Origin of the sequence: Azospirillum brasilense (assembly GCF_022023855.1) — a bacterium.
Taxonomy (GTDB): domain Bacteria; phylum Pseudomonadota; class Alphaproteobacteria; order Azospirillales; family Azospirillaceae; genus Azospirillum; species Azospirillum brasilense_F.
Window position 1 is genome coordinate 1,384,309 of record NZ_CP059450.1, and the last position, 56,546, is coordinate 1,440,854.

Annotated in this window: 53 protein-coding genes and 1 tRNA gene (2 of these 54 only partly in view); 20 read left to right on the plus strand and 34 right to left on the minus strand. The window is 68.5% G+C overall.

Translation table 11 applies throughout. From position 1 onward, the window contains the following. Both H1Q64_RS19755 and H1Q64_RS19760 read right to left on the minus strand, forming a co-directional pair. A protein-coding gene (locus H1Q64_RS19755) for an SLC13 family permease (protein WP_237905269.1) crosses the window boundary here: on the minus strand, nt 1–1,517 show its 5' portion. Its footprint begins 265 nt before the window's first position; the window shows 1,517 of its 1,782 coding nt (coding positions 1–1,517); it begins with the start codon at nt 1,515–1,517; its stop codon lies off the left edge, out of view. 33 nt (nt 1,518–1,550) lie between these two features. Next, nucleotides 1,551–3,569 carry an AsmA family protein gene (locus tag H1Q64_RS19760; RefSeq protein WP_237905270.1) on the minus strand — a complete coding sequence of 673 codons (2,019 nt, stop codon included), beginning with the start codon at nt 3,567–3,569 and terminating at the stop codon, nt 1,551–1,553. A 190-nt stretch (nt 3,570–3,759) separates the two neighbouring features. Here H1Q64_RS19760 and H1Q64_RS19765 point away from each other — a divergent pair, with 190 nt between their 5' ends. From H1Q64_RS19765 to H1Q64_RS19775, 3 genes are read left to right on the plus strand one after another with little or no spacing between them, the layout of a single operon-like run. After that, on the plus strand, nt 3,760–4,863 hold the full coding sequence (locus H1Q64_RS19765) for a hypothetical protein (protein ID WP_237905271.1): 1,104 nt from the start codon (nt 3,760–3,762) through the stop codon (nt 4,861–4,863). Between the two features lie 2 nt (nt 4,864–4,865). Further along, nucleotides 4,866–6,176 (plus strand): hypothetical protein, encoded by a 1,311-nt coding sequence (locus H1Q64_RS19770; RefSeq protein ID WP_237905272.1) that lies wholly within the window; start codon nt 4,866–4,868, stop codon nt 6,174–6,176. A gap of 19 nt (nt 6,177–6,195) precedes the next feature. Then, a complete protein-coding gene (locus H1Q64_RS19775; RefSeq protein WP_237905273.1) occupies nt 6,196–6,576 on the plus strand; it encodes a hypothetical protein in 381 nt (126 codons plus the stop codon). On the opposite strand, the gene H1Q64_RS19780 is transcribed toward H1Q64_RS19775, so the two are convergent. The 3 genes from H1Q64_RS19780 to H1Q64_RS19790 all read right to left on the minus strand — a co-directional run bounded on the left by H1Q64_RS19780 (nt 6,573) and on the right by H1Q64_RS19790 (nt 10,163). Then, on the minus strand, nt 6,573–7,499 hold the full coding sequence (locus tag H1Q64_RS19780) for a DMT family transporter (protein ID WP_014198227.1): 927 nt from the start codon (nt 7,497–7,499) through the stop codon (nt 6,573–6,575). The genes H1Q64_RS19775 and H1Q64_RS19780 overlap by 4 nt on opposite strands. Nucleotides 7,500–7,584: 85 nt before the next feature. After that, nucleotides 7,585–8,787: a CaiB/BaiF CoA transferase family protein gene (locus H1Q64_RS19785; protein ID WP_237905274.1), complete on the minus strand. Its 1,203-nt coding sequence runs from the start codon at nt 8,785–8,787 to the stop codon at nt 7,585–7,587. Between the two features lie 173 nt (nt 8,788–8,960). Beyond that, nucleotides 8,961–10,163: an acyl-CoA dehydrogenase gene (locus tag H1Q64_RS19790; protein ID WP_237905275.1), complete on the minus strand. Its 1,203-nt coding sequence runs from the start codon at nt 10,161–10,163 to the stop codon at nt 8,961–8,963. A 108-nt stretch (nt 10,164–10,271) separates the two neighbouring features. Here H1Q64_RS19790 and H1Q64_RS19795 point away from each other — a divergent pair, with 108 nt between their 5' ends. From H1Q64_RS19795 to H1Q64_RS19815, 5 genes are all read left to right on the plus strand, one after another. Next, complete coding sequence (locus H1Q64_RS19795; RefSeq protein WP_094306919.1) at nt 10,272–11,189, plus strand: LysR substrate-binding domain-containing protein; 918 nt, start codon at nt 10,272–10,274, stop codon at nt 11,187–11,189. Between the two features lie 289 nt (nt 11,190–11,478). After that, entirely contained in the window at nt 11,479–12,588 is a 1,110-nt protein-coding gene (locus tag H1Q64_RS19800; RefSeq protein ID WP_237906471.1) for an ABC transporter ATP-binding protein, read from the plus strand. Between the two features lie 95 nt (nt 12,589–12,683). Next, nucleotides 12,684–13,730, plus strand: a complete 1,047-nt coding sequence (locus H1Q64_RS19805; protein WP_237905276.1) for an ABC transporter substrate-binding protein — start codon at nt 12,684–12,686, stop codon at nt 13,728–13,730. 167 nt (nt 13,731–13,897) lie between these two features. Next, nucleotides 13,898–15,160 carry an ABC transporter permease gene (locus H1Q64_RS19810; protein ID WP_237905277.1) on the plus strand — a complete coding sequence of 421 codons (1,263 nt, stop codon included), beginning with the start codon at nt 13,898–13,900 and terminating at the stop codon, nt 15,158–15,160. Beyond that, complete coding sequence (locus tag H1Q64_RS19815; protein ID WP_186466205.1) at nt 15,157–15,987, plus strand: ABC transporter permease; 831 nt, start codon at nt 15,157–15,159, stop codon at nt 15,985–15,987. Before H1Q64_RS19810 ends, H1Q64_RS19815 begins: the two co-directional genes overlap by 4 nt. A gap of 158 nt (nt 15,988–16,145) precedes the next feature. On the opposite strand, the gene H1Q64_RS19820 is transcribed toward H1Q64_RS19815, so the two are convergent. Beyond that, nucleotides 16,146–16,730, minus strand: coding sequence for a cupin domain-containing protein (locus H1Q64_RS19820; RefSeq protein WP_014198218.1), 585 nt, complete (start codon nt 16,728–16,730; stop codon nt 16,146–16,148). Nucleotides 16,731–16,870: 140 nt separating this feature from the next. On the opposite strand from H1Q64_RS19820, the gene gabD reads away from it, so the two are divergent. From gabD to H1Q64_RS19835, 3 genes are all read left to right on the plus strand, one after another. Further along, nucleotides 16,871–18,331: an NADP-dependent succinate-semialdehyde dehydrogenase gene (gene gabD / locus H1Q64_RS19825; protein WP_237905278.1), complete on the plus strand. Its 1,461-nt coding sequence runs from the start codon at nt 16,871–16,873 to the stop codon at nt 18,329–18,331. A 27-nt stretch (nt 18,332–18,358) separates the two neighbouring features. Further along, nucleotides 18,359–19,645 carry a 4-aminobutyrate--2-oxoglutarate transaminase gene (gene gabT / locus H1Q64_RS19830; RefSeq protein ID WP_237905279.1) on the plus strand — a complete coding sequence of 429 codons (1,287 nt, stop codon included), beginning with the start codon at nt 18,359–18,361 and terminating at the stop codon, nt 19,643–19,645. A gap of 132 nt (nt 19,646–19,777) precedes the next feature. Then, nucleotides 19,778–20,662 (plus strand): hypothetical protein, encoded by an 885-nt coding sequence (locus H1Q64_RS19835; protein WP_237905280.1) that lies wholly within the window; start codon nt 19,778–19,780, stop codon nt 20,660–20,662. A 9-nt stretch (nt 20,663–20,671) separates the two neighbouring features. Here H1Q64_RS19835 and H1Q64_RS19840 read toward each other — a convergent pair whose 3' ends face one another. The 8 genes from H1Q64_RS19840 to rocF all read right to left on the minus strand — a co-directional run bounded on the left by H1Q64_RS19840 (nt 20,672) and on the right by rocF (nt 27,246). Then, nucleotides 20,672–21,037, minus strand: coding sequence for a DUF1428 domain-containing protein (locus H1Q64_RS19840; RefSeq protein ID WP_237905281.1), 366 nt, complete (start codon nt 21,035–21,037; stop codon nt 20,672–20,674). A 40-nt stretch (nt 21,038–21,077) separates the two neighbouring features. Continuing rightward, nucleotides 21,078–21,512 (minus strand): VOC family protein, encoded by a 435-nt coding sequence (locus H1Q64_RS19845; RefSeq protein ID WP_237905282.1) that lies wholly within the window; start codon nt 21,510–21,512, stop codon nt 21,078–21,080. 50 nt (nt 21,513–21,562) lie between these two features. Continuing rightward, a complete protein-coding gene (locus H1Q64_RS19850; protein WP_237905283.1) occupies nt 21,563–22,027 on the minus strand; it encodes an SRPBCC family protein in 465 nt (154 codons plus the stop codon). After that, nucleotides 22,014–22,664 (minus strand): TetR/AcrR family transcriptional regulator, encoded by a 651-nt coding sequence (locus tag H1Q64_RS19855; protein ID WP_237905284.1) that lies wholly within the window; start codon nt 22,662–22,664, stop codon nt 22,014–22,016. The genes H1Q64_RS19850 and H1Q64_RS19855 overlap by 14 nt, the downstream gene beginning before the upstream one ends. Nucleotides 22,665–22,809: 145 nt before the next feature. Continuing rightward, entirely contained in the window at nt 22,810–23,718 is a 909-nt protein-coding gene (locus H1Q64_RS19860) for a hypothetical protein (RefSeq protein ID WP_237905285.1), read from the minus strand. Nucleotides 23,719–23,767: 49 nt separating this feature from the next. After that, nucleotides 23,768–24,883 carry a M14 family metallopeptidase gene (locus H1Q64_RS19865; protein WP_237905286.1) on the minus strand — a complete coding sequence of 372 codons (1,116 nt, stop codon included), beginning with the start codon at nt 24,881–24,883 and terminating at the stop codon, nt 23,768–23,770. Between the two features lie 152 nt (nt 24,884–25,035). After that, entirely contained in the window at nt 25,036–26,253 is a 1,218-nt protein-coding gene (gene rocD, locus H1Q64_RS19870) for an ornithine--oxo-acid transaminase (RefSeq protein WP_237905287.1), read from the minus strand. Nucleotides 26,254–26,280: 27 nt separating this feature from the next. Then, a complete protein-coding gene (gene rocF, locus H1Q64_RS19875) occupies nt 26,281–27,246 on the minus strand; it encodes an arginase (protein WP_237905288.1) in 966 nt (321 codons plus the stop codon). 130 nt (nt 27,247–27,376) lie between these two features. On the opposite strand from rocF, the gene H1Q64_RS19880 reads away from it, so the two are divergent. After that, nucleotides 27,377–27,805, plus strand: a complete 429-nt coding sequence (locus H1Q64_RS19880; protein ID WP_014198205.1) for an Lrp/AsnC family transcriptional regulator — start codon at nt 27,377–27,379, stop codon at nt 27,803–27,805. Between the two features lies 1 nt (nt 27,806). On the opposite strand, the gene H1Q64_RS19885 is transcribed toward H1Q64_RS19880, so the two are convergent. The 16 genes from H1Q64_RS19885 to hisG all read right to left on the minus strand — a co-directional run bounded on the left by H1Q64_RS19885 (nt 27,807) and on the right by hisG (nt 43,365). After that, on the minus strand, nt 27,807–28,886 hold the full coding sequence (locus H1Q64_RS19885) for a ParA family protein (RefSeq protein WP_237905289.1): 1,080 nt from the start codon (nt 28,884–28,886) through the stop codon (nt 27,807–27,809). Nucleotides 28,887–29,017: 131 nt separating this feature from the next. After that, entirely contained in the window at nt 29,018–29,803 is a 786-nt protein-coding gene (locus tag H1Q64_RS19890; protein WP_237905290.1) for a galactosyltransferase-related protein, read from the minus strand. Further along, nucleotides 29,800–32,286, minus strand: a complete 2,487-nt coding sequence (locus H1Q64_RS19895; RefSeq protein WP_237905291.1) for a tetratricopeptide repeat protein — start codon at nt 32,284–32,286, stop codon at nt 29,800–29,802. Before H1Q64_RS19895 ends, H1Q64_RS19890 begins: the two co-directional genes overlap by 4 nt. Before the next feature lie 8 nt (nt 32,287–32,294). After that, on the minus strand, nt 32,295–32,915 hold the full coding sequence (locus tag H1Q64_RS19900) for a hypothetical protein (RefSeq protein WP_237905292.1): 621 nt from the start codon (nt 32,913–32,915) through the stop codon (nt 32,295–32,297). A gap of 121 nt (nt 32,916–33,036) precedes the next feature. Further along, a complete protein-coding gene (locus tag H1Q64_RS19905; RefSeq protein ID WP_237905293.1) occupies nt 33,037–34,014 on the minus strand; it encodes a glycosyltransferase family 10 domain-containing protein in 978 nt (325 codons plus the stop codon). Nucleotides 34,015–34,180: 166 nt separating this feature from the next. Then, a tRNA-Phe gene (locus H1Q64_RS19910) sits at nt 34,181–34,256 on the minus strand. Between the two features lie 98 nt (nt 34,257–34,354). Beyond that, nucleotides 34,355–34,540 (minus strand): DNA gyrase inhibitor YacG, encoded by a 186-nt coding sequence (yacG, locus tag H1Q64_RS19915; protein ID WP_040134539.1) that lies wholly within the window; start codon nt 34,538–34,540, stop codon nt 34,355–34,357. 3 nt (nt 34,541–34,543) lie between these two features. Beyond that, nucleotides 34,544–35,800, minus strand: a complete 1,257-nt coding sequence (locus tag H1Q64_RS19920) for a ribonuclease E/G (protein WP_237905294.1) — start codon at nt 35,798–35,800, stop codon at nt 34,544–34,546. Beyond that, nucleotides 35,797–36,402, minus strand: coding sequence for a Maf family protein (locus H1Q64_RS19925; RefSeq protein ID WP_237905295.1), 606 nt, complete (start codon nt 36,400–36,402; stop codon nt 35,797–35,799). Before H1Q64_RS19925 ends, H1Q64_RS19920 begins: the two co-directional genes overlap by 4 nt. Before the next feature lie 56 nt (nt 36,403–36,458). Beyond that, a complete protein-coding gene (gene infA, locus H1Q64_RS19930) occupies nt 36,459–36,677 on the minus strand; it encodes a translation initiation factor IF-1 (protein WP_014198195.1) in 219 nt (72 codons plus the stop codon). 142 nt (nt 36,678–36,819) lie between these two features. Then, nucleotides 36,820–37,899: a lytic transglycosylase domain-containing protein gene (locus H1Q64_RS19935; protein ID WP_237905296.1), complete on the minus strand. Its 1,080-nt coding sequence runs from the start codon at nt 37,897–37,899 to the stop codon at nt 36,820–36,822. A gap of 110 nt (nt 37,900–38,009) precedes the next feature. Next, on the minus strand, nt 38,010–40,313 hold the full coding sequence (locus tag H1Q64_RS19940; protein ID WP_237905297.1) for a hybrid sensor histidine kinase/response regulator: 2,304 nt from the start codon (nt 40,311–40,313) through the stop codon (nt 38,010–38,012). Nucleotides 40,314–40,448: 135 nt separating this feature from the next. Continuing rightward, a complete protein-coding gene (locus H1Q64_RS19945) occupies nt 40,449–40,910 on the minus strand; it encodes a low molecular weight phosphatase family protein (RefSeq protein ID WP_237905298.1) in 462 nt (153 codons plus the stop codon). Between the two features lie 16 nt (nt 40,911–40,926). Continuing rightward, the gene (locus H1Q64_RS19950; RefSeq protein ID WP_237905299.1) at nt 40,927–41,409 is read right to left on the minus strand and encodes a UPF0262 family protein; all 483 of its coding nucleotides are present in this window, start codon (nt 41,407–41,409) and stop codon (nt 40,927–40,929) included. Next, complete coding sequence (hisD, locus tag H1Q64_RS19955) at nt 41,406–42,713, minus strand: histidinol dehydrogenase (RefSeq protein ID WP_237905300.1); 1,308 nt, start codon at nt 42,711–42,713, stop codon at nt 41,406–41,408. Before hisD ends, H1Q64_RS19950 begins: the two co-directional genes overlap by 4 nt. Further along, entirely contained in the window at nt 42,697–43,365 is a 669-nt protein-coding gene (gene hisG, locus H1Q64_RS19960) for an ATP phosphoribosyltransferase (protein WP_237906472.1), read from the minus strand. Before hisG ends, hisD begins: the two co-directional genes overlap by 17 nt. A 616-nt stretch (nt 43,366–43,981) precedes the next feature. Between hisG and H1Q64_RS19965 the strand changes: the two genes are divergently transcribed. The 6 genes from H1Q64_RS19965 to H1Q64_RS19990 all read left to right on the plus strand — a co-directional run bounded on the left by H1Q64_RS19965 (nt 43,982) and on the right by H1Q64_RS19990 (nt 49,280). Next, complete coding sequence (locus H1Q64_RS19965) at nt 43,982–44,182, plus strand: hypothetical protein (RefSeq protein WP_237905301.1); 201 nt, start codon at nt 43,982–43,984, stop codon at nt 44,180–44,182. 73 nt (nt 44,183–44,255) lie between these two features. Then, complete coding sequence (locus H1Q64_RS19970) at nt 44,256–45,035, plus strand: MetQ/NlpA family ABC transporter substrate-binding protein (RefSeq protein WP_014198187.1); 780 nt, start codon at nt 44,256–44,258, stop codon at nt 45,033–45,035. A 68-nt stretch (nt 45,036–45,103) separates the two neighbouring features. Further along, nucleotides 45,104–46,774, plus strand: a complete 1,671-nt coding sequence (locus H1Q64_RS19975) for an acyl-CoA synthetase (RefSeq protein WP_237905302.1) — start codon at nt 45,104–45,106, stop codon at nt 46,772–46,774. Continuing rightward, on the plus strand, nt 46,771–47,835 hold the full coding sequence (locus H1Q64_RS19980; RefSeq protein ID WP_237905303.1) for a methionine ABC transporter ATP-binding protein: 1,065 nt from the start codon (nt 46,771–46,773) through the stop codon (nt 47,833–47,835). The genes H1Q64_RS19975 and H1Q64_RS19980 overlap by 4 nt, the downstream gene beginning before the upstream one ends. Continuing rightward, the gene (locus H1Q64_RS19985; RefSeq protein ID WP_104675398.1) at nt 47,801–48,469 is read left to right on the plus strand and encodes a methionine ABC transporter permease; all 669 of its coding nucleotides are present in this window, start codon (nt 47,801–47,803) and stop codon (nt 48,467–48,469) included. The genes H1Q64_RS19980 and H1Q64_RS19985 overlap by 35 nt, the downstream gene beginning before the upstream one ends. Nucleotides 48,470–48,479: 10 nt before the next feature. Continuing rightward, the gene (locus H1Q64_RS19990) at nt 48,480–49,280 is read left to right on the plus strand and encodes a MetQ/NlpA family ABC transporter substrate-binding protein (RefSeq protein WP_051140568.1); all 801 of its coding nucleotides are present in this window, start codon (nt 48,480–48,482) and stop codon (nt 49,278–49,280) included. A gap of 57 nt (nt 49,281–49,337) precedes the next feature. On the opposite strand, the gene H1Q64_RS19995 is transcribed toward H1Q64_RS19990, so the two are convergent. Beyond that, nucleotides 49,338–50,630: a pentapeptide repeat-containing protein gene (locus H1Q64_RS19995; RefSeq protein ID WP_237905304.1), complete on the minus strand. Its 1,293-nt coding sequence runs from the start codon at nt 50,628–50,630 to the stop codon at nt 49,338–49,340. A 112-nt stretch (nt 50,631–50,742) separates the two neighbouring features. Continuing rightward, on the minus strand, nt 50,743–52,896 hold the full coding sequence (locus tag H1Q64_RS20000) for an ATP-binding protein (RefSeq protein ID WP_237905305.1): 2,154 nt from the start codon (nt 52,894–52,896) through the stop codon (nt 50,743–50,745). 570 nt (nt 52,897–53,466) lie between these two features. On the opposite strand from H1Q64_RS20000, the gene glgX reads away from it, so the two are divergent. Next, nucleotides 53,467–55,752: a glycogen debranching protein GlgX gene (gene glgX, locus H1Q64_RS20005; RefSeq protein WP_237905306.1), complete on the plus strand. Its 2,286-nt coding sequence runs from the start codon at nt 53,467–53,469 to the stop codon at nt 55,750–55,752. A 207-nt stretch (nt 55,753–55,959) separates the two neighbouring features. Next, the gene (locus H1Q64_RS20010; protein ID WP_014198177.1) at nt 55,960–56,157 is read left to right on the plus strand and encodes a Nif11-like leader peptide family natural product precursor; all 198 of its coding nucleotides are present in this window, start codon (nt 55,960–55,962) and stop codon (nt 56,155–56,157) included. A gap of 29 nt (nt 56,158–56,186) precedes the next feature. On the opposite strand, the gene H1Q64_RS20015 is transcribed toward H1Q64_RS20010, so the two are convergent. Continuing rightward, complete coding sequence (locus H1Q64_RS20015) at nt 56,187–56,432, minus strand: hypothetical protein (RefSeq protein ID WP_237905307.1); 246 nt, start codon at nt 56,430–56,432, stop codon at nt 56,187–56,189. Between the two features lie 108 nt (nt 56,433–56,540). After that, nucleotides 56,541–56,546, minus strand: the 3' portion of a protein-coding gene (locus H1Q64_RS20020; protein ID WP_014198175.1) for a helix-turn-helix domain-containing protein. It continues 291 nt past the right edge of the window; the window shows 6 of its 297 coding nt (coding positions 292–297); the start codon falls outside the window, past its right edge — the gene reads right to left on this strand; its stop codon occupies nt 56,541–56,543.

A 56,546-nucleotide genomic window follows, 5' to 3' on the forward strand; every position in this document is an offset into this window, starting at 1 on the left:
GCGTTGTTCAGGAAGGGCGTCACCGCCATCGCCGCCATCAACATCAGGGCCAACGCCCCGACGGGCGGCAGCCCCTGCGCGGCGACGGACAGCCAGCCGGCGATCAGCTCCGTCCCGCCGGTGGTGCGCAACGCCTCGCTGACCGGGATAAGGGCGCCCAGCAGCACCAGGATCGGCAACTCGATCGACTCGTAAGCCTCCTTCAGCGTGATCACCCGCAGCGCCGTCATGGCGACCGCGGCGCCGAAGAAGGCCAGCGTCACCGGGACGAGGCTGGTCGCCACCAGCCCGATGGTCACCGCCATCACGGCCAGCGCGATCCGCCGCTTGCGCCGCCGCCCGATGGACAGGTTGCGCTCCGCCAGCGGCAGGCAGCCGAGTTCGTTCAGCGTGTCCGACAACCCCGCCGCCCGCGCCTGGAGCACCACCAGATCGCCCGGCTGGAAGCGGACGCGGCGCAGTCTCTGGCGGATCGGCCGCCCACGCCGGCTGAGCGCCAGAAGGTTGGCGCCGTAGCGCTCCCGCAGTTCCACATCCTCCACGTTGCTGCCGATGAGGGGAGAGCGCGGCTCCACCACCGCTTCGAGGACCGCAAGATCCTCGTCGCTCTGCACCCCTTCCAGTTCCTTCTCGTGCATCAGCTCCAGGCCGGCGTGCTTCACGAGGTCGCCCAGCGCCTGGGTGTCGGCCTCCAGCACCAGCACATCCCCCGCCAGCAGCACCCAATGGCCGGACGGGATGAAGCGGCGATGCCGCTCGCGGATGATCGCCGCGACCGTCACGTCGCCCTCGCCGTAGGCCTCCAGGTCGGCGACCGTCTTGCCGACGAAGGGCGACTTCTCCGGCAGCAGCGCCTCCGCCGTGTAGTCGTCGATGGAGAAGCCCCCGGCGCTGCCCGACGCCGCCTGACGACCGGTGGGCAGCAGGCGGTAACCGACCGTCAGGAAGGCCACCCCCGCCACCGCGATGGTCAGCCCGACCGGCGTGAAGTCGAACATGCCGAAGGGCTCGCCGACCATCTCGTTGCGCAGGCGGCTGACGATGATGTTGGGGGAGGTGCCGACCAGCGTCATCAGCCCGCCCAGCAGCGAGCCGAAGGCCATGGGCATCAGCAGCAACGACACCTTCGTCCCGTTGCGCCGCGCCACCTGCATGGCGATGGGCATGAAGATGGCGAGCGCCCCGATGTTCTTGACCACCGCGGACAGCAGCGTCACCGCCCCGGTCAGCACGATGATCTGCGCCGGCACGGTCTTCATGCGGGCGCCGAGGGGGCGCATCACCTCCTCGATGATCCCGGAGCGGCCGACCGCGGCGCTGACCACCAGCGCCGAGCCGACGATGATGACGATGTCGTCGGAGAAGCCGCTGAAGGCGTCCTTTGGTTTGACGATCCCGACGGCCACCGCCGCCAGCAGCGCCAGCATGGCGACGAGATCGTAGCGCAGCTTGTCCCAGATCAGCAGCGCGATCACCGCGCCGATGATGCCGAAGGCGAGTCCCTGGTCGAGCGTCATGCAGCCCTTTTTTGGGGAATTGTTGGTGCGTCGTTACTGGGATTTGCCGGAGGATGAGCCCGATGGCGCCGCGTCGCGCCCCTTGCCGGCCCCGCTGGAGCCGGTGTTGGCGTTCGACGGCGACCGGGCGTTCCGGACAAGTTCGCCGCAGTGTGGCTGCTCGTCGCTGCCTGGGTCAAGAAAAGGCAGAACGCTGGCCAGCGGGGTCAGCAGGACGCCCAGCGCCACCGCCGCGGCGCCGCGCGCCGCCGACTCCGCGGCGTTCACCCCGATGTCCGGCGACCCCAGGGTGCCGCGGACATGGACCGGAACATGGGTGGCGAAGATCTGGGGGCTCTTGGCGCGTCCCAGCACGGTCATGTCCATCGCCTCGCTGCGCAGGTTGATCGTGCCGTCCGCCGTCACCAGCGTTTCCGGCGTGTCGAGCACCAGCGCGCGGCTTTCCACCAACCCGTCCTTCACCGTCACGTCGGCGACCAGACAGTTGAAGGGCAAGGGCTTGTCGCCGGACAGGACGACGCCCAGCGTTTCCAGGATGTTGGTCTTCAGCCCCTTGACCGCGTAGCTGGTGATCCGCCCGCCGTCCACGGCGACTCCCAGCTTGCCGTCGGAGGAACCCAGGATGTTGGCGACCGTGGTGCCCTGCCCCTTGAGCTGGATGCGCCCGCTGGCCGTGCCGCCCATCTCCTGCGCGAAGGCCGTCTCGCGGAACAGGCGGGCCAGCTTGATCTGCCGGACGTCCAGATTCACGTCGAGCGCCGGGGTCTTGCGCCCGCCGTCCAGAACCGCCGTCCCGGCGACCCGCCCGCCGCCGACGCCGAGCGACAGCGGGTCAAGCACCAGCCGCCCGTTCTCCAGCTTCGCCCGCGCGTCGAGGGCATCCAGCGTGGAGAAGGGCGCCTCCACATGCTCGCCGCGGAACTTCACGTCCATGTCGGCGGTGCGCAGCTTCTCCAGTGGAATCTCGGTAGCCGGGATGACCCGCTCCCGCCCCTTGGTCGGGTAGTCGTCGCGGCCTTTCGGCGAGGCACCGATGAAGCCCGCAAGATCGATCGCCGCCAGCTTGCGCGAGGTCAGGTCGCCGGTGATCCGCGGCCGCTCGCCGCCCAAGTCCACCGCCACCTGCCCGGACAGGTCGCTCTCGCCGACCTTGCCGTTCATCCCCTCGAACCGCCAGACATCGCCCTCGCGCCCGAGATGGCCGGAGATGGCGTAAGGCCGCGTCGTCGGCACGGGAATGCCCAGGATCGGGAAGACGTCGGCCAGATCGTCGCCGCGCAGTTCCACCGACAGGTCGACGCCCTGGAGCAGCACCGGCTCGGCGATGGAGCCCTCGATCTTGCCGCGAGTCTTGCCGATGGCGGTCTCGACCCGCAGGGGATAGGGTTTGGGATCGTCGCGCAGATACTCCAGCGAGCCGCCGGCCGCCGTCAGGGTGAAGGGCTTGCCGGCGAAATCGCCCTTGCCCTCCAGCCGGACCTCCTGGTCGCCGTTGCCGCCGACCGCCGTGTTGACGCCGCTGTCGATGTCGATCTTGCGGATGGGGTCGCGGAAGCGCAGCCGCCCCTCCTCGACCACGAGCGTCTCGATGATCGGCAGGTCGGTGCGGTCTTCCGGCTTGACCGTCTCCTTCGCCGCCTCCTTGCGCGGGTCCGGCCCGCCAAAGGCCCAGTTGGCGGCCCCCTCCCGGTTCTTCTCCAGAAGCAGCTTGGGACCGGTAAGGCGGATCTCCCGAAACTCGAAGTCGCCGCGCAGCAGCGGCCAGGGGCGGAGTTGAAGGTCCAGCACCCGCAGCTCCGCCATTGTCTTGTCGTCGCTCCATTCCGCGTTGGCGACCCGGAGTCCCTCGACACGGATGCGCAGCGGGTCCCCCAACCGGACGTTGAGATTGCCGTCGATGGCGACCTCGCGGTTCAGCGCCTTGGACGCCTGCCGGGCGATGAAGCCGCGGGCGTCGTTCCAGTCGAAGACGGCGAGAGCGATGCCGACGCCCGCCGCCACGGTCACCACCAGCCCCAACAGGCCGTAGCCGATCCATTTCACCACGGCCATTCGCCGCGCCCCCCCTGCCTGTCTGCGCCGCACCCTCTGGCTGAATAACGGGCAAAGGACCGGCGGTGTGACGCCCTACCTCCAAAGGGCAGAGGAAAAGACGATCTTGTGCGGATTTAACGAAAAATTGAGCGAATCAGGCTACGGGTGGTACCGCGCCGATGTCCACTTCCCTCCCGACCCGAGAACTATGCGTTCACTTACGAATTTTGCTCCCTCCACCTTCGAGGAGCGCGGCGCCGCCGTGGCCTTCACCACCCCGGTTCTGGCGCAGACACGGGTGCGCAAGGATGATCGGGACAAGCTGGAGGTTCTGATCCCCAACTTGTCGGAAGGGCACGGCGTCTATGTGGTGCCGTGGAAGGGCCTGCCGCTCGCCTTCCCGATGACCGTCCACGACCGCATGTTGCAGGACCTGATCCGCAAGGCCGACGGCTGCTCGCCGGACGACATCCGCAAGGCGGTGCTCCAGGCCGCGCGCTGCGGCCTTGCCGGGCCGCTGGCCGTGGAGGCGGCGGAGGCCGCGCTCCGCGACGAGGACGAGCAGCGGCTGCTCATCAACTACCAGCTCATCGTCGAGGTGCTGAAGGCGGTCGGGCTGGAATCCACGGACATCCTGCGCGCCGGCCTCGGCTCCGAGAAGGGCGAGCAGCTGACCCGCAGCTACATGACCAAGGCGGCGCAGAGCCTCGCTTTGGAGCCGACCGAGCTGTACGCGCGCGTGGCCGAGCTGGCGACCTTCATGGAGCCGGTGGGCATAGCCACCTCGCCGAGGCCGGCCCGGCTGCGCCGTCTGGCGCGCGACCTGCTGCAGTTCCGCGACAGCATGACCGAATGGTCGACCGGCAACGTGTCGGAGGCCGCCCCCATCGGCACCTTCTGCGCGGAGGTGGCGGAGCACACGCTCAATCAGGTCCGCAACGTGGTGAACCAGCTCGACCAGTCCGTCGCGGCCTTCGAACTGCTGCTGCGCCAGTGGGACACCAAGCGCACGCTGGTGCGGAGGTCGACCACCCGGCTGTCCTGGCTGCTCGACGGCTGGGACTTCATCATCACGAGCTGGGCGGAGGCCCAGACCCGGAGCAAGCATGAGCAGGACATGGCCGTGCACGAGCTGTTCCGCGTCCTGCCCCTGCTGCCCAGGGACGAGGAGAAGTCCGACCACGCGCTGCTGGCCGACGGGCTGATGGCCGCGAACCGCCGCACGGTGCGCGCCTATGTGGACTGGCGCAGCGGCCAGCTCGACACGGACCTCGTGATGCGGATCGAGGCGATCAAGGGGAAGGCGGCCTGACCATGACCACGGACCCCAAGGCCCTTCTCAGCCTCGGCAGCAAGCTGCTGGACATCGACGAGGCCCGGTTCCGGCAGGTGGTCGACCTGTTGCAGCAGATCGGCGACCATCCGGAGGTCCGGCACACCTTCTCGCTGATCCGCCCCCGTCTGGCGGAAGTGCGGCCCCGGCGGCGCGCGACCTTCAAGCGGCTGTTCTGCGAACCGTTCGAGGACCTGTTCCAGCTTCCCACCGGCAACCAGCCGGCTCCGCTGAACAAGGTGGACCGCGACGCCGTCAACGCACTGTGGCCGCTGGTGGAAGGACGAATCGGCAAGGAGCGGCTGCGCGGCGTCGCCGGCGCGCTGGGCGACGGCGCATCGCGGGCGGAGCCGGCCCGCGCCTTCTGGTCCATGGCCTCCGCCGCCGTGGCCGACATTCTGGAGCAGACGGAAACGGGGCGCTTCGCGGACGAACTGGGGCTGCGGCTGAATCCCGACCGCCTCCGCACCATCGAGGACATCGCCCGCATCCTGACCATCGCCCAGCCGGTGGCCGAACTGAAGTCCGTCCTGTCGCCCAAGCCGATCCAGAAGCTGCACAAGGACCATCTGGACGGCATCCAGGCCATCGGGCGGCTGGTCGCGCGCGGGCGGCCGGAAGCGCTGAAGCTGTTCATCCTGCTGGCCGCGGCCCGCCTGTCCGACCCGTCGATCCTGCTGGGCAACCTGTGGGACATGGATCTGGGCCAGAAGACCAGCGACCGCGCCGCCCTGTTCCTGGATCTCAGCGGCACGGTGGTGGCGCAGATCGAGGAACGGTCGCGCGGCGCATCCGCTGCGGCCGGCGGCACGGTGGACCGCATGGCCGCCGCCAACCTCGCCGTCGATCTGGTGGCCAGTCTGGAGGCCACGCGCAACGCCATGGAGCACAGCCGCAACAAGGACTTCGACCAGCGGCTGAAGATCATCCGGAACTCCGTGCACGAGCTGGTGCGCACCCAGGTGCTTGATGGGGCGGAAACCGAAATCCTCGCCGCAGTGGAGACCGTGGCTCCCGGCACCGACACGGCGCGGATGGCGCAGGCGGAGAACCAGGCCCGCGCCCTGCGCAAATGCTCGACCATCGCCGACACGCTGGGCCTGCGCGGCGAGCTGAAGAGCGTGACCCAGCAGGCCACCGCCTCGCTGACCGGCACGGCGCGGCAGTCGCTGGCCGACGGGGTCGGCGACATGCGGACCGGCTACACCGCCATCCGCATGATCGAGCTGATTGCCGGACCGGCGGAGGCTAACCAGATCATGGACGACATCCTGAGAGGTGGACGCCGCTGAGCGGCGCCGGGGAGAGCGCATGAAGCGTCGCGGAGGGTACGTCGGCTGGGCGCTGCCGGAAGCGGATCGCGCCCGTCTGCTGGCCCTGTTCCCGCCGCGCTACGCTCGCACCGTCGCCCATCACGTCACGCTGGCCCATGGCGTCGGGGCGGGCCATCCGCTGCCCACGGAGCGTGAGGGAATGGTCCTGGGACTGGCAGACGATGGGGAGGGCGTGCAGGCGCTGGTCGTGTCCATCGCCGGGACGACCGACCGGCCCGGCGGCGGGACCTACCACGTCACATGGTCGCTGGAACCGGGCCGCCGGGCGGTGGAAGCGAACGCAGTGATCGCCCGCCTCGGCTGGAGTCCGGTGGAGCCGGTTGCCGTCCGGCTGGAGCCGCGCTTCTTCCCGCTTTAAGCGCCGGGGCCGCCGCTGGCGTTGGCCTCCGCCGCCGCGCCGCGATTCAGCGCCTGCTCGCGGTGGAAGACGAACAGGCCGCTGCCGATGATGAGCAACGCGCCCACGATGATGCGCAGGGTCGGCGCCGTGCCCCAGACCAGCAGGTCCAGCACCACCGCCCAGATGATCGACACATACTGGAACGGCACCACGACCGCCGCCGGGCTGAGCTGGAGCGAGCGGTTCATCGCCGCGTGCCCGGCCAGCGCCGTGACGCCCAGCGCCCCCAGCAGCAGGAAGTCCAGCCCCGGCGGCGGCACCCAGACCAGCGGCAGCGCCGCACTGCCGAGCAGGCCGGTGCCGAAGGTCTGGAAACTGACCAGCGACAGGTTGCTCGAATCGCGCAGCAGCCGGGTGGAGATCAGGCCGGTGGAGAAGACCAGCGTGCCGAACAGGGCGACCAGCGACGGCACCGCGTCGAACTGGCCCGTCGGGTTCAGCACGATCACCACCCCGGCGAAGCCGACCACCACCGCGGCCCAGCGGCGCCAGCCCACCTTCTCGCCGAGCAGCGGCACCGACAGCGCGGTGACGATCAGCGGGGCGGCCATGTAGATGGTCATGACGTTGGCAAGCGGCAGCGACCGCACCGCCCAGTAGAAGCAGGCGACCTCCCCCGCCACGCAGCCGACGCGCAGAAGATGCAACGGCAGCCGCTTCACCGCGAAGACGGACCGCACCCCCTCGCGCAGGATCAGCGGGGCCAGCAGCATCGCGCCGAACAGGCTGCGGATGGCCAGCAGCATCGCCACCGGATAGTCGGCGACCAGCCATTTGCCGAGCGCGTCGTTGACGGTGAACAGCGACATGCCCAGCAGCATCAGCAGGATGCCCAGGCGGGTGTCGGTGGCGGCGGAGGACGGGGTGCTGGAGGCGATCATCTCGGTTCACGCAAAAAATCCCTCCCTCCGCAAGCGGCGGGGGGAGGGATGGGATCGGGGCGGCAAAATGACGGGTGCGCGTGGTTCAGACCACGCCCTTCTCCCGCAGGGCCGCGATGTCCGCCGCGCATAGGCCCAGCGCCTCCTCCAGCACGGCGTCGGTGTGCTGGCCGAGCGTCGGCGGGGCCACCGTGTGCTCGATGGGGGTCGCGGAGTAGCGGATCGGGCTCGCCACCGTCGGCACGGTCCCGGCGGTGGGGTGCGGCAGGTCCTGGTGAATGTGGCGGGCCCGGACGTGGGGGTCGGCGAAGACCTGCGACACGTTGTTGATCGGCCCACAGGGCACGCCCACCGCCTCCAGCGCCGACAGCCAGTCGCGGCTGGTCCGCTGCTCCAGCAGAAGTTCCAGGATCGGCACCAGCTCCTTGCGGTTGGCGACGCGGGCCGGGTTGGTGGCGTAGCGCGGGTCCTGCGCCAGTTCCGGACGCCCGGCGACCTGACAGAACTTGGCGAACTGCCCGTCGTTGCCGACCGCCAGGATGATGTGGCCGTCCAGCGTGGCGAAGGCCTGATAGGGCACGATGTTCGGGTGCGCGTTGCCCAGCCGCTGCGGCGCCTTGCCGCCGACCAGATAGTTCATGGCCTGGTTCGCCAGCACCGCCACCTGCACGTCGAGCAGGGCGAGGTTCACCCACTGCCCCTCCCCCGTCCGGTCGCGGTGGGACAGCGCGCCGAGCACACCGATGGTGGCGTAGAGGCCGGTGAAGACGTCGGTGACCGCGACGCCGACCTTGACCGGACCGCCGCCCGCCTCGGCATCGGGCTGGCCGGTGATGCTCATCAGCCCGCCCATGCCCTGGATCATGAAGTCGTAGCCGGCGCGCTTGGCGTAGGGGCCGTCCTGACCGAAGCCGGTGATCGAGCAGTAGACGAGGGCCGGATTGATCGCCTTCAGGCTGTCATAGTCCAGCCCGTACTTGACCAGCCCGCCGACCTTGAAGTTCTCGATCACGACATCGGCCTGGGCGGCCAGCTTGCGGACGAGTTCCTGCCCTTCCGGGCGTTCGAAGTCGATGGTGATCGACCGCTTGCCGCGGTTGGTGGAGAGGAAATAAGCCGACTCCTCCCCGGCCCAGGGGGGACCCCAGGCGCGGGTGTCGTCCCCGGCGCCGGGCCGTTCGACCTTGATGACGTCGGCGCCGAGATCGGCCAGCGTCTGCGCCGCCCACGGCCCGGCGAGCACGCGGGAGAGTTCCAGGACACGGACATGGGAAAGCGGGCCGGGCATGCTCTACATCCCTATAAATTCGACCATTTTCCCCTCTCCCCCTCTGGGGAGAGGGTCAGGGTGAGGGGGCGCCCGCCAGGGCGTCCACGCACTGCAATGAGCCCGCGTCGTCGGCCTTCGGCCGCCCCCTCATCCAACCTTCTCCCCAGAGGGGAGAAGGCTTAACAATCACCTCACGCGAAGGCCTGGATGCCGGTGATGGCGCGGCCCAGGATCAGGGCATGGATGTCGTGCGTGCCCTCATAGGTGTTCACCGCCTCCAGGTTCATCACGTGGCGGATGACGTGGAACTCGTCGGCGATGCCGTTGCCGCCGTGCATGTCACGGGCGACGCGGGCGATTTCCAGAGCCTTGCCGCAGTTGTTGCGCTTGATGAGCGAGATCATCTCCGGCGCCGCCTTGCCCTCGTCGAGCAGGCGGCCGACCTGCAGCGCGGCCTGGAGGCCGAGCGCGATCTCCGTCTGCATGTTGGCGAACTTGAGCTGCGGGATCTGGTTCGCGGCCAGCGGGCGGCCGAACTGCTTGCGGTCGATCTGGTACTGGCGGGCGGCGTGGAAGCAGAACTCCGCCGCACCCATGGCGCCCCAGGCGATGCCGTAGCGGGCGCGGTTCAGGCAGCCGAAGGGACCGACGATGCCCTCGATGTTCGGCAGGCGGTTCTCCTCCGGCACGAAGACCTCGTCCATGACGATCTCGCCGGTGGCCGAGGCGCGGAGCGAGAACTTGCCCTCGATCTTCGGCGCCGACAGACCCTTCATGCCCTTTTCGAGCACGAAACCGTTGATCTTGCCCTCGTCGTTCTTCGCCCAGACGACGAAGACGTCGGCGACCGGCGAGTTGGTGATCCACATCTTCGCGCCGCTGACGATGTAGCCGTCCGCGACCTTCTTCGCGCGGGTCTTCATGCCCGCGGGGTCGGAGCCGGCGTCCGGCTCGGTCAGGCCGAAGCAGCCGATCCACTCGCCGGTGGCGAGCTTGGGCAGGTATTTCTCGCGCTGGGCATCGCTACCGTAGGCGTAGATCGGGTGCATGACCAGCGAGGACTGCACCGACATGGCGGAGCGGTAGCCGCTGTCCACCCGCTCGACCTCGCGGGCGACCAGACCGTAGGAGACGTAATTGACCCCGGCGCAGCCGTAGCCGTCGATCGTCGAGCCGAGGAAGCCCAGCTCGCCCATCTCGTTCATGATCTCGCGGTGGAAGATCTCGTGCCGGTTGGCCTCGGTCACTCGCGGCAGCAGCTTGTCCTGGCAATAGCTGCGCGCGGCGTCGCGGATCATCCGCTCGTCCTCGGTCAACTGCTCGTCGAGAAGCAGCGGGTCTTCCCAGGCGAAGGAAGCGAGCTTGGCGGAGGCGGCTCCGGTCTTGGCGGCCATAATTGATGTCTCCCTAGGTCCGATGCGCCCCAACATGGCGCGGTCGCTTTCATGGTTCAAATACATTTATCAGGGGACTTTAATATGATTCTCATATAAGACACTGGCATGGACCTGCGCCATCTCCGCCATTTCGTCGCCGTCGCCGAAGAGCTTCATTTCAGCCGCGCCGCCGCCCGGCTGGGCATCGGCCAGCCGCCGCTCAGCCAGTCGATCCAAGCACTCGAGGCCGAGCTGGGCGCCCGCCTGTTCGAGCGTACCAAACGCCGGGTCGAGCTGACCGAGCCGGGGCAACTCCTTCTCGGCGAGGCGCGGGAGATCCTGGCGCGGGCGGAGCGCGCAGCCGTGCTGACCCGCCGCGCCGCCAAGGGCGAGGTCGGCGAACTGCGCGTCGGCTTCACCGCGGCGGCCCCCTTCCTGCCGATGGTGCCGCGGATCATCGACGCCTACCGCCGCGCCCACCCCGACGTGCATCTGACACTGGTCGAACTGCCGTCCAAGCAGCAGTTGACGGCGCTGGCCGACCGCCGGCTCGACGTCGGCTTCATCCGGGAGCCGCGCTTCGTCCCTGAGCCCGAGTCCTTCCGCTTCCACGACGTGGTGCGGGAGCCGCTGCTGGCGGTGATGCGCGCCGACCATCCGCTGGCCGGGCGGGAGGTCGTGCCGCTGGCCGCGCTGCGCGACGAGCCCTTCGTCTTCTACCCCGCCGATTTCGGCACCAGCACGCACGAGCAGGTCTTCGCGCTGTGCGCCGCCGCCGGATTCCGCCCCAACGTGACCCAGGACGCGCGGGAAGCCTTCACCATCATCGGGCTGATCGCCGCCGGGCTGGGCGTGTCGATTCTGCCCGGCCAGCTTCGGCAGGTGGCACTGGAAGGTGTGGTGTACCGGCCGCTCGACACGCCGGACGCCGTCACCACCCTGCAACTGGCCCAACGCAGCAACGAAAGTTCGCCCCTGGTGAAAAAATTCACCGGCCTCGTGGAGCGGATCGTTCCTTTTGTTCCGCCCATCCCCGGCGCATGAGCGGCGACTCGGGAAAAATCGCCGTTCCGGACCCCAAACCTCCCAAAGTCTGGGTTTTCAAGAGGTCAAGGAAGGAGCAAACTCCCGTCCAAACCGCGTGCACGGCCTTCGCAGATGCACAAAATTTCGTCAGACCGATGCCGAACCGTTGAATTGATCACAATGCGAGCATCGGGCTTGTCGAATTTATTAAACGGGTATACCGTCTGGCCCATTGCATAGGTCCTGTGTCGGGAACGCAACCCTGACCTGGGACCTCGCTCGGGACACCTCGGACGGGGGGAGGATGATGGACGGCGGCATGGTCACGACCGCACAGGCACTGGTGCGCTTCGTCGGGGTCCAGAAGACCTATGACGGCGAACACCTCGTGGTGAAGAACCTCGACCTCGACATCAAGAAGGGCGAGTTCGTCACCCTGCTCGGCCCTTCGGGCTCGGGCAAGACGACCACGCTGATGATGCTGGCCGGCTTCGAGGTCCCCACCCACGGCGAGATTTATCTCGCTGACCGGCCGATCAAGAACATGCCGCCGCACAAGCGCGACATCGGCATGGTCTTCCAGAACTACGCGCTGTTCCCCCACCTGACGATCGAGGAGAACGTCGCCTTCCCGCTGACCGTGCGCAAGATGCCGCGGTCCGAGGTGAAGGAGCGGGTGCGCTCGGCGCTGCGCATGATCAAGCTGGAGAACTTGGCGCACCGCCATCCCGGCCAGCTGTCGGGCGGCCAGCAGCAGCGCGTGGCGTTGGCCCGCGCGCTGGTCTTCAACCCGCAGCTCGTCCTCATGGACGAACCGCTGGGCGCGCTGGACAAGCGGCTGCGCGAGCACATGCAGCTCGAGATCAAGCAGCTGCACGAGACGATGGGCATCACCGTCGTCTACGTCACGCACGACCAGAGCGAGGCGCTGACCATGTCGGACCGCATCGCGGTGTTCAACGACGGCATCGTGCAGCAGATCGACAAGCCGGACGCGCTGTACGAACGCCCGGTCAACAGCTTCGTCGCCAACTTCATCGGCGAGAACAACGTGCTGAGCGGCACCGTCGAGAATATCGAACAGGGCTTCTGCCGCGTGGCGCTGGCGTCGGGCGGCTCGGTCGTGGCCCAGGCGATCAACGTCGCCGGTGCCGGAGCTGCCACCGCGCTGTCGGTCCGGCCGGAGCGCATCAGCATCCTGACCGACGGGCAGGCCCCGGACGGCATGAACGCCCTGCCCGCCCATGTCCAGGACACCATCTATCTCGGCGACCACGCGCTGGCCGTGCTGAAGGTCGCCGGCAACGGGGAATTCATGGTCAAGCTGCCGCCGGGCGCCCACGCGGGCCTCAGCCACGGCCAGAGCGTGTCCATCGGCTTCCGCCCCGAGGACTGCCGGGCGCTCGATCCCGTGTGATCGGCCGCACCCGTCCGTCCGGTCTCTCCGGGAGGGGGGGCCGGGGGCGCGCAACACCTCCTGACGCAACCACACATAATGAAGGAACGGGGACGATGTCGAAGCTTAAGGTGGCAGTTGGGTTCCTTGCGACGTTCACCGCAGGTGTGGCGCTGGCCACCGCCGCGCAGGCCCGCGACCTGACGGTCGTGTCCTGGGGCGGCGCCTATCAGGAAGCCCAGAAGAAGGTCTATTTCGAGCCGTTCAAGAAGGCCGGCACCCCGATGAACGACGAGTCCTGGGACGGCGGCATCGGCGTGCTGCGCGCCAAGGTCCAGGGCGGTGCGGCGACCTGGGACGTCGTCCAGGTGGAGAGCGAGGAACTGGCCGTCGGTTGCGAAGAGGGCCTGTTCGAGACGATGGAGTTCAACCGGATCGGCGGCGAGCAGGCCTATTTGCCGCAGACCGTCGATGCCTGCGGCGTCGGCGCGATCGTGTACGACTTCGTGCTCGGCTACGACAAGGACAAGCTGAAGGACGCGCCGAAGAGCTGGGCCGACTTCTTCGACACCACCAAGTATCCGGGCAAGCGCGGCCTGCGCCAGGGCGCCAAGACCACGCTGGAAATCGCCCTGATGGCCGACGGCGTCGCGCCGAAGGACGTCTACAAGGTTCTGGGCACCGAAGAGGGCCTGGAGCGCGCCTTCAAGAAGCTGGACACCATCAAGAACGACATCGTCTGGTGGAAGGCCGGCGCGCAGCCGCCGCAGTTGCTGGCCTCGGGCGAGGTGGCGATGACGTCCGTCTACAACGGCCGCATCGACGCCGCAAACAAGGCCGAGAAGAAGAACTTCGGCATGGTCTGGAACGGCGCGCTCTACACCATCGACAGCTGGGTGATCCTGAAGGGCAGCCCGAACAAGGAAGCCGCCTACAAGTTCCTCGACTTCGTCGGCAAGGCGGAGAACCAGGCCAAGCTGTCCGAGAACATCGCCTACGGCACCTCCAACAAGGACGCCCCGTCCAAGCTGGCGCCCGCCGTCCTGAAGGACCTGCCGACCGCTCCGGACAACATGAAGAACGCGGTCGAGATCAGCGTCCCCTTCTGGCTGGAGAACATCGACCGCCTGACCGAGCGCTTCAACAAGTGGGCGGCGAAGTAAGCCGCTTCAGTCTCTGAGTGGTTGCGACGGGCCCCCACCCCGGCCCTCCCCCGCTTCGCAGGGGAGGGAGATTGGTCCCCTCCCCTGCGTCAGCGGGGGAGGGTTAGGGTGGGGGCCCACCTCGACCACCGCACACGTCTCTACCGCATTTTCGAAGTAGGCCGCCCATGACAGCCGCGTTCGTCGCCGGCGCCGATGCGTCGTCCGAGGTGCCTCTCAAGCGCCGTCTGAAACGGGCGGAGCGGACGCGCCGGCTCAAGGCCCTGGCGCTGATCCTGCCGCTCCTCCTCTTCCTGCTCTTCACCTTCCTCGGTCCCATCGCCGGCATGCTCTGGCGGTCGGTCGACGACTGGGAGGTGCGTCAGGTCATGCCCCACACCGTCGCGGCCCTGGCCGACTGGGACGGCAAGGACGTTCCGGGCGAGCCGGCCTTCGCCGCGCTGGCGGGCGACATCCGCACGGCGCGCGACGCCGGCACCGTCGCCATCGCGTCCAAGCGGCTGAACTACGCGCTGAACGGCTTCCGCACCATCATGTCGGGCACCGCGCGCAACCTGAAGACCCTGCCGGAGCCGGGCACCGCCAAGGACACGCTGATCGGCATCAACCCGGCCTGGGGCGAACGCGCCACCTGGGCGGCGATCAAGGGCGCCAGCGGGCCGCTCACCAGCTTCTACCTGCTGGGCGCGCTGGACCTGACGCGCAACCTGGACGGCGCCATCGTCGCCGCCCCCGAGGAGCAGGCGATCTACCGCGACGTCTTCGGGCGCACCTTCACCATCAGCTTGGGCGTGACGGTCCTCTGCCTGATCCTGGGCTTCCCGGTCGCCTACATGCTGGCGACGCTGCCCACGGGCCAGTCGAACGTCCTGATGATCTTCGTGCTGCTGCCCTTCTGGACCTCGCTTCTGGTGCGCACCTGCGCCTGGATCGTCGTGTTGCAGAGCGAGGGCATCGTCAACGACAGCCTGCGCTGGATCGGCCTGATCGACGAGCCGCTGCGGCTGATCTACAACCGCTTCGGCGTCTACGTGGCGATGACGCACGTCCTGCTGCCCTTCATGATCCTGCCGCTCTACAGCAGCATGCGGTCGATCTCCCCGGCCTACATGCGGGCCGCGGCGTCGCTGGGCGCCTCGCCGGTTACCGCCTTCCTGCGCATCTACCTGCCGCAGACCGTGCCCGGCATCGGGGCGGGCAGCCTGCTCGTCTTCATCCTGGCCATCGGCTACTACATCACGCCGGCCCTGGTGGGCGGCGCCGCCGACCAGATGATCAGCTACTTCATCGCCTTCTACACGACGGAAACCGTCAACTGGGGTCTGGCCTCGGCGCTGGGTGCCGTGCTTCTGCTGGCCACGCTGCTGCTGGCCGTCGTCTACGGAAAGCTGGTCCACGGCCAGCAGGTCACGGGAGGGATGAAGAATTGAGCGACAACCACGCCCCCCGCACCGCCAGCCAGCGCGTCGCCTGGATCACCACCGTGGTCGTCGCCTCGCTGGTGCTGGTCTTCCTGATGGCGCCGATCCTCGCGATCATGCCGCTGTCCTTCAGCTCCGGCTCCTACCTGACCTACCCGCTGCCCGGCTTCTCGCTGCGCTGGTACGAGGATTTCCTGAACTCCCCGCGCTGGGTGTCGTCGCTGAAGAACAGCGTCATCATCGGGGTGGCCTCGACCATCCTGTCGATGGTGCTGGGCACGCTCGCCTCGCTCGGCCTCGCCCAGTGGAAGAGCAAGTTCAAGCCGCTGGTGCTGGCCATCGTGCTGTCGCCGGTGGTGGTGCCAGGCGTCATCACCGCGGTCGGCCTGTACTTCTTCTTCGCGCCGCTGGGCCTGACCGGCAGCTACGCCGGCCTGATCCTGGCGCATACCGCGCTGTCCACGCCCTTCGTGGTCATCACGGTCAGCGCGACGCTGCAGAGCTTCGACATGAATCTGGCGCGGGCCGCGGCCTCGCTCGGCGCCTCGCCGATCTACGCCTTCCGCCGGGTGATCCTGCCGCTGATCCTGCCGGGTCTGGCCTCGGGCGCCCTGTTCGCCTTCGCCACCAGCTTCGACGAGGTGGTGGTGGTGCTGTTCATGGCGGGTCCGGAGCAGCGCACCCTGCCGCGCGAGATGTTCAGCGGCATCCGCGAGAACATCAGCCCGACCATCACGGCGGCGGCGGTGATCCTGACGACCATCTCGGTCATCCTGCTCGCCACGCTGGAGGCACTGCGCCGCCGCAACGAGCGGCTCAAGGGCAACCTGCGCTGAGCCTCATTCTGGGGAATTCAACCCTCTCCCCTCTGGGGAGAGGGTGGCCCGAAGGGCCGGTGAGGGGGTTGCGCGTCGCGGTACGTCCGGCAACAGCGCAACCCCTTCACCCTACCCCTCTCCCCAGAGGGGAGAGGGAACGGACTATGAAGAGGGAATTACAGGTACGGCGGGGTGCAGGCGCTGATGATTTCGCATTCCTCGTCGCCGAGGTTGCGGAAGCGGTGCGGGATGCGGCTGTCGAACAGATAGGCGTCGCCGGGGCCGAGGATTTCCTTGCGGTCGCCGACCGTCAGCTCGATCCGGCCCTTGATGACGATGCCGCCCTCCTCCGATTCGTGCTGGAGCATGGTGCGGCCACCGGTGTCGGCGCCGGGGGCGTATTTCTCATGCAGCACCTGGAGGTTGCGGCCGCGCAGGTCGCCCACCTGCCGGAAGGAGATGGAGCCGACCCGGCTCTTCACCAGCCCGGTCAGCTCGACCAGATCGCCGCCCTTGAAGAAGATCTGCTCGCGCGGCGGCAGGTCGTCGGAGGAGAAGAACTCCGCCAGGGTCATCGGAATGCCCTGGAGCACCTTGCGCAGCGAGGAGACGGACGGGCTGCACCGATTCTGTTCGATGAGCGAGATGGTGCCGTTGGTCACGCCCGCCCGTTGCGCCAACTGGCGCTGGGACAGGGCGTGCGCTTCGCGAACCTGCTTCAGGCGCGCGCCCACGTTGAAATCGACAGCGTCCACATCCATGGATCGGTTCCTCGCTCCTGACCGGAAGGCATACCGGATTCGCGTGTGTGCGTCATCAAAAACTCAACACCCGATTAGGGTTGTTTAATTTATTAAACATGGGTACGCTCCCGTCACATCGCAAATCGAGGCTGATTCCCATGCTGTCGCTGAACGACCAGAGCCTTCTTCGGACACAAGCCTATGTGAACGGCGCGTGGCGCGACGCCTTCTCCGGCAAGACCTTCGCGGTGACCAACCCGGCGACGGGCGAGGAACTGGCCCAGGTCGCCGACGTCGGCGCGGAAGAGACGCGGCAGGCCATCAACGCCGCCGACGCCGCCCTGCCCGCTTGGCGCGCCAAGACCGCGAAGGAGCGCGCGGCCATCCTGCGCCGCTGGTTCGAGCTGATCATGGCGGCGCAGGAGGATCTGGCCGTCCTGATGACCTTGGAGCAGGGCAAGCCGCTGGCCGAGGCCCGTGGCGAGGTCGCCTACGGCGCCAGCTTCATCGAGTGGTTCGCCGAGGAGGGCAAGCGGGTCTACGGCGACGTGATCCCCAGCTTCGCCGGCAACAAGCGCATCGTCGTCCTGAAGGAGCCGATCGGCGTCGTCGCGGCGATCACCCCGTGGAACTTCCCCAACGCGATGATCACCCGCAAGGTCGGCCCGGCGCTGGCCGCCGGCTGCACCATCGTGGTCAAGCCGGCGGAGGACACCCCGCTGTCCGCCCTGGCGCTGGCCGAACTGGCCGAGCGCGCGGGCGTTCCGGCCGGGGTGTTTAACATCGTCACCGGGTCCGACCCGGTCGCCATCGGCGGCGAGCTGACCGCCAGCCCGATCGTGCGCAAGCTGTCCTTCACCGGCTCGACCGAGGTCGGTAAAATCCTGATGCGCCAGTCCGCCGACACGGTGAAGAAGGTCTCGCTGGAGCTGGGCGGCAACGCGCCCTTCATCGTGTTCGACGACGCCGACCTGGACGAGGCGGTCAAGGGTGCCTTGGCGTCCAAGTACCGCAACTCCGGCCAGACCTGCGTCTGCGCGAACCGCCTGCTGGTCCAGGCCGGCGTCTACGACGCCTTCGCCGCCAAGCTGGCTGAGGCGGTGAAGCAGATCCGCGTCGGCAACGGCATGGAGGCCGGGGTCACCCAGGGCCCGATGATCAACGGCCAGGCCGTCGAGAAGGTCGAGGAGCTGATGGGCGACGCGCTGGCCAAGGGCGCCAAGGTCGCGCTCGGCGGCAAGCGGCACGCGATGGGCGGCACCTTCTTCGAGCCGACGATCCTGACCGGCGTCACCACCGACATGCGCGTGGCCCGCGAGGAAATCTTCGGCCCGGTGGCCCCGCTGTTCAAGTTCGAGACGGAGGCCGACGCCATCCGCATGGCGAACGACACCGAGTTCGGTTTGGCCGCCTATTTCTACAGCCGGGACATCGGCCGGGTGTGGCGCGTGGCCGAGCAGCTCGAATACGGGATGGTCGGCATCAACGAAGGCATCCTGTCGACCGAGGTCGCGCCGTTCGGCGGCATCAAGCAGTCGGGCATCGGGCGGGAAGGCTCCAAGTACGGTGTGGAGGACTTCCTGGAGATCAAGTACCTGTGCGTCGGCCTGGGCGCCTGACGCCATCTTTCCAATCGGGGGTTTGAGATGAGCAACCAGTCCTTCCAGGATCGTCGCAACGCCGCCGTTCCGCGCGGCCTCGCCAACGCCATGCCGGTCTATGTCGACCGCGCCGAGAACGCCGAGCTGTGGGACGTCGAGGGCAACCGCTTCATCGACTTCGCGGGCGGCATCGCGGTGCTGAACACCGGCCACCGCCATCCGAAGATCATCGAGGCGGTGAAGGCCCAGCTCGACCGCTTCACGCACACCTGCGCGATGGTCACGCCCTACGAATCCTTCGTGACCCTGGCGGAGCGGCTGAACGCGCTGGTTCCGGGCTCCACGCCGAAGAAGACCGCCTTCTTCACCACGGGTGCCGAAGCCGTCGAGAACGCCGTGAAGATCGCCCGCGCCCACACGGGCCGTCCGGGCGTGATCGCCTTCTCCGGCGCCTTCCACGGCCGCACGCTGCTGGCGATGGCGCTGACCGGCAAGGTCGTGCCCTACAAGGTCGGCTTCGGCCCCTTCCCGGCCGAGGTCTACCACGCGCCCTTCCCCAACGCCTACCGCGGGGTCAGCGTCAAGGACAGCCTGACGGCGCTGGAGCAGCTGTTCAAGTCGGACGTGGACGCCACCCGCGTCGCCGCGATCATCGTGGAGCCGGTGCAGGGTGAAGGGGGCTTCAACATCGCCCCGCCGGAGTTCCTCCAGGCCCTGCGCAATATCTGCGACGACAACGGCATCCTGCTGATCATCGACGAGATCCAGACCGGCTTCGCCCGCACCGGCAAGATGTTCGCCATCGAGCATTCCGGCGTCGAGCCCGACCTGATGACCATGGCGAAGAGCCTGGCCGGCGGCTTCCCGCTGTCGGCGGTCACCGGCAAGGCGGAGATCATGGACGCCCCGATCCCCGGCGGCATCGGCGGCACCTACGCCGGCAGCCCGCTGGCGACCACCGCGGCGCTGGCCGTGCTGGACGTCATCGAGGAGGAGAAGCTGATCCAGCGCTCCAACGACCTGGGCGAGCGCATCGCCGGCCGCTTCCGCAGCATGGCCCAGCGCAACACGCTGTCGGTGATCGGCGACGTGCGCAACCTGGGCGGCATGATCGCCATGGAGCTGGTGAAGGACCGCGGCACCAAGGAGCCGGCGCCGGAGCTGACCAAGGCGCTGGTCGCCAAGGCGGCGGAAAAGGGCCTCGTCCTGCTGTCCTGCGGCACCTACGGCAACGTGATCCGCATCCTGGTCCCGCTGACCGCGTCGGACGCGCTGGTGGACGAGGGTCTGGACATCATCGAGCGCTCCCTGGAGGAGCTGGTTTCGGCCTGATCCGTCCGTCCCGATTTTTCAGCGAAGTCCCCTGACTGCACGCCCTCCTTCCCGCAAGGGGAGGAGGGTTTCTTTTTGTGCGCCCGCCCGCCCACGCTTTAGGATGAGGGCGCGGAGCGGAGGGACGGGCGCATGGCCGGCGGGATCGACATCGTCATCATCAAGAAAAACGGGCTGGGCGATGCCGGGGCCAGCGTCTTCGCCGAGGTCGCGGAAACCCTGCGCTTCGCGCTGCGCCGCCTGGGCGTCGACGCGGAGATCGTGTGGAACCGCGTCGGCCGCCGGCGCCGCGCCATCGTCCTGGGCGGGCACGACCTGACGCCGGAGGAAGGCGACCGGCTGCCCAGCGGCACCATCCTCTACAATCTGGAGCAGATCGCCACGCTGCATCCGCGCAACGCCCATTACCTGGACCTGCTGCGCCGTTGCCGGGTGTGGGACTACAGCCCGCGCAACATCGCCGATCTGGCCGGCCAGGGCATCCGGGCGCGCCACGTCCCCATCGGGCATGTGGACGAGATGACCCGCATCCCAAACAACTCCGCCCCCGGCATCGACGTGCTGTTCTACGGCGCCGTGAATCCGCGCCGCCGCGCCATCCTCGACGCGCTGGGCGCGCGCGGCCTGACGGTGGTCAGCCTCCAGCATCATTACGGATATCTCCGCGACCGCTTCGTCGCCGACGCCAAGCTGGTGCTGAACCTGCATTACTACGAGGCGGGCATCTTCGAGATCGTCCGCGTCTCGCACCTGCTGTCGAACCGCAAGGCGGTGCTGGCCGAGCGCCACCCCGACACCGAAATCGACCCCGACCTGCTGGACGCCATGGCCTTCGCCCCCTACGACGGGCTGGTCGAGGCCGCCTGCGCGCTGGTCGCCGACGGTGCGCGGCGGGCGGCGCTGGCAGAGGCCGGATACCGGCGCATGAGGGACCGGGACGCGGTGGCGCTGATGCGCGGCGCCGCCGCGGACCTCGGTCATTCACATGGTGAGGCCGGCGCGCTTACCGGCTCCTGAAGCGCCCGCTCACAGCTCGACGACCGGAGCGAACCCGCCGAAGATCAGCCGCTTCCCATCGAAGGGCATCGGATTTTTCTCCGCGCTGAACCGCTCGTCGGCCTTCATCAGCTCTTCCATCCGCTTCATGGCGGCGTCCCGCGTCGCCTTGTCCGGCCATTCGATCCAGGAGAAGACGACCGTCTCGTCGTCCGTCGCCTGCACGGCCCGACGGAAATCGGTGAGCTTGCCGTTGGGCACATCGTCGCCCCAGCATTCGAGGACGCGCGTCGCGCCAAGCTCCATGAACACGCTGTCCGCTTTGTTGGCGTGGTCAATGAAGGCCTGCCTGTTGGCCGTCGGAACCGCGATGACGAACCCGTCGATGTAAGCCATGTCTTTCCTCCCTTTCTGCTTGAAGCTTCGGCCCAGCCCGTCAGGAGGCCGCCGCGTCCGGGCATTTCGCGCCGGTGTGGTTCAGCATCCAGGGCGTGCCGAAGCGGTCGGTAAACATGGCGAAGCGCTCGGCCCAGAAGGTCTCGCCCGGCGGCATCTCCACGGTGCGGGCATCCTTCGCCAGCACGGCGAAGATGCGGTCGAACTCGGCGAGCGACGACGGGGCGATTTGCACCCGGAATCCCTGCGGCGTGCTGTACATGCTGTCCGGCGAGTCGGACGCCATCACCGTGGTCGCCCCCAGCTTCACCATCATGTTCATCACGAGGTGATCGCCGCCGGGCATCCGGCTGTCCGCATCCGGGGCGTCGCCGTTGCGGAACACATAGACGACCTCGCCGCCGAGGGTCTCGGCGTAGTGGGTCATCGCCTCCAGGCAGGTCCCGTTGAAGAACAGGTAGATCGTCGGTTCCATGGTGTCGTTTCCTCCCGGTCAGACTGTTTTTTAGGTCAGAGCGTCTTGGGTCAGAGCGTCCGGGCGAGGGCTTCGAGCTGGTCGGTCGCTTTGCCCCAGCCTTCGTGGAAGCCCATCTTTTCGTGCTCGTCGCGCGCCTCGGCGCTCCAGTGCATGGCGCGCGCGGTGTAGAGGGTCCGGCCGGCGCCCGCGTCCTCGAACCGCACATCGGCGGTCATGAAGGCCCGGCCCGACGGCCGCCAGCCGGGGCGGAAGGCGTCGGTGAAGACCAGACGCCGCCCCTCCTCCACGTCGAGGAAGACGCCGGGCTCGCCGAAGGATTCGCCGTTCGGGCCGTTCATCCGCGTGAAGAACTCGCCGCCCGGCCGCAGCTCCATCCGGGCCTCGGACACGAACCAGGGCTTGGGGCAGAACCACTGTTTCAGCAGCTTGGGTTCGGTCCAGCAGCGCCATAGCGCGCCGCGCGGCGCGTCGAGGCTGCGGGTCAGAACGAGGTCGCGCTCACCTTCCGTCATGGGGTGTCCCTTTCAAACGGGTCTGTGAAAAGAGCAGCGTGAGGTAGCGTTTCAGGTGATCGACGCTCTCCAGCGCGTCCTCGCGCCCGCCCGTCGCCTTGGCGAGGATGAAGGCGCCCTGGAGCACGGCCTGGGTGTGCCGCGCGAGGCTCGCCGGGGTCCAGTCAGCCTCGATGCCGCGCGCCGCCATGGCCGCCGCGATGTCCGGTTCCAGCGTCGCCGCGTGGCCGAAAATGCTGGCGGCGCAGGCGTCGCGGATCGCCGGATGCGACCCGTATACCTCCTGCGTCATGGTCCCGACGAGGCAGGTGAATTCGGCGGGATCGCCGTCGATGATCGCCTTGCGGAACTCGACATAGCCGAACAGGCGGTCGAGCGGGTCGTCGAGCCGGTGGTACGGCGCGTTCGCGAAGAAGGCCGAGGTGGTTTCCGCCCAATAGGCGGCGGCGGCGACGCCGAGCGCTTCCTTGGTCTCGAAATGGTGGAAGAACGCGCCCTTGGTGACCCCCGCCGCCTTGCAGAGATCATCGACGGAGGTCGCCGCGAAGCCCTTGGACCGGATGACGTCCCGCGCCGCTTCGAGAAGCCGGGTGCGGGCGTCGCCGCGTTCAGGGTGATGTTTGGCGGGTCTCGGCATGGCTCATATACATACCGAACGGTTGGTATGTGCGTCAAGCGCGGAGAGACGCTACCCCCTCTTCAGCAACGTGAAGCGGGCCGAGAATGTCGGCGATCATGCTCCGCCCAGAAGCAATCAACGTCGCAGCCATCGTGATTGACGACTATGTGCCCATCTGTCTGGGCAATCTTCTGATTTCAGAGAACCCAAGGGACCAGACCAGCACAAGAGAGTATGAAAAACAAACCAGCCATGAGATGATCATACTCATTCCAATACTGAATATAAATTTGAAATTTGAGACATGGATGTTGTAACGCTTACCGGATCGACGATCCCAATCTATGTCTATCCACATACTCCAATCCATATACACAATAACAATAATAATAATGAAAAGCGGAACAGAACACAGGAGCTTCCAAAGCCGACTCCGTGTCCGCAGCCTCTCCTCAGCCACAAGGACGTGAGCCAAATGCCAGGAGCCGCTCATCAGAAAGAACAGCACCCAAGCGATGCAAGTCAGGAAATGCACGGTGTGCATATGAACCACCACGGGCACACGCGCCGCGTAACCATGCGCCGCAAGGTCTCCAGCAAGGCGGGGGATAGCTCCGAGCACCATCCCTACGGCGTCGTGAACGGGCAGGAATGCGCCTAGATACGCTTTAGCAATGCTGCCATCCGACGGAACAACCATCCAGATCACAGTGTAGAGAATAGTTCCCCAAAAAATTAACTGGCCTCCTTTGCGAGATCTCGACCGGTGAAAAGCCAGCGCTTGCTCCGGCTCTGCGATACTTTCCCTAAGCGCCTGGGCGATCTCACTCTCAAGGAGTTGAAGATCCGGCGCCCGGACATTCCGCACAACATCGAACGCGATGCCAATGGCCACGACAATCATCGCTGCCGCTGCCGAATCCGCCCCGAGCGACGCAACCATGACCGCGAACAGAGTGACGGTGCCACGACGGAATATGGTACGGGAAAGAGCGAGCACAGTCGCCGGAAGATATGTTGTGGTCGCCGAAATGATATCGCCTTTGCCGCGATCCTTCAACGAAAACCACAACCCATCCCTGCAACAGGGCGCCCGCCGCAGAGCGACCTTCAGTGAGCGGTCATGCGCTCAACAACGGCCCCGTCCGCCGCAGCGTCGTCCCCGCCACCTTGGCGATCCGCTTGCCCGCCAGGGTGAAGCGGGTCGCGCTGTGGGCGTAGAGCACGCCCGCCGATTCGCTGCGCACCGGGGTCACCTCGCCGGTCAGCGGGTCGAGGATATCGGCGACCACGGCGCCGGCCTCCACCCGGTCGCCCGCCTTGTGGTGGAAGACCACCACGCCGCCCACCGGGGCGGTCAGCGGTTCGGAAGATTCCAGCGGGGTCGGGGCGCACAGCGGTTCCGGCAGGGCCGGAGGCTCGCCGGACAGGACGCCGACGTGGGTGAGGAAGCCGGCGATGGCCTGGGCGTCCGCTTCGCCCTGGGCGTGCTCCACGTCGGCCTGCCCGCGCAGCTCCACGGTCACGGAATGGCAGCCGAAGGGGATCGGGCGGTCGGGCCAGCGCTTGGCAAGCTCGTTCCAGGGGCGGCTGACCGCCTCGTCAAAGGGGTCGCCGCCGGATTCCTCGGCCAGGAAGACCGCCCGCGCGCCCAGCAGCCGCTGCAACGGGGCGAAGGCCTCCGCCGAGGGCGTCAGGGTGTAGAGGTGCATCACCGCTTCCAGGTCGCAATGCAGGTCCAGCACCCAATCGGCCTGAAGCGCCAGTTCCAGAAGACGGTGCTTCATGTGCTCCGTCTCGGTGCGCGGGCGGCGCTCGGACAGCGCTTCGGCCAAGGCGGCGCGGATGGCGGCCTTGTTGGCCTCGCCGTCGTCGGTCAGCCGGTCGGCCACGCGCTCGGCCACCGCCTCGGTCAGGTGGGGGTAGTCGCGGTTGAAGTTCTTGCCGTCGTCCTGGTCGAACCGGCCGAGGTGATGGTCCATCAGCGACTGGCCCAGACCCACCGGGTTGGCGACCGGGACGAGGATCACCTCGCCAGCGATCCGCCCCTCGGCCTCCAGCGCGGTCAGGATGCGGCGCAGCTTGTCGGCCACCAGCATCGCCGGGATCTCGTCGGCGTGCAGCGACGCCTGGATGTAGGCGCAGGGCCGCGCGCCCGCCGTGCCGAAGCGCTGGACGGTCAGGGTCCGCCGGGTGCCGGGGGTGGCGGACGGAAGGTCGATGATGGCGCTGTGCATGGCGGATCGCTGCTGGATGGATGGGAAGCCCGCCCCACCGTGGCGAAGGCCGGGGCGGGCCGCAAGCGCCTTTTGCGCCAGGCTGTTCGTTAAAATCCCCTCTCCCCGGAGGGGAGAGGGTTAAAAGGGGCGAATGCGATGACCCAGGCCCTTTACGCAAGGGCGGTTCCCGTCAGGACGGCGTCGAACTGCTCCAGCGCCCAATCGACCTGCTCGCGGGTGATGACCAGCGGCGGGGCGATGCGGATGGTGTGGTCGTGGGTGTCCTTCGCCAGGACGCCGCGCGCCCGCAGCGCCTCGCAATAGCGGCGCGCCCCGCCCGCCTCCGGGTGAAGCTCCACCGCCAGCATCAGGCCGCGCCCGCGCACCTCGCGAATCACGTTGCTGCGGATGGCGCCGAGCTGCTCCAGGAAATAGGCGCCCTGGGCGGCGGCGTTGTCGATCATGCCCTCCTCCACCAGCACCCGCATGGCGGCGCGGGCGACGGCGCAGGCCAACGGGTTGCCGCCGAAGGTGCTGCCGTGCTGGCCGGGCTTCAGCACGCCCAGCACCTCGGAGTTCGACAGCACCGCCGACACCGGGTAGAAGCCGCCGGACAGCGCCTTGCCGATCAGGGTGACGTCGGCCTCCACCCCCTCATGCTCCTCGGCCAGCAGCTTGCCGGTGCGGCCCAGCCCGGTCTGGATCTCGTCCAGGATCATCACGACGTTGCGCTCCGTGCACAGGTCGCGCACCCGGCGCAGATAGCCGGCGGGCGGGATGACCACCCCGGCCTCGCCCTGGATCGGCTCCAGCAGGACGGCCACCGTGTTGGGGGTCAGCGCCGCCTCCAGCGCCGCCGCGTCGCCGAATGGCACGGTGCGGAAGCCCGGCGTGAAGGGGCCGAAGCCGCCGCGGGCGTCCGGGTCGGTGCTGAAGCTGACGATGGTGATGGTGCGGCCGTGAAAATTGTCGGAGCAGACGATGATCTCCGCCTGGTTCTCCGGCACGCCACGCACCTCGTAGCCCCACTTGCGCACCGTCTTGATCGCCGATTCCACCGCCTCCGCCCCGCTGTTCATCGGCAGGATCTTGTGGGAGCCGGTCAGCGCCGCCAGCTCCTCGTAGAACGGCGCCAGCTGGTCGTTGCGGAAGGCGCGGGAGGTCAGCGTCAGCTTCGACGCCTGTTGCACCATCGCTTCCAGAATCTTCGGGTGGCAATGGCCCTGGTTGACGGCGGAATAGGCCGACAGGCAGTCGAGATAGCGGTTGCCCTCGATGTCCCAGACATAGACGCCCTCGCCGCGCGCCAGCACGACGTCCAGCGGCTTGTAATTGTGGGCGCCCAGGCGGTGTTCGGTCCCGATCAGGTCGGCGGCGTGCTGAAGCATGGCGTTCTCTCCGGGTCTGTTTCTTCTTCAGACGGCTTGGCCGCCGATCTGCGACTGGGTGACGGCGGGGTCGATAATGCGGCGGCCGAACAGGCTCGCCACCAGATCGACCAGCAAAAGCGCGCTCTTGCCCCGCTCGTCGAGGAAGGGGTTCAGCTCCACCACGTCCAGCGAGCCGACGACGCCCGCGTCGTGCAGCATCTCCATGATCAGGTGCGCTTCGCGGTAGGTCGCGCCGCCCAGCACCGCCGTGCCCACCGCCGGGGCGATGGCGGGGTCGAGGAAATCCACGTCCAGGCTGACGTGCAGATGGCCGCCGGCCTGCCGCACCCGCTCGATGATGCGGCGCATGTGGACGCCGACGCCGTGCTCGTCGATCAGCCGCATGTCCACCACATCCACCCCGCGGGCGCGCAGCAGGCGCCGCTCTCCGGGATCGAGGGAGCGGATGCCGAACAGATGCACATGCGCCGGGTTCACGGTGGCGCGCTGCTCCGGCGGGAAGACGTCGTCGAAGCCGTCCTCCCCGCACAGCAGGGCCACCGGCATCCCGTGCATGTTGCCCGACGGCGAGGTGTGGGGGGTGTTGAAGTCGCCGTGGGCGTCCAGCCACAGCACGAACAGCGGCTTGCTCGTCTCCCGGCAATGGCGGGCCACCCCAGTGACCGAGCCCATGGACAGGCTGTGGTCGCCGCCCAGGAACACCGGCACGCCGCCGCCCTGCATCATGGAATAGGAGCGGTCGGCCAGCGCCCGCGACCAAGCGGTGATCTCCGCCAGACGGGCGGTGGCGGCGTCGCCCTCGCCCCAGGGGTCGGGCGTCAAATCACCAAGGTCGCGGACCTCGTGCCCCAGCTCGCGCAGGGCGCGGACCAGCCCGGCCGTGCGCAGCGCCGCCGGCCCCATCAGGGCGCCGGGATGGCCGGCCCCCGCCTCGATGGGAACGCCGATGATCTCCAAGAAACGCTGATCGTCCCGATCCCCCGACGCCATGCCATTCCTCTCCCTGTGCGATCCTGCCTCCCATGACTATCGGGGACGGCACCGGCGGCAGAAAGACGGAAAAATGCCAACGAACGGCAGCATTTTTGACAGTCTGACAAGCCCGATTTATCATTCTGGCATGGACGACCTGGACCACCGCCTTTTGGGCCTGCTGCGCGCCGACGCGCGCCAGCCCGTCGCCGGCCTCGCCGCCGCGCTGAAGGTGTCGCGCGCGACCGTGCGCGCCCGCATCGACCGTCTGGTCGAAAGCGGGGTGATCGCCGGCTTCACGGTGCTGCTGCGCAAGGATCTGCGGCCCGCCATGGTCCGGGCCATCACGATGATCGAGGTGGAGGGCCGCGCCGCCGAGACGGTCATTGCCCGCCTGCACGGCTTTCCGGAGGTGCGGACGGTCTACACCACCAACGGGCGCTGGGACGTCGTCGCTGAAATCGAAACGGAGTCGCTGGAGGCCTTCGACGACACGCTGCGCCGCGTCCGGCAGATCGCCGGCATCGCCTCCACCGAGACCAGCATCCTGCTCTCCGCCCGCAAGGCGGTGCTGTAGCCTACCCACCGAGACCGGCTAAGACGCCGCCCAGAAGCGGCTGGCCGAACAGCGCGCCCAAGGCGAATCCGACGATCAGCCCGACCGCCGCGGCGACCAACGCCCGGCCGCCGCCACCCTTGGACGCCTCAACACCCGCACTGCGCCCGTTGCCGCCGCCCGTGGAGTCGTCGCCCTCATCGGGCGCCGCCGCGCGGCGGGCGCTGTAGGAGGAGTCGGTGTCGGCGTGCCACGCGCGGATGCGGTCCTGCGCCGGCTTCAACTGCTCGTCGGTCGGGGAGGAGCCGCGGCCGTGGACGATCTCCCAGCCCAGCGCCAGGAAGCGCGTGGTTGTCCGCCCCTCCGGGCTGAAGATCGCGGCGGGCATCCGGCGGTAGGTCGCCTTCACCACGTCCACGTCGTAGGGGATCGCCGTGCGGAACATCAGTTCCGGGAATTCGGAGCGCAGCAGGGTCAGCGATTCGCGCCCGACCTCGTCGTTGGTGATCGACAGCATCAGGATGCCGGCCACCGACAGGTTGGGGTTCATGCCCTTCTGGATGTGCTCGACCACCGACAGGGTGCGCTTCAGCCCGTCCAGCGCGTAGCGCCCTGGAAAGACCGGAAGCACCAGCCGGTCCGACGCCGCCAGCGCGCCCGCCGCCAGATGGCCGAGCGCCGGCGGGCAGTCGATCACCACGTAATCCGGCGGGTTGCGCGAGAAGTGCAGCGCCTTGCGCAGGCCGCGCTGCGACCCGCCGCGGGCGTCCAGCGCGTGTTCCAGCGAATAGAGCTTCCGCGCCCCGACGATCATCGACAGCCCGTCGAAGCTGGTCGGGGTGATGGCGTCCTCGACGAAGGTGTCCTGGCTCAGCAGGTCGTTGATGCCGACACGCGCCTTCTCCCGCAGCAGGAAATTGCTGGTGGCGCTGCTCTGCGGATCGAAGTCGATCAGGACGACGCTCTTGCCCAGCGCGGCCAGCGCCAGGGCGAGGTTCACCGAGGTAGTCGTCTTGCCGACGCCGCCCTTCTGATTGTACACCGCCAGGATGGTCGGCTGCCGCGTCTCCGGCGCGTCGAAGACGTCTTCGTGGCTGGTCATGTCCATTCCGCTTCGTCGTTTCGCGGGTGTTCGTCCTGCGGGCCAAGAGCCGCCGAAAGCGGCGCACTATACGCATTGGAACGCGCCGGTGTCTTCCCGCAGATGCGCGGGTGTCCCGAAAGGTAACAGGTTCAGCGCGCCTTGAAGGCCGCCAGCTGGCCGGGCAGCGGCGCCATGGTCAGGCGGACGCGCACGATCTCCCACCGTCCAGCAGCGCCGGGATCGACGCCGTCGCAGGGGCGGCGGTCGAGGATGTCGAAGGTCAGGCTGGACAGCCCGTCCTGCTCCGGGATCGTGCCGCCCGCCCAGTTCGCCTGGAACACCCGCTTGTTGACCCGCGAGATGGGCGAGGCCGAAGCGTCGGGGTTGAAGCCCTCGTTGTCGTGGTCCAGCGGCTCGAACCGGCCGGGCCGCCGCGCGGTCGGGATGCGGCGGGAGCGGATGCGCAGCGACAGGTCGAAATCCTCATAGCCCCAGCCCCAATAGGCGTTGGAATAGCCGTCGATCCGCCGGAACACGTCGTTGGGCATCAGCAGGACGCCGCCCATCGTGCTCTCCAGGTCGGTGGTCACCGTCTGGTCCGAGCGCCCCGGCGCCACCGGCCGCTGCTCCGCCCCGAAGGACAGGATGGGGGTCGGCCGGTCGACCCAGGAGTAATCGGCGTCGACGGGCAGATAGTCGATGTCGTGCAGGCAGGTATAGCCGCTCTCCGCCTCGCCCAGCAGGAAGCCGACATTCTTGACGGCGCCCCGGTTGAAGGGCAGCCCGGCCTCCTGCTCGACGATGGTGACTCGGTAGTCGATCGGTTCGGCGAGCGTTGCGAAGTAAGCGCCGACCCGCGGCACGAAGTCCCGCAGATGCGCCGTGCGGTCGCGGTAGGGCACGACGATGTGAAGGCGCCGGTCCATAGTCGTCATCGCGGGTCTCCTGCCGGTGCGAAGCGTTGCCAGATCGCCCGATAGGCGTCCTCCAGATCACGGGCGAAGCGGTCGCCGTCGAACAGCGGGCTGGCCACCCGCGCCGCCGTCAGCCGTGCCCTCAGCCCGACCAGCCGCTCCGGATCGCAGGCGAGGCCCAGGGCCAGCGCCTCGTAGGACTCCAGCGAGTCGGTCACCAGCTCTGGCAGCCCCACCGTGTCGAGCAGGCTGGCCGCCACCCGCCCGGCGAAGGTCCCGCCGCGGCAGGTCACCACCGGAAGCCCGGTCCAAAGCGCGTCGCTGGCCGTGGTGTGGGCGTTGTAGGGCAGCGTGTCGAGGAACAGGTCGGCCAGCCGGTGCCGCGCCAGATGCTCCGCCAGCGGGCGCGGCGGGGCGAAGACCAGGCGCTCCGGCGCCACCCCGCGGGCCGCCGCCTCGCGCCGCAGGTTGCCGGCCACCAGCGGGTTGCCGGCGTAGAGCCACAGGACGCTCCCCGGCACGGCGCGCAGCAGCCGCGCCCAGACGTCGAACACAGCGAGCGTCAGCTTGTAGGGGCTGTTGAAGCAGCAGAAGACGAATCCGTCCTCCGGCAACCCGCAATCGGCGCGCGACGGGGTGCGCTCGGCGATGGCGCGGTGGCGGTCATTGGGCTGGTAGCAATGGGGGAGCCGCACCACCGCCTCGCTGTAGAACGCCTCCTCGCCCGGCGGGATGGTCACCGCGTCGGCCAGGATCACGTCGATGAAGTCCGCACCTATGGTGCCGGGATAGCCGAGCCAATTGACCTGAACCGGGGCGGGCCGAGCCGCCAGGATCGGTGTGCGGGCGAAGGCCGTGTAGCCCTTCAGGTCAACCAGGATGTCGATGCCGTCGGCGGCGATGGTTTGCGCGGCGTCGCGGTCGGAGCGGTCGCGCAGGTCCACGAAGCGCTCGACCGCCGCGGTCAGGCGCCGGCGCATCGGGCTGCCGTCGTCGATGCCGGTGGAATAGGCGGTGACGGCGAAGCGCGTGCGGTCGTGCCGCTCCAGAAGTTCCGCCATCAGATAGGCGGTGGCGTGCTCGTGGAAGTCGGCGGAGAGGTAGCCGACGCGCAGGCGACCGTCTCCGGCAACGACGGGCCGCGCCACGGCCGGCACGCCATGCGCCTTCTGCCGCGCCCAGCGCTCCGCCGCCGCCCGCTGGTCTGCCGGGGTCGTGTCCACCGCCAGGAGACCGAAGGGCGGCACGCCCAGCGCCCCGGCGCGGATCCGCCCGATCAGGTCGCGCTCCAGCGCCGGCAGGTCGCGCCAGTCGCAGGCGTGCCGCTGCTGCTGCACCAGCTGCGCCAGCGCCGGGTTGTAGGCGGGAGAGAGCCGGCGGACGCGGCGGAGGGCCTCGATGGACGGCGCGACCCGGTCGGCCAGAGTCGCGGCGGCGGCGAAATCCTCCCACCCCGCCGGGTCGCCGGGGTCGAGGGCCACCGCCCGGCGCAGCGCGTCGAGCCCGGCGTCCGGCCGCAAGGCGCCGGTCAGCGTCTGCCCGAGAATCCGCCACGCCGCGGCATGCTCAGGATGCCGCCCGATCGCACCGCGCAGCAGCGCCAGGGCGCCGGCCATGTCGTGCAAGCCAAGCAGTTCCATCGCCAGATCGACGGCCGCCGTGGGGGAGTCGGGCCGAAGGCTGAGCACGGCTTGGTACTCCGCCACCGCCTCCTCCCGCCGGCCGGCGGCGGACAGCGCGTTGGCGAGGTTGCGGCGCAACGCGGGATCGTCCGGCGCCAGCCGCACCGCCACCGCGTTCACCCGCACAGCCTCGCCCCAACGGCCGGCCGCATGGGCGGCGTTGCCCAGCAGCATCCAACCGTGCCGGTCCGCCGGGTTCAGCGCCGCCATGCGCCGGCCGACCCGCGACGCCTCGTCCCGGCGCCCGGCGGCCAGGACGAGAACGCCGAGATTGTTGAGGGACACCGCGTGTTCCGGGTTGCGCGACAGAGCCGCGCGGTAGGCGGTTTCGGCCTCGCCGGTCCGGCCCAGAGCGTCCAGCGCGACCGCCAGATTCTTCCAGGTGCCGGCGTCCTCCGGCCGACGACGCAGGGCCTCGCGGTAGGCCGCCTCCGCCGCTTCGGGTCGGTTCTGATCCTGAAGCGCCACGCCCAGATTGTTCCACACCTCGCCCAGCCCAGGGCAGGAGGCCAGAACGGCGCGGTAGTGCGGCTCGGCCTCCGCCGGGCGGCCCTGGGCGTGAAGGGACAGCGCCACCCCGTAATGGGCGTCCAGAGAGTCGGGCGCCAGCTTCAGCGCCGCGGCGTAGACCGCCCCCGCCGGCCCCCATTGCGACAGCCCCGCCAGCAGGCCGCCGAAATCCAGATAGATGTCCACGTCCTTGCGCATCGCGAGCGCCTGCTGGAACAGCGCCACGGCCTCGCGGACGCGGCCCTCGCGCTGGGCGGCGACGGCCTGCCGGTGCAGCGCGGCGGCCCGTTCGGCGGTCTCGGGATGGTCCATGCGCCCTCTCAATCCCGCTGGCGCGTGTGCAGCAGGATGCGCGGGATCTCCGGCGGGCGGCGGTCGTCGCCCCATTGCGAGATGTCGGGGATCGTGCTCACCCCGCGGCGGCGGGCCAGCAGGCTGAGAATGCTCTGGTCGTGGCGGTGGTCGCGGAATTCCGGGTAGTTCGGCTTGCCGCACTCGTTCGGCGCGTCGGTGAGGATGCGCTCGTCCTGGGCGAAACGCAGCCATTCGGAGACGAAGGCGATGGTCTCCGGAGTCCGCTCGCAGACGATGAAGCTCGCCAGGATCTGGGTGGCGTCGGTGTAGTCGGGGCGGTCCAGCCGCATGAAATGAAAGCAGTCGCGCTTGGTCCAGCCGCGGTTCTTGAATTTGTCCTCCAGCGTGAACAGCAGGATGGGCAGGTCGCGCCGCTCCCGGCAGAGGTCGATCACCGGGTCGGCGCGGTGCACGAAATGGGCGCCGCTGTCGCAGTAGAACAGCACGTCGCCGTCCTTCAGATGGTCGCGCAGCAGGGTCCAGATGGCCCAGGGCTTCCACAGCCAAAAACCCGCCCCGCGCGGTTGGTCGAGGATGAAGCGGTTGCGCTCGACGAAGGCCGGGTCGATGTGGCTTCGCCCCAGCATCGCGACGGAGTCGAAACCGCCGACCTACATCCCGCTGCGGGCGTTGCGCTTCTGCGCCGCCAGGAAGGCCCCGTCCGCGTAATTCAGCAAAACCCGCGCCATCGCTTCCCCTCTCCGACCGTCACAGCCGGCTTTCGATCCAGTCGGCGAGGCGGTAGGCGTCGAAATGAAACTCCTCCGTCCCCAGGAAGGGCGCCACGGTGCGGTGGGCGCAATAGGCGTCGTAATCACCGTCCACCGCCAGGATGTGCTCCACCGCCTCCTCGTCCGTGGCGAAGCGCGACACGTCGATGAAGCTGCCGGCCGCCACCTCCTGCTCCAGGTCGGGATCGCCCCAATAGAGCGGCACCGCCCCGGCCTGGAAGACGTCCAAAATCTTCTCCGTCAGATAGCCGGGGTGGCTGGTGTTCTCGAAGGCGAAGGCGAAGCGGTAGCGTTCGAAGACGCGGATCTTGGCCAGCCAGCCCATCTTGACGACGCTGCCGGTGTTGTTCAGGTGCCAGCCCACCGAATCGACGCGCCGCCGCCCGTCCAGCGCCGGGAAGAAGCGGTTGCGGCGCTCCCCGTTCGGGTTCTTGTAGAGGAAGGCGCAGAAGCCGCGCTCCGCGAAGGCCGCCCGCGTCGGCGGCACCGGCGGCAGGACCGGCGAGCAGAAATGCGGCACCGCCCCCTCCCGCATGTGCTCGTAGGCGTGCATGACGTAGAGCGGCAGGCGGTAATGGCGCGGGTCGTCGAGGCGGTCGAAGGACACCGCCATGTCGAAGCCATCCAGCGGCGGACGGACGTTCTCCCCGGTGAAGAACAGGGTGCGCCGGCTGCGCGCCGCGCGGTGCCGCCCGCCGAAGACCGACACGATGGCGAGGTCGCTGTCGTCCTCGACCACCGACAGGTCGAAGCGGCTGGACAGGATCTCGATGAAGAAATTCGTGCCCGTGTCGAACTCCGGCCAGAAGTCGTGGAAGGCCAGCTTCAGCCGGGGCCGACCGCCGCGCCGCCCGCGGTACGGGCCATGCAGCAGGAAACGGTCGAGCCGCTCCGGATCGCCGCCGGGCTTCGCCAGGAAGTCCTCAAGAAACGCGCTGGTCCGCTGATCGAGCATCCCGCCATCCGTGCCGGATCGTTGCGAGACGCACGATACGGTCGCCGCAACGCGAACGCCACCCCTTCCGCGCGCCGGCGGGGCCGAGTGACGCGGCGCGGACAACAAAAAACGCCCCGCGGATGACGGAGCGTTCGAAACACCACAACCCCACGAAGGGAAGAAGTGGTGCCCAGGGACGGAGTCGAACCGCCGACACGGGGATTTTCAGTCCCCTGCTCTACCAACTGAGCTACCTGGGCACCGACGCCGCGGTGGAGACCGCGGCGCGTCGAGGCGCGCTTTGTAGGCAAATTCACCGGGCCTGTCCAGCCCTAAAATGCAGAAATCCGCCGCCCCGTCACTCCCGCTCGTCGGCCTCCTCGGCGTCCGGGCGGTCGGGGCTTTCGATGCGGTAGACGCCGCCCAGCCAGCGCGACAAATCCACGTCGGCGCAGCGCTTGGAGCAGAAGGGCTTGGTCTCCTCCACCGCCGGGCGGCCGCAGATCGGGCAGGCTTTTTCAACAGGCTTTTGGTTGTCGTTCATCGCTCAATCCTCCGCCGCGCCGGTGCGGTTGGAGTTCAGGCGGACGGTTCCCAGCAGTTCGGCCAGGGCCGTGCCGCGCCGGGCGCGGGTCATCTCCACCAGACCCAGCTTGGACAGACCATAGACCTGGGTCTGCGCCGGGTCGTCCTCCACCGCGCGGGACAGGGCGTTCAGCAGCCGTTCGGCGTCGCCCCGGTTGCGCATGTTGACGAAATCGACGACGACGATCCCCCCGGCGTTGCGCAGGCGCAGTTGCCGGGCGATCTCCACCGCCGCCTCCAGATTGACGTCCAGCGGGTTGCCGCGTTCCCCCGCGTTGACGTCCACAACGGTCATCGCCTCGGTTCGCTCGATGACCAGCGACCCGCCGCCGGACAGCGGCACCCGCGTACCGAGCAGTGTGTCAATCTCAGCGTCGAGATCCCGCAGGTCAAAGAGGCGCTGCCGGCTATCGGACGGCGCGGCCAGGAGCCGGGCGTTGAACGGCTCCACCCGCTCCTCCAGGTCCGGCGCGCGGTCGGCGCACCAGTCGGCGAGGTCGCGGGCCAGAGCCGCGTCGTCCACGATGATTCGCGACGGAACGCTCGCCCCATGCTCGATCAGGGCACGGCGCGGCGCGTCGGGGCCGGTCAGCAGCAATGAGGGTCCGCCGCCCCGCTCCGCCGCGTCGCGGATCGACCGCCACGCCAGATGCAGCGCGTCCGACTCCGCGGCCAGAAGCCCGTCCGGTGCCGTAGCGGCGCCCGCCCGGACGATCCAGCCGGCGCCGGGAGCGATGTCCTGGATGCGGCGGGCCAGCTCGGTGCGCTCCGGCCCGCTGCCCAGCCGCTTCGACACCGCCACGTCGCGCCCCAGCGGCGCGTGCACCAGGAAACGGCCCGGCAGGGTGATGTCCATGGTCAGGGACGGCCCCTTGGACCCGGTGGCGTCGGCCTTCACCTGCACCAGCACGGTCTGGCCGGTGCGCAGCAGGTTGCCGATCCGCTCGCCCTTGGCCTTGGGACGCCCCTTCGGCCCGCGGGCGTCCAGTGCGGAGAGCAGGCCCGACTTGCCGGTGCCGAGATCGACGAAGGCGCCGTCCAGCCCCGTCGCGATGCGCTCCACCCGGCCGAGGAACACATGGCCCAGCAGGGACGGACGCTCGGCATGGTCGATGTAAAGGTCGGTCAGCCGGCCGCCGGTCAGCACGGCGGCCCGCGTCAGTGGACCGTCGCGGTCGATGAGGATGTCCGATCCGGTACCGCCCGCCGGGCCGCTCACGGCAGCGGGAACCCCGCGCCGCGCAGCAGCGCTGCCACCTCGAACAGGGGCAGCCCGACCACGTTGCTGTAGGAGCCGCCGATCCAGCGGACATGGGCCGCCGCCCGCCCCTGGATGGCATAGCCGCCGGCCTTGCCCTGCCATTCGCCGCAGGCGATGTAGGACTCGGTCTCCTCGTGGGACAGCGACTTGAAGGTCACGTCGGTGCGCACCAGCCGATCCGACCGGCGCACCGTTTCCCCCTCCCCCGCGGGCGACAGCAGCACGACCCCGCCGAACACCCGGTGACGCCGCCCGGACAGCAGGCCGAGGCAGGCGCGCGCCTGCTTCTCCTCCTCCGCTTTGGGCAGGATGCGGCGGCCGCAGGCGACCACCGTGTCGGCGGCCAGCACGAAGGCGCCGGGATGGCGCGCGGCCACGGCGGCGGCCTTCTCGCCGGCCAGACGCAGCGCGTGCTGGGGCGGAAGCTCCCGCGGCAGGGGCGATTCGTCGATGTCTGCGGGGTCGACCGCGTCGGGCACCACGCCGATCTGGCGCAACAGGTCGAGCCGGCGGGGCGAGGCGGACGCCAGCACGAGCCGGTGGGTGGTTTCGGTGCTCATAACGCGGGGAGGATGGCCGACGGTGGAAACCGGTTCAACGCGGGAAACCGGTTCAATCACTTGAACCGGAACGTGATCCGGCCCTTGGTCAGGTCGTAGGGCGTCATCTCGACGTTGACGCGGTCACCGGCCAGCACGCGGATGCGGTTCTTGCGCATCTTGCCGGAGGTGTGCGCCAGCACTTCATGCTCGTTGTCGAGCTTCACACGGAACATCGCGTTCGGCAGCAGCTCGACGACGGTTCCGGAGAACTCGATCAGATCTTCCTTAGCCATAGCCCCTTAAGTCCGTAACAGTTTCGAGGCAATAACTGACCTCCCGAAGCCGCCCGGTCAAGGGGGATTCCACCGGGGGCGGTGAGCCTCCGGCGTGGGGGTTGGCCAAAGCCTTCCAGATGGGACGGAAACAGCCGGCGGTTCAGCCGAGCGGGTCTCCGTCGCCGTTTTCATACTCCCCCGCGCCGCCCGCGTCCATGCCCGCGGTGCCGCCAAGGGCCGCCGACTGGAAAGAACTGAGCGGCGAGGGGCCGCCATCGAGCCGCAAGCGGGGTTCCGCGGCCTGCGCGATGCGCTCGAACATCTCCTTCTGGTCGGTGTCCATGCGCCGCGTCAGCCGCGCGACGGTCTCCGACGCGGTGAGTTCCCGGCCCGTGGCGCGGTCGTAGAACAGGCCCCGGTTGCTCCGCGCCGCCGCGGGCAGGAGTTCCGCGGCGGCCGCCCTGGGGGTCGACTCGGCGGCGCGGATCAGCTTGGCCGCCCCGCCCACGCCCAGCACATAGGCGATGCGGCTCTCGGTTTCCGACACCGGGCGCTTCAGCCGCTCCTCCAGCCGGTCGCGGCCCTCGGACAGGTAGCGCGCGGCCATGCCGGCGGAGAGGTCGACGTCGTGGCGCAGCGCCAGGATCTGGCGGCGCACCGCCGGGTCCTTGACCGAGGGGATGCCGTTGCGGCTTTGGATCGCGCTCGCCAGTTCTCCCTGGCCGTAGGCGGAGCCATGGCGGCGGAACAGGTCGAGCCAAGTGCGCTCCAGGAACTGGAACGGTCCGGCGGCGGAGCTGGAGCGGTTGCGGGCCGCCGGGTCCAGTCCGCTTTCCTGGGTCGCCTGGGCGAGAATGGCGGTGAAGCTGTGGCCCGACAGGCCGGCGACCTGCTGGGCCGCCAGAACCACCTGCCCGGCGGCGGGGCTGTTCGCCAGGGCGGCGCCGATCACCGTCGATTGGGTGCCTGACGCAGCAGCAGCCATCGCGGCGACCTCGGGCTTGCGGGCGGGAAACGGCACGCGGGTCCCGTCGGCAAGTTGGATCGGCGCCTCCGGCTTCGTCGCCGGCAGAGGCGGTGCCTTCTGTCCGTTGGTCAATCGCCCGCGGGGAACCGGCTGGGCATCCGCCAGCGCGCTTTGAAACGACCCGCCCGACGCGGCGCCCGTGGAGGACGGCGGCGCGGGAACATCCGGCTTGCGCTCGGGAATCGGGACGAGTGGAGGCAGCGCGACCTTCATGGAACACCGGAACCGTCAGACCGGAACCGCCCTCGCGGAACCCTTCGCCGCAGCTTTAGCACAAAGGCCTTAATTTTTCTTAATCATTGGCCGGGATCGGCGCGATGGATTCAATCGCCCGGCGTGTCGGCCAAGCGGATGGGGCCGACATCGACCGCCGTCCGCCGCCCCTCGCCGTTCCAATGGTCGACGGCGGCCAGAAGCCGGTTTTTCTCCAAGGGCTTGGCCAGATGATCGTCCATCCCGGCCTGTCGGCAGCGCTCCACCTCCACGGCCAGCACACCCGCCGACAGGGCCAGGATCGGGATGCGGCCCAGCACGCCGGGAAGCGCCCGGATGCGCCGCGTCGCCTCCAGCCCATCCATCACCGGCATCTGAACGTCCATGAGGACGAGGTCGTACACGCGCTCCTGCACCGCGGTCACGGCGGCGGCGCCGTCGGGCACCGCGTCCACATGGTGACCGGCCCGGGTCAGCATGGCGATCACGAGATCGCGGTTCATCGCCAGATCCTCGGCCAGCAGGATGCGCGCACCGCGGCTCGACGGCTGGTGGTTCAGCGCGCCGCCGTCTTGGTCGTCCCGTTCCGGGGCGCTGGCGGGTTGCAGCGGCAGGCTGAACCAGAAGGTGCTGCCGACGCCGGGGCGGCTTTCCACGCCGATCTCGCCGCCCATCAGCTCGACCAGACGGTGGCAGATGGCCAGCCCCAGGCCGGTGCCGCCGCGCCCGCGGTCCAACTGGCTGAAGCGCTGGAACAGTTCGCGCTGGCGGTCTTCGGGCACGCCGATGCCGGTGTCGCTGACGGTGAAGGTGTAGCGGCGCGGGCCGGCCTCGTCCCCCATGGCCTTGACGGTCAGGCGGACGCTGCCCGTGTCGGTGAACTTCACCGCGTTCCCGAGCAGGTTCAGCAGGATCTGGCGCACCCGGTCGGGATCGCCCAGCACGTAGCCGCGCGCTGCCGCGGAGACGGAGGTGTGCATCTCCAGCCCCTTCTGCTCGGCGGCCAGCCGCACGATGGCCTGGCAGCGGTCGGCCAGATCGTCCAGCCGGAACGGCACACGGACCAGATCGAGCTTGCCCGCCTCCAGCTTCGACAGGTCCAGCACGTCGTTGATGACGGTCAGCAGGGACCGCCCGGCCTCCCGCACCTGGGAGGCGTAGCGCCGCTGCTCCGCGGTCAGCGGCGTTTCCAGGAGCATGTCGGCGAATCCGATCACGCCGTTCATCGGCGTCCGGATCTCGTGGCTCATGGTCGCCAGGAAATCCTCCTTGGCGCGGCTGCCGGCGCGGGCCTCCTCCATGGCGGCGCGCAGTTCCTGCTCGCGCCGCTTCAGCCGGCCCGACATGTCGTTGAAGGCGTTGGCCACCAGCCGAATCTCGTCGGGCGCGCCGTGGGCCTCCACCACGGTCCCGACGTCGCCGGCCCCGATCCGGGTCGCCGCTTGGCTGAGAACGCGCATCCAGCGCAGGACCGAGGCGTGGAGCAGCGACCAGAGCGCGGCCACGCTGAACAGCCCGGCGATACCGAGCAGGACCAGCCCGCGCAGCAGGTCACGCTGGGCGTCCGCCACGATCGGCCCGGTCGGCATGCCCACGGCAAAGACGGTATCGGTTTCCGGAGAATGGCGGAAAGCCCAGATGCGGGTGCGCCCGTCAGCGCTTTCGCTTTCGAACACGCCGCTGCCCTCGGTCAGCATGCGCTTGATGTATGGGAAATCCATCAGACTGCGCCCGACCCAGCCTTCCGGATCGGGCTGGCGGGCGATCAGCACCCCGCGGCGGTCGAGCACCAGAATGCGCGCGTCGTCCTGCTTCGTCACCTTCACCAGATCGGTCAACCAAGCGAGGTCGATCGCCACCCCGAGAACCCGCTCGACCTCACCATTCACCAGCACCGGCTGCACCGCCAGGATCAGCGGCTTCCCCGACCGCTTGCCGATCACCACCTCGCTCAGCACGAAGGATTTGGTGTCCAGCGCCCGCTGGAAATACTCGCGCTCGCGCAGGCTCATCCCGGAGCCGGGGCCGGTCGTGTCGCAGATGAGGAGGCCGTTCGGGTCGGTCACCCACACGCCGGTCGTCCAGCGGTGCTGCCGCGGCATCGGCGCCAGCGTGGCGACGCAGGCGTCGGTGTCCCTGTGGTCGGCGTCGCGGACCGCCGGCACCAAGGCCAGAACGCTCAGCAGGTTCCGCGCCTCGCCGATCAGGTCGCGCTGCCGCTCCACCCCGTCCTCGGTCAGGTGCCGCGCCAGTTCCTGGGCGCTGCTCAGGCGCTGGTCGAGCTGCTGGTCGAAAAAGTACAGCGCCCCGGCCAACGGCAGAGCCAGGGACGCCAGCACGACGCCCATCAGACGCAGACGGAGACTCCGCAGACCGGTGGCACGAAACAGGCGGGACGGCAAACCGGCGAGCATCAGGCGGAGAACCTCTCAAGGGTCTCTAGAGACTAGGTGGAGGGGCACACGTCGTTCGATGACCCATCTCAATAGCACCTCAACCCATCCTTGAAAAAGGACTTCACATAATCCCGCCGTCAAACCGGCGGATGGTCACACCATCGGGCCGCGGGACAACGGAAACCGTTCCTTGATCCTGCCCAGCAACCCGTCGCGGACCTTGCGGTAGGCCTCCAGCATGGCCTCGCGGTTGCCGTCCACCAGGGTCGGGTCGAAGGTGTTCCAGAACTCCACGTCGCACGCCATGGTGCGGGTCATCTCGATGGCTCGGTGCTGCGCCTCCGGCGACAGTGACACGATCAGGTCGAAATTCGTGTCCTCCAGATCCTCGAAGCTGCGGCAGCGGTGGCGGGACAGGTCGATGCCCATCTCCTCCATCACCGCCACGGCGAAGGGATCGACCTCGTCCCCCTCGCGCACGCCGACCGAGTCGACATAGACGCGCGTGCCATGGAAATGCCGCATGATCGCCGCCGCCATCGGCGAGCGGATCATGTTGTAGGTGCAGGCGAACAACACGCTCGTCACGGGGAGCGGTTGCAGCACCGGGGCCATGCGCCGCCCGACCCCGTCAGCCGCGGATGTGGAGGACGCAGATCAGCGTGAACAGCCGACGCGCCGTCTGGAGATCCATTTCGACCTTGCCCGCCAGCCGTTCGCGCAGCATCTCCGATCCTTCGTTGTGCAGGCCGCGGCGCCCCATGTCGATCGCCTCGATCTGTGAGGGCGTGGAGCGCTTGATCGCCTGATAGTAGCTTTCACAGATCAGGAAATAGTCCCGGACGACGGACCGGAAGCCGGTCACCGGCAGGGTGATCCTGTCCAGCGCGCTGTCGTCGTCGCGCCGCACGTCGAAGACCAGCCGGTTGTCCTCGATCGACAGATGCAGGTGGTAGGGGCCGCAATCGGCGTGGTCGCAGGGAAAGAACTCGTTGTCTTCGAGCAGGTCGAAGATGGCAACCGCGCGCTCGTGCTCCACCTCCGGCTTGCGCCGGATCACCGTCTTCTCGTCGAGCGTCACGTGGACGATGCGGCGGTTGCCCTTCGTGCTCACCCCTGACCTCCCCCCGGCAGGCGCAGCGCCACCGACAGCGCGTGCGCGTCCAGACCCTCCGACCGGGCCAGCGTCACCGCCGCCGGGCCGATCGCCTTCACGCTGTCCGCATCGCAGGCGACGAAGGTCGTCCGCTTCATGAAATCCAGCACGTTCAGGCCGGACGAGAAGCGCGCGGAGCGCGCCGTCGGCAGGACGTGGTTCGGGCCGGCCACGTAATCGCCGATGGCCTCGGGCGTGTAGCGGCCGAGGAAGATGGCCCCGGCGTTGCGCACCTTCGCGGCCAGCGCGTCGGGGTCCTCCACCGCCAGTTCCAGATGCTCCGGCGCCAGCCGGTCGATCAGGGCCGGCGACTCGGCCAGCAGGTCGCGCACCACAATGATGGCGCCGTGCTCCCGCCAGCTCTCCCCGGCGATGGCGGCGCGGGGCAGCGTCTCCAGATGCCGGTCCACCGCCGCCGCCACCGCATCGGCGAAAGCCGGGTCGTCGGTGATGAGGATCGACTGGGCCGAGGTGTCGTGCTCCGCCTGGGACAGCAGATCCATGGCGATCCAGGCCGGGTCGTTCCGGTTGTCGGCGACCACCAGGATCTCCGACGGGCCGGCGATGCTGTCGATGCCCACGGTGCCGTAGACCAGCCGCTTGGCGGCGGCGACGAAGGCGTTGCCGGGGCCGACGATCTTGTCCACCGGCGCGATGGTCTCCGTGCCGTAGGCCAGCGCGGCCACGGCCTGGGCGCCGCCGATGCGGTAGATCTCGGTGATGCCGCAGCGCTTGGCGGCGGCCAGGACCAGCGGGTTGATCGCCCCGTCCGGGGTCGGCACCACCATGACGATGCGCTCCACCCCGGCGACCTTGGCCGGCAGCGCGTTCATCAGGACGGAGCTGGGGTAGGACGCCGTGCCGCCCGGCACGTAGAGGCCGGCGGCCCCGACCGCCGTCCAGCGGGCGCCCAGCCGCACGCCCTGGGCGTCGCGGTAATCGGTCACCTCCGGCACCTGGAGGCGGTGGAAGCTCTCGATGCGCTCCGCCGCGGTGTCGAGCGCGCGCAGCAGGTCGTCGCCGCATTTCCCGACCGCCGCGTCGACCTCCTCCTGGGAGATGCGCAGGGTGGCGGGGGTCAGCGTCTGGCGGTCCCAGCGGGCGGTGTAGTCGATCAGCGCCGCGTCGCCGCGCTTGCGCACGTCGTCGATGACGCCGGCGACCAGGGCCTGCACGTCCTCGCTGGTCTCGCGCTTGGCATGGAGGAGCCCCTCGAAGCCCTTGGCGAAGCGGGGGTCCTGGGCATCAAGCCTGACGGGCATTCACAGCCTCCCGGAAGCGGGCGATCCAGCCGGAGATTTCCTCGGGCCGCGTCTTGAAGGCGGCCCGGTTGACGATGAGGCGGGAGGTGACGTCGGCGATGTGCTCGATCTCCACCAGACCGTTCGCCTTCAGCGTCGAGCCGGTGGACACCAGATCGACGATGCGGCGGCACAGGCCGAGGGTCGGGGCAAGTTCCATCGCGCCGTTCAGTTTCACGCACTCCGCCTGCACCCCGCGCGCCGCGAAATGCTTCCTGGTGACCTCCGGGTATTTGGTCGCGACGCGCACGTGGCTCCAACGCGACGGATCGTCGCTCTCCCCCAACTCGACCGGTTCGGCGACCGACAGGCGGCACTTTCCGATGCCGAGGTCGAGCGGCGCGTAAATTTCCGGATAGTCGAATTCCATCAGCACGTCGTTGCCGGCCACGCCCAGATGGGCGGCGCCGAAGGCGACGAAGGTCGCCACGTCGAAGGACCGGACGCGGATGATGCTGAGATTCGGGATGTTGGTCGCAAAGCGCAGGAGCCGGCTGTCCGCGTCGTCGAACGCCGCTTCCGGCTCGATGCCGGCGTGGGCGAGCAACGGGCGCAGCTCCTTCAGGATGCGTCCCTTGGGCAGGGCCAGAACCAGCGGCTGACTGGCCGACACGTTCGACGACGCATCGGCCGGCGTGCTGGGCGCCGGCGCGCCAAGAGCACGGGTATCGGCGGGCAAAGAACTCTCCTCGGGCTGAACCGCTGCCCGGATATACCACATTCCGCGCCGCCGTCACGGTCTTAGGAGGCGTAGTGCGGCGCAGGGCGGCTTTGTCGGGCGCGGAAATCGGGAACTCCATCCATCGGGGCGGGGCACCCCTTCCCTATCTCCCTCCCAAAAATATTGAACCTATAATTTTTGTTATACGCGTCATTTCACATATTATTCTTCATTTTTCTCCTTGACCGAATGCCCATCGACATTGTAGATAAATCCCCGGACGCCCAAGGGGGGCGCCCCGCGGCAATTTGATCGCCAGCTTGCGCCGCGTCACCAAACGCTAAAGCGCCACGATGCCGGTCGTGGAACTCTGACAGGAGTGACCGGAATGACCATGATGACCCTCCTCTCCCCCGCCGATCGGACCGGCACCGCGATGGGCCTGTGTTGCCGAATGCGCAACGCCTCGTGTCGCCGCTGACCCCAGCGCGCCAAGCCATCCAGTCCAGCATCCGATCCGCATGAGTCCCGCACGCCGCAGCGCCGCGGGCCGAGGGAGAACGCCGTCATGAGCACCTCCAACGCCTACGCCATCGAAGTTCAGGGCCGGTCCGCCGGCATCGTCGTCGCCGGCCAGGGCGGCTTCACCTTCTTCGTGTCCGATTGGTCCTTCAAGGACCTGGACCGCAAGACCTTCCGCAACGTCGGACAGGCCGAGCGCGCCGCCCATCTGCTGGCGGCCCGGCGCAACGGTGTGCGGCGGCGCTGATCGCACGCCCGCATTTTACATCTTCTCTTCGCTCGACCATGCCATTCCACACCGCGCACAAAGGACTCGTTCCGTGAAAGCCTTTCTGACGTCCATTGTCACCGCCGCCCTGCTCACCGTCTCCACCGGCGCCGGCGCCGCGGCCCTGAAGCTCGGCGTGTCCGCCGGCCCCTATGGCGAGATCCTGGAATACACGGCGAAGATCGCCGCCAAGGAGGGCCTGAAGGCGGAGGTGATCGAATTCACCGACTGGAACATGCCCAACGCCGCCCTCCAGTCCGGCGACATCGACGCCAACAACTTCCAGCACCAGCCCTTCCTGGACAACCAGATCAAGCAGCGCGGCTACGACATCGTACCGGTCGCCAAGAGCATCGTCGTGCCCATGGGCATCTACGCGAAGAAGGTCCAGTCGCTGGCCGACCTGAAGGAAGGGGCCAGCGTCTCCATTCCCAACGACCCGACCAACGGCGCCCGCGCGCTGTTCCTGCTGGCCAAGGCCGGGGTGATCGGGCTGAAGGACGGGGCGGGCCTGAACACCTCCATCGCCGACATCGCGTCCAACCCGAAGAAGATCAAGCTGGTGGAGTTGGACGCGGCCCAGCTTCCGCGCTCGCTGGACGACGTTGACGCCTCGGTCATCACGCTGAACTACGCGGTCCTGGCCGGGCTGACCCCCAAGACCGCCCTGGTTCTGGAGGACGACCAGTCGAAATGGCACCTCGTCTGGGCCGTCCGCAAGGACCGCGCCGAGGACCCGGCGATCAAGCGCTTCATCGAGCTGTACCGCTCCGCCGAGGTGCGCGACTTCATCAACACGCGCTTCAACGGCACCATCATCCCGACCTGGTGATTGCCCTCTGTCCATCCCCTCTCCCCGCCTGAAGGGGAGAGGGGCCTTTCTTTTCAGGAAGCTCCATCATGACCGGCCCGTTCAGCCGCACCGCCTCGATCTTCGACCGCGGCCTCGCCCCCGACCCCGCGAACCACGTCCCGCTCAGCCCGCTCAGCTTCCTGAAACGCGCCGCGAAGGTCTATCCGGACAAGCCGGCCATCCGCCACGGCCGCCGGACCATCACCTACGCCCAGTTCCTCGACCGGGTACGGCGCTTCGCCGGGGCGCTGCTGCAGGCCGGGGTGAGGCGCGGCGACACGGTGTCGGTGCTGGCGCCCAACGTCCCGGCGCTGCTGGAGGCCCATTACGCGGTGCCGCTGGCCGGCGCGGTCCTGAACGCGCTGAACACGCGGCTGGACGCCGCGGCCATCGCCTTCATCCTGGAGCACAGCGAGACGAAGCTCCTGATCGTCGACCGCGAACTGTCGCCGGTCGCCAATGCGGCGCTCGCCCGGACAGAGCGCCCCGTCACGGTGGTGGAGATCGCCGACGAGCAGGCTCCCGACGCCCCATCCCTCGGCGCGGTGGAGTATGAGGACTTCCTCGCCGCCGCCGACCCCGCCCCCTGGCGCGGGCCGGACGACGAGTGGCAGGCCATCGCGCTGAACTACACCAGCGGCACCACCGGCAACCCCAAGGGCGTCGTCTATCACCACCGCGGCGCCTATCTGAACGCGCTGGGCAACGCCTTCACCCTGAACGTCCGGCCCGAGAGCGTCTTCCTGTGGACGCTGCCGATGTTCCACTGCAACGGCTGGACCTACAGCTGGGCGGTCACCGCCGCGGGCGGCACCCATGTCTGTCTGCGCCGGGTGGAGCCGGCGGCAATCTTCAACGCCATCGCGGAGCTGGGCGTCACCCATCTATGCGGCGCGCCGATCGTGCTGAACATGCTGATCCACGCCCCGGCAACGGTGCGGCGGCCCGCCCCCCGCCGCGTCGTCGTGGGCACCGGCGGCGCCGCTCCGCCGTCCGCCGTGCTCGCCGGCATGGCGGCGCTGGGCTTCGACGTGGTGCACATGTACGGGCTGACCGAATGCTACGGCCCGGCCACCGTCTGCGCCCCGCAGGACGGCTGGGAGCATCTCGACGCCGACGGGCTGGCGCTGCAATTCGCGCGGCAGGGGGTGAACCACGTCGCGGTGGAGGACGCCACCGTACTCGACCGCGAGACCGGCCAGCCGATCCCCGCCGACGCCCAGACCATCGGCGAGATCGCGCTGCGCGGCAACACGGTGATGAAGGGCTATCTGAAGAACCCCGCGGCGACGAAGGAGGCGCTGAAGGACGGCTGGTTCCGCACCGGGGACCTGGGCGTGCTGCATCCCGACGGCTATATCGAGGTGAAGGACCGCAGCAAGGACATCATCATATCCGGCGGCGAGAACATCTCGTCCCTGGAGGTGGAGGAAGCGTTGTACCGGCACCCCGCCGTTCTGGAGGCCGCCGTGGTCGCCCGCCCCGACGACCGTTGGGGCGAGAGCCCCTGCGCCTTCGTCACGGTGAAGCCCGGCGCGGAGCGCCCCTCTGAGTCCGACATAATTCAATGGTGCCGCGACCGCATTGCGCACTACAAGGTGCCCCGCACCGTCGTGTTCAGCGATCTGCCGAAGACATCGACCGGTAAAATCCAGAAGACCGTCCTGCGCGACGCCGCCCGCGATCTGGGCGCACGTCGGGAGGCCAAGAGCGTATGATAACCTTCGAACAGCTTCAGAAAACCTATCCGTCCCGCGGCACCGGGCAGCCGGTCCAGGCGCTCGCCGACATCGACCTGACCATCGGGCGCGGCGAGATCTACGGCATCATCGGCCGTTCGGGCGCCGGCAAATCCACGCTGCTGCGCACCGTGAACCTGCTGGAGAAGCCGACGTCGGGCCGCGTGCTGGTGGACGGGGTGGACGTCACCGCCCTGTCGCCGCGCGAACTTCGCGAGGCGCGGCACAGCATCGGCATGATCTTCCAGCACTTCAACCTGCTGTCCTCGCGCACGGTGTTCGACAACGTCGCCCTGCCGCTGGAACTGGCCGGGGTGGCGAAGGCACAGATCCGCGCGACGGTGGAACCGCTGCTCGACCTCGTCGGCCTCACCGACAAGCGCGACCGTTACCCGGCGGAGCTGTCGGGCGGGCAGAAGCAGCGTGTCGGCATCGCCCGCGCGCTGGCCAGCAAGCCCAAGGTGCTGCTGTCGGACGAGGCGACCTCCGCCCTCGATCCGGAGACGACGACCCAGATCCTCCATCTGCTGGCCGACATCAACAAGCGGCTGGGGCTGACCATCGTCCTGATCACCCACGAAATCGCCGTCATCAAGGAAATCTGCCACAAGGTGGCGGTGATGGAGAACGGGCGGATCATCGAGCAGGGGCCGGTTTTCGACATCTTCGCGCACCCGAAGCACGAGACGACGAAGACCTTCGTCGATCCGGTGATCAACCGCGGCATCCCGGACAGTCTGCGCGCCCGCCTGTCGGCCACGCCGGTTCCGGGGTCGAACATGGTGCTGCGCATCACCTTCACGGGTGAGCGCGCGACCTCCCCGGTGATCAGCGCAATCAGCCGCAAGCTGAACCTGGACCTGAACATCTGGCACGGCCAGATCGACGAGATCCAGGGCGCGCCCTTCGGAACGCTGGTGGTGGAGGCCATCGGCAACCCGCAGTCCATCGAGGCGGCCATCAGCCTCCTGAACGTCAACAAGCTCGGTGTCGAGGTGCTCGGTCATGCTGTCCCCGGAAATCTACGCGCTGCTGTTTAAGGCGCTTCTCGACACGCTCTACATGGTGGCGGTGTCGGGCCTTCTGGGCACGGCGCTGGGCCTTCCGCTGGGCGTGCTCCTGGCCGTCACCGGCCGGGGGGAGCTGCTGCAGAACCTCGCCTTCAACCGGGTCGCCGGCGTGCTGGTGAACATGACGCGCTCCACCCCCTTCATCATCCTGGTGGTGGCGATCATCCCCTTCACCCGCCTGATCGCCGGCACCTCCATCGGCACCGCCGCGGCCATCGTGCCGCTGACGGTCGCCGCCGTGCCCTTCATCGCCCGCATCGTCGAGGGCGCGGTGCGCGAGGTCGACCGCGGCCTGATCGAGGCGGCGCAATCCATGGGCGCCACGCCCTTCCAGATCATCCGCAAGGTCCTGCTGCCGGAGGCGATGCCCGCCATCGCGCTGGGCCTCACCCTGTCGGTGGTCAGCCTGATCGGCTATTCGGCCATGGTCGGCGCCGTCGGCGGCGGCGGGCTGGGCGACCTCGGCATCCGCTACGGTTACCAGCGCTTCCTGCCGGAGGTGATGCTGGCCGTGGTCATCGTGCTGATCGTGCTGGTGCAGATCGTTCAATCGACGGGCGACTGGATCGCCCGCCGCGTCAACAAACGCAACCTGAAGTCCTGAGGAGTTGGAGATGTTCCGTACCCGTGTGCTCGGCGCGGCCTTTGGTCTGGTGGCCGGCATCGCGACCCTGGCGACCGCCGTCGGCGCGTCGGCCGAAGCCCTGAAGATCGGCGTCACCCCCGGCCCGCACGGCCAGATCCTGGAGAAGGTGAAGCCGCTGGCCGCCAAGGAGGGCCTCGACCTGACGGTGCTGGAGTTCTCCGACTACGTCATCCCGAACCAGGCGCTGTCGCAGGGCGACCTCAACGCCAACTCCTTCCAGCACCAGCCCTACCTGGACAACCAGGTGAAGGACCGCGGCTATGAGCTGGTCAGCGTCGCCAAGACGGTGATCTTCCCGATGGGCGTCTACTCGAAGAAGGTGAAGAGCCTGGACGAGCTGCCCGACGGCGCCAAGGTCTCCATCCCCAATGACCCGACCAACGGCGGCCGCGCCCTGCTGCTGCTCCAGGCCAAGGGGCTGCTGAAGGTGAAGGAGAGCGCCGGCCTGAAGGCGTCGCCGCTCGACATCTCCGAGAACCCGAAGAAGCTGCAGATCCTGGAACTGGACGCCGCCCAGCTTCCGCGTTCGCTGGACGACGTGACCGTGGCGGTCATCAACACCAACTTCGCCATGGAATCCGGCCTGGACCCGAACAAGGACGCCATCGCCCGCGAGGCCAGCGAGAGCCCCTACGCCAACGTCATCGCCGTCCGCAAGGTCGACCAGGACAAGCCGTGGGTCGCCACGCTGGTGAAGGTCTACCAGAGCGACGAGGTGAAGCAGTTCATCCTCGACCGCTTCAAGGGTGCGGTGGTTCCGGCCTGGTAATCGCCGCCGGCTCCGCAAGAAAGGCCCTTCCTCCCGCCGGAGGAAGGGCCTTTTTCCTTAAAGCTTGAGCCCCGCCACACCGTCGAGAATCGCCCCATCGGAGAGGGCGCGACGCTCCAGCTTCGCCCCGAACATGCGGGCGTTGGTCAGGTCCGTCTTCGTCAGGTCGCAACCGGACAGGTTGGCGAAGGATAGATCGGCCCCCGCGAAATTCACCTCGCGCAGGCAGGCGCCGCGCAGGTCGGCGTAGCGCAGCCGCGCGCCCGACAGGTCGGAAGCCATCGACCGCCTCTCGTCGAAATAGAGCGGGCGCAGATTGGCCTTGCGCAGGTCGGCGTTGTTCAGCTTGGCGAGGCGCAGGTTCACGCCGCGCAGGTCGCCGTTGATCAGTTTGGCCAGACGCAGATCGCCCTTCTCCAGCACCGCGGCCTGAAGCTGCACGCTGGTCAGGTCCAGCCCGTACAGGGTCGCCCCGACCGCCCGCAGCATGGTCAGGCAGGTGTGGGCCAGCGACGGGGCGTGCCGCAGGTCGAAGCCCGAGAGGTCGAGCGCCGTTCCCTCCGCCCCGCTCGACCCGACCCAGCGGATGTGCTCGTGCAGAAGCTCGTCCAGCGGGCGCCCGAGTTCGGCGACGACGCGGCCGACCGGATCGTCGGTCAGGGCGTCCTCCATGTCGGCGTCGGCCAGTTCCGTCATGACCATGGTGGCACCGGTCAGCACCGCGCCGCGCAGGCAGGCGCCGCGCAGGTCGGCCCCGGACAGGTCCGCCCCTTCCAGGTTCGATCCGGTGAAATTGGCCCCGCGCATGGTGGCGCGGACCAGCTTGCACCCACGCATCAGCGCGTCGGTGAAGTCGGTGTGGATCGCCATGGCCCCGGATAGCCGGGCGTTGGTCAGATTGGCGCCGGACAGGTCGGCCCCCGACGCCTCGGTCGGCCGGTCCTCCACTTGGATGATGCGCAGGCTGCCGTCGCGGTCCTTTTCCGCCAGCGAGCCGTCGCGCAGGTCGGCCTCGAACAGGTTGGCCCCGATCAGGATGGCCCCGCGCAGGCAGGCGCCGCGCAGGTCCGCCTTGATGAGGCTCGCGTTCTCCAGGTTGGCCAACCGCAGGTCGGTGGCGAACATCGACGCGCAGTCCAGCCGCGCCCCGGCCAGATTGGCGCCGCGCAGGCTGGCCCCGACGAAATCGGCGTGGGCAAGGTCACGCCCGGTGAGGTCCAGCCCGTTCAGGTCGAAAAAGGACAGCGTCGCCCGCGCCCCGCCGATGCGGGCGTTCCTGAACATCTCGTGCCGGCGCACCACCGCGTCGAGCTGGACCTGATCCAGACGGGTGAGAGGACGCTGCTGCATGGCCGTGTTCGCCTCCGATCACGGTTTCAGAGTACCCTTCGCGGCCTTCACGAATGATTAATGCAACCCAAAATGGGATGGTTTTCCTGCCGGGGGAAACGCCTTCCGGTCTTCACGCGGCGGACGACTGGCTTTGCCGCACCGGCACGCGCTCCGCCCCCAGCGCGTTCAGCGCGTCGCGCAGCACGTCGGGGGTGACGGGCTTGTGCAGCAGGCGACAGCCGGCGGCCACCGCCTCGCGGATGCGTTCGGGGCCGGTGTCGCCGGTCAGGATGATGCCGGGAATGGGCCGTCCTACCTGCTCCGCCGCGCGGGTGATCGTCTCGGCGCCGGTCAGCGGACCCGGCAGGCGGAAATCCGACAGTATGAGGTCCGGACAGCGCGGGGCCGCGCGCAGCGCCGCCAGCGCCGCCGGCCCGTCCGCCGCCACCATCACGTCGTGCCCCCAGCTTTCCAGGAGGAGCTGCATCCCGGAACTCTGCACCGGGTCGTCCTCGACGATCAGGATCAGGCGCGCCGCCGGATCCTCCGCACGGTCGGCGGGGACCGGGGCCGCCGCATCCGTCCGCGATTCGCTGGCCGCCAGCGGGACCATGATGGAAAAGACCGAACCCTGGCCCGGACGCGACCGGACCTCCACCGCGTGGCCCAGCAGAGCGGCCTTGCGGCGCACCTTGGGAAGCCCCAGCCCCAGGCCGCGGCGGCGGTCGCGCTCCGGGTTGCCCAACTGCACGAAGTCTTCGAAGATGGCGTCCAGATGCTCCGCCGCGATGCCGGGGCCGGTGTCCCACACCTCGATGCGCAGCCATTGGCCACGCCGCCGGCAGCCGACCACCACCCCGCCCGCCGGCGTGTAGGCGATGGCGTTGCGCAGCAGGTCGCCCAGCATGCGGATCAGCAGCGTGGCGTCGGTGCGCACCATGGCGTCGCACGTCCGCACCCGCAGATCCAGTTGCTTGTCCGCCGCCAGCCCCCGGAACTCCGACGCCGCGCCGCACAGGACGGTGGCGATGGACACCTCGGCGATGTTCGGGCGGACCACCCCGGCGTCCAGCGTGGCGACCTCCAGCAGCGCGTGCAGCAGCTTCTCCCCGCTGTCCAGCGCCTCGCCCATCTTCTCGGCGATCGACCGCTCGCGCGGTTCCTTCAGCCGCTCCATCAGCAGATGATGGAACAGGCGCAGCGCCTGGAAAGGCTGGCGCAGATCGTGGTTGGCCGCCGACAGGAAACGGGCCTTGGCCTGATTGGCGCGCTCCTTCTCGGCCAGGGCGCGGACCAGCTTCTGATTGAGGGAGCGCAGGTCGGCGGTGCGCTCCTCAACCCGCTGCTCCAGCCGGGCGTTGGCGTCGCGCAGGGCGTCGCGGGCCGCCGCCTCGCGCCGCAGGCTGGCCCAGCCGAGTGCCGCCAGCCCGAACAGCGCGATGACGCTGACGCCCACCATCATGAAGCCGTGCTGCAGGCGGCTGCTCCACGGCTCCAGAACGACGGCGCGCGGCAGGGCGACCGCCGCCACCGCCGGGAAGTCGCGCATCCGCTTCAGGCCGATGACCACGCCCTGTCCTCCGAGCGACCAGTCGCTCTCACCGCGCTCCGCCCCGGGGTCCAGCGCGGGGAGCTGACCGATCCCGCTGCCGCCGCTGCCGGCGAGCCGCGTGCCGTCCAGGCGGAACAGGCCGGCGACGCTGTGCCGCCCGTCGCTGAAGACATCGAGAACCGTGTGCAGGCTGGATGAGGGAAGCGCCAGCAGGACCGCGCCCTCCAGGACGCCCCCGCGCCCCGGGATGCCGCGGACCATCAGGATGGAATCCAGCCCGTCCACCTGCCCGTGCAACAGTTCCAGCCCGCCGCCTCCCCCTTGGCCGCCCGCCTCTTGGAGCACACTGGCGATGCCTCCGTCGGGATGGATGGTGGGGCCGAACACCGTCCGGCCTTCGGCGTCAAGGATGGACAGCACGCCGAACCGCGACGCTGACAGCGCCTCACCCAGGGCGCTGTCGGGAAGCGACGCGAGTCCGCCCGCCTCCAGGCGGTCGGCGACCCGCGCCAGGGCAGCCGCGCCGCCATCCAGCACGGCGTCGGCGTGACCCTCCAGAAAGGCCGCGGCCTGCCGGCTGCCGCGTTCCGCCCGGTCGAGCGTGCTGACGTAATCGACCAGCGACAGCGCACCCCAGGCCGCACCGCCCAGCAGCGTCATCACCAGGACGATGGCCGCCAGGATGGCCTTCGGATGGAAGTTGAGCAGGGCGTTGACCGAAAGCCGGATCATGGGCGGGGGCGTCTTGGTAAGGCGGATCGGGAGCGGTGCCACCGATCCAACGGATGCACGATGCCGCCGGGCACCGGCGAAGCCGGCGCCTGGGGCGATGACCGATGTGGGTGATTCAGAATGCGGCGCTTGCGGGTTTCGCGGCGGCAGATCGCCGTTGGGCCGGAGAAGCCGCAGAGACATGGTGGTTGGCTCTGCCCTTCATTGATCTTTCCGCCTTTTCGGCGCTGAAGAAGCGGCGGTGGCACGGAAAGGCAAAAATTGACATCTGCGTTACACCCGTTTTCTTGGCCCTTTGTCGGAAATCTCCCGGACCTCCCTCAGAAGTTTATTTGCCTTTATTGTCTGGAACCGATGATAGCACGCGATAGTTATCGGCGCGACCCGCCATGACGACTATGACTATGCTCATACCAGACCCACTCTTTGGGTGAGGTGGCACGAAATGGTTCGGCCATGAGTTGAAGCTCCCTCAAACATCGGAAATTGCGCCGATGACGGGATCACCGGGGCGGCTTGCGCGTTCCTGTGCTGCTTCATGCCGCAACGCGCCCACACCGAGGTTCAACCGTGAAGAAGCCGCCGTTCGCTCCTAAGGTTTTCCGCCAGTCCCGCATCCGGGAAGGTCTTCCCTACCCTCTCGGCTCCACATGGGACGGGCTGGGCGTCAACTTCGCGCTGTTTTCCGCCAACGCCACCAAGGTGGAGTTGTGCCTGTTCGACCAGGACGGACGCCGCGAGCTGGAACGGATCGAGCTGCCCGAATACACCGACGAGGTGTGGCACGGCTATCTGCCGGACGCCCGGCCGGGCACGGTCTACGGCTACCGCGTGCACGGACCCTACGAGCCCAAGGCGGGCCACCGCTTCAACCCGAACAAGCTGCTGCTCGACCCCTACGCCAAGCATATGGTCGGGCCGCTGCGCTGGTCGGACGCGCATTTCGGCTACCGCGTCGGCTCGCCGCGCGGCGACCTGTCCTTCGACCGGCGCGACAGCGCCCCCGGCATGCCGAAATGCGTGGTGATCGACCCGGCCTTCACCTGGGGCCATGACCGCCACCCGGCGATCCCCTGGGAGAAGTCGATCTTCTACGAGACCCACGTGCGCGGCTACACCATGCGGCACCCGGCGGTGCCGCCGCAGTACCGCGGCACCTTCGCCGGCTTCGCCCAGCAGGAGGTGGTGGAGTACATCCGCTCGCTGGGCGTCACGGCGGTGGAGCTTCTGCCGGTCCATGCCTTCGTGGATGACCGCTACCTGCTGGAAAAGGGGCTGCGCAACTACTGGGGCTACAACAGCATCTCCTTCTTCGCGCCCGACCCGCGCTACATGGCGACCGGGGCGATCCACGAGTTCAAGGAGATGGTCGCCCGCCTGCACGACGCCGGGATCGAGGTGATCCTCGACGTCGTCTACAATCACACCGCCGAAGGCAACGAGATGGGGCCGACGCTGTCCTTCAAGGGCATCGACAACGCCTCCTACTACCGGCTGGCGCCGGACCCGCGCTACTACATCAACGACACCGGCACGGGCAACACGCTGAACCTCGTGCATTCGCGCGTCCTCCAGATGGTCACCGACAGCCTGCGCTACTGGGTGACGGAGATGCATGTGGACGGCTTCCGCTTCGACCTCGCCACCATCCTGGCGCGGGAGACCTATGGCTTCGACCACAGCGGCGGCTTCCTCGACGCCTGCCGGCAGGACCCGGTGCTGTCGCGCGTCAAGCTGATCGCCGAGCCGTGGGACTGCGGCCCCGGCGGCTATCAGGTCGGCGGCTTCCCGCCGGGCTGGGCGGAGTGGAACGACAAGTTCCGCGACACCGTGCGCTCCTACTGGAAGGGCGACGAGGGCAAGCTGCCCGAGCTGGCGACCCGCATGGCCGCCTCGGCGGACGTGTTCAACCGGCGCGGGCGCAAGCCCTGGGCCAGCGTCAACTTCGTCACCGCCCACGACGGCTTCACGCTGCACGACCTCGTCTCCTACAACGACAAGCACAACGACGCGAACGGCGAGGACAACCGCGACGGCCATTCGCACAACATCTCTTGGAACCACGGGGCGGAGGGGCCGACCGACGATCCGGAGATCAACGCCCTGCGCTTCCGCCAGATGCGCAACCTGCTGGCCACGCTGCTGCTGTCCCAGGGCACGCCGATGATCCTGGCCGGCGACGAGTTCGCCCGCAGCCAGAACGGCAACAACAACGCCTATTGCCAGGACAACGAGATCAGCTGGATCGACTGGGAGGGCGTCAGCGACGAAGGCTGGGCGCTGACCGACTTCGTCCGCCACCTGATCGGGCTGCGGCAGAGCCATCCGCTGCTGCGCCGCGGGCGCTTCTTCACCGGCGCCTACAACCCCGACCTGGAAGTGAAGGACCTCACCTGGATCACCCCCGCCGGCGAGGAGAAGACGACCGAGCAGTGGCAGGACCCCATGGCGCGCTGCCTGGGCATGCTGTTGGACGGACGGGCGCAGGCCACCGGCATCAAGAAGGTGGCATCGGACGCCACGCTGCTGCTCATCATCAACGCCTACCACGACGTGGTGCCCTTCAAGCTGCCGGAGGTCGCGGGCGGTAGCCGCTGGCTGACGCTGGTGGACACCACGGAGCCCGACCGGCTGGAGGTCGCCACCGCCCAGACCGGCGACGAGATCCCGGTCAACGGACGCTCCCTGCTGCTGTTCGAGCTGATGCCCGACCGCCGCTCCGACATCGGGCTGAAGGCCGCCGCGCGGGCTCTGCGCGCCGCCTCCGGGCCGGGCGAGCCGGTGGCGGCGATCACGCCGGACAGCATCGCGTCGGGCGCCAGCCCGGCCGAGACGGTGCAGCAGCCGGGCGAGTGATCTCCGATCCGGGTGGATCTTAAAGAACGGTGCGGCAGGACGCCGCACCGTTTCTCGATCTTTTTATATACAATTTTAGGCAAATGGGCGATATTAAGACAACGGACTGTTCGCGTTGAGTCATTGCTTGCGTCCGCAACGCAACATTGACGTCTTTTCCGCGCTGCGGGACGAAGGGCAGTCGCAACGATTCCAGGAGGTTTGGGCATGTGTCATGGCGACTACATCCGATTCCTGGTCGCGACCGAGGCCGACCCGGCCCTGCGCGCGGCGCTGCGGCGGGCATCGCGTGGCCTGCTGACACTGGGTGACCTGGTCGATTTCGCTGCCGGTCACGGCTTTCGCTTCACCGAGGCGGACATTCCCCTGGCCGTGGCCCAGCCCGTCGCCTGCGGAACCGACTGAATCAGCCGGGGGCGATCACGCGGGAGTGATCACGGCGGCGGCGCCGTCGTGCTGCAACTGCCGCGGATCGTCAACATGATCCCATCGTCGGACGGAAAGATGTCCTTGTCGGCGTCGCGCGGAATGGGAATTTTCTGGCGGCGGCAGAAGAGCAGGAGGACGCCGAGCGTCTTACTGGGCATGAAGGCGACATCCCGCACCTTCGCGGCCCCCTGCTGGACCATGACCACCACGCCCCCGTCCGATTTCGGAACGACGGAGGCGATCAGGCCCAACGGAAGATCGGTCTGATTAGGCACCTTCTGGTACCAGCCGAAGGCTTTCTTGAGGGCCGAGTTCGTAAAGACAAGGTGACGCGTTTCGAAAATCATTCCGGACCAGTTTCAGGC

Coding starts and splice junctions, on each gene's coding strand:
- H1Q64_RS19975 (WP_237905302.1), top strand. CDS start 45,104: ATGACCGGCCCGTTCAGCCGCACCGCCTCGATCTTCGACCGCGGCCTC.
- H1Q64_RS19760 (WP_237905270.1), bottom strand. CDS start 3,569: ATGGCCGTGGTGAAATGGATCGGCTACGGCCTGTTGGGGCTGGTGGTG.
- yacG (WP_040134539.1), bottom strand. CDS start 34,540: ATGAACGACAACCAAAAGCCTGTTGAAAAAGCCTGCCCGATCTGCGGC.
- H1Q64_RS19895 (WP_237905291.1), bottom strand. CDS start 32,286: ATGGACCATCCCGAGACCGCCGAACGGGCCGCCGCGCTGCACCGGCAG.
- H1Q64_RS19840 (WP_237905281.1), bottom strand. CDS start 21,037: ATGGCTTACATCGACGGGTTCGTCATCGCGGTTCCGACGGCCAACAGG.
- H1Q64_RS19845 (WP_237905282.1), bottom strand. CDS start 21,512: ATGGAACCGACGATCTACCTGTTCTTCAACGGGACCTGCCTGGAGGCG.
- H1Q64_RS19900 (WP_237905292.1), bottom strand. CDS start 32,915: ATGCTGGGGCGAAGCCACATCGACCCGGCCTTCGTCGAGCGCAACCGC.
- H1Q64_RS20010 (WP_014198177.1), top strand. CDS start 55,960: ATGTGTCATGGCGACTACATCCGATTCCTGGTCGCGACCGAGGCCGAC.
- H1Q64_RS19995 (WP_237905304.1), bottom strand. CDS start 50,630: ATGCAGCAGCGTCCTCTCACCCGTCTGGATCAGGTCCAGCTCGACGCG.
- H1Q64_RS19775 (WP_237905273.1), top strand. CDS start 6,196: ATGAAGCGTCGCGGAGGGTACGTCGGCTGGGCGCTGCCGGAAGCGGAT.
- H1Q64_RS19790 (WP_237905275.1), bottom strand. CDS start 10,163: ATGGCCGCCAAGACCGGAGCCGCCTCCGCCAAGCTCGCTTCCTTCGCC.
- rocF (WP_237905288.1), bottom strand. CDS start 27,246: ATGGCGTCGGGGGATCGGGACGATCAGCGTTTCTTGGAGATCATCGGC.
- H1Q64_RS19785 (WP_237905274.1), bottom strand. CDS start 8,787: ATGCCCGGCCCGCTTTCCCATGTCCGTGTCCTGGAACTCTCCCGCGTG.
- H1Q64_RS19925 (WP_237905295.1), bottom strand. CDS start 36,402: ATGAGCACCGAAACCACCCACCGGCTCGTGCTGGCGTCCGCCTCGCCC.
- H1Q64_RS19885 (WP_237905289.1), bottom strand. CDS start 28,886: ATGACCAGCCACGAAGACGTCTTCGACGCGCCGGAGACGCGGCAGCCG.
- H1Q64_RS19850 (WP_237905283.1), bottom strand. CDS start 22,027: ATGACGGAAGGTGAGCGCGACCTCGTTCTGACCCGCAGCCTCGACGCG.
- hisD (WP_237905300.1), bottom strand. CDS start 42,713: ATGCCCGTCAGGCTTGATGCCCAGGACCCCCGCTTCGCCAAGGGCTTC.
- H1Q64_RS19765 (WP_237905271.1), top strand. CDS start 3,760: ATGCGTTCACTTACGAATTTTGCTCCCTCCACCTTCGAGGAGCGCGGC.
- H1Q64_RS19945 (WP_237905298.1), bottom strand. CDS start 40,910: ATGGCCCCGGTGCTGCAACCGCTCCCCGTGACGAGCGTGTTGTTCGCC.
- H1Q64_RS19890 (WP_237905290.1), bottom strand. CDS start 29,803: ATGACGACTATGGACCGGCGCCTTCACATCGTCGTGCCCTACCGCGAC.
- H1Q64_RS19780 (WP_014198227.1), bottom strand. CDS start 7,499: ATGATCGCCTCCAGCACCCCGTCCTCCGCCGCCACCGACACCCGCCTG.
- H1Q64_RS19805 (WP_237905276.1), top strand. CDS start 12,684: ATGTCGAAGCTTAAGGTGGCAGTTGGGTTCCTTGCGACGTTCACCGCA.
- H1Q64_RS19935 (WP_237905296.1), bottom strand. CDS start 37,899: ATGAAGGTCGCGCTGCCTCCACTCGTCCCGATTCCCGAGCGCAAGCCG.
- H1Q64_RS19990 (WP_051140568.1), top strand. CDS start 48,480: ATGTTCCGTACCCGTGTGCTCGGCGCGGCCTTTGGTCTGGTGGCCGGC.
- H1Q64_RS19795 (WP_094306919.1), top strand. CDS start 10,272: ATGGACCTGCGCCATCTCCGCCATTTCGTCGCCGTCGCCGAAGAGCTT.
- H1Q64_RS19965 (WP_237905301.1), top strand. CDS start 43,982: ATGAGCACCTCCAACGCCTACGCCATCGAAGTTCAGGGCCGGTCCGCC.
- H1Q64_RS19865 (WP_237905286.1), bottom strand. CDS start 24,883: ATGCACAGCGCCATCATCGACCTTCCGTCCGCCACCCCCGGCACCCGG.
- H1Q64_RS19835 (WP_237905280.1), top strand. CDS start 19,778: ATGGCCGGCGGGATCGACATCGTCATCATCAAGAAAAACGGGCTGGGC.
- H1Q64_RS19855 (WP_237905284.1), bottom strand. CDS start 22,664: ATGCCGAGACCCGCCAAACATCACCCTGAACGCGGCGACGCCCGCACC.
- rocD (WP_237905287.1), bottom strand. CDS start 26,253: ATGCTTCAGCACGCCGCCGACCTGATCGGGACCGAACACCGCCTGGGC.
- H1Q64_RS19880 (WP_014198205.1), top strand. CDS start 27,377: ATGGACGACCTGGACCACCGCCTTTTGGGCCTGCTGCGCGCCGACGCG.
- H1Q64_RS19985 (WP_104675398.1), top strand. CDS start 47,801: ATGCTGTCCCCGGAAATCTACGCGCTGCTGTTTAAGGCGCTTCTCGAC.
- H1Q64_RS19800 (WP_237906471.1), top strand. CDS start 11,479: ATGGACGGCGGCATGGTCACGACCGCACAGGCACTGGTGCGCTTCGTC.
- H1Q64_RS20000 (WP_237905305.1), bottom strand. CDS start 52,896: ATGATCCGGCTTTCGGTCAACGCCCTGCTCAACTTCCATCCGAAGGCC.
- H1Q64_RS19980 (WP_237905303.1), top strand. CDS start 46,771: ATGATAACCTTCGAACAGCTTCAGAAAACCTATCCGTCCCGCGGCACC.
- gabT (WP_237905279.1), top strand. CDS start 18,359: ATGAGCAACCAGTCCTTCCAGGATCGTCGCAACGCCGCCGTTCCGCGC.
- H1Q64_RS19940 (WP_237905297.1), bottom strand. CDS start 40,313: ATGCTCGCCGGTTTGCCGTCCCGCCTGTTTCGTGCCACCGGTCTGCGG.
- infA (WP_014198195.1), bottom strand. CDS start 36,677: ATGGCTAAGGAAGATCTGATCGAGTTCTCCGGAACCGTCGTCGAGCTG.
- H1Q64_RS19810 (WP_237905277.1), top strand. CDS start 13,898: ATGACAGCCGCGTTCGTCGCCGGCGCCGATGCGTCGTCCGAGGTGCCT.
- H1Q64_RS19905 (WP_237905293.1), bottom strand. CDS start 34,014: ATGCTCGATCAGCGGACCAGCGCGTTTCTTGAGGACTTCCTGGCGAAG.
- gabD (WP_237905278.1), top strand. CDS start 16,871: ATGCTGTCGCTGAACGACCAGAGCCTTCTTCGGACACAAGCCTATGTG.
- H1Q64_RS19770 (WP_237905272.1), top strand. CDS start 4,866: ATGACCACGGACCCCAAGGCCCTTCTCAGCCTCGGCAGCAAGCTGCTG.
- H1Q64_RS19820 (WP_014198218.1), bottom strand. CDS start 16,730: ATGGATGTGGACGCTGTCGATTTCAACGTGGGCGCGCGCCTGAAGCAG.